This is a genomic window from Bradyrhizobium sp. Arg816 (assembly GCF_029989365.1).
Classification (GTDB): Bacteria; Pseudomonadota; Alphaproteobacteria; order Rhizobiales; family Xanthobacteraceae; genus Bradyrhizobium.
Map to the genome: position 1 here is coordinate 57,450 of NZ_JAPRAQ010000024.1, position 54,844 is coordinate 112,293.

The 54,844-nt window shown below is 64.3% G+C and carries 56 protein-coding genes and 1 pseudogene (2 of these 57 only partly in view); 20 read left to right on the forward strand and 37 right to left on the reverse strand.

All coding sequences use genetic code 11. From position 1 onward, the window contains the following. Positions 1–223 carry the 5' end (the start) of a GNAT family N-acetyltransferase gene (locus OWC48_RS36900; protein WP_282524391.1) on the reverse strand. 296 nt of this gene lie to the left of the window's left edge, so the window shows 223 of its 519 coding nt (coding positions 1–223); the start codon lies at positions 221–223; its stop codon lies beyond the left edge, outside the window. A 53-nt stretch (positions 224–276) separates the two neighbouring features. Continuing rightward, a complete protein-coding gene (locus OWC48_RS36905; RefSeq protein ID WP_306664637.1) occupies positions 277–1,449 on the reverse strand; it encodes a hypothetical protein in 1,173 nt (390 codons plus the stop codon). 125 nt (positions 1,450–1,574) lie between these two features. On the opposite strand from OWC48_RS36905, the gene OWC48_RS36910 reads away from it, so the two are divergent. The 3 genes from OWC48_RS36910 to OWC48_RS36920 all read left to right on the forward strand — a co-directional run bounded on the left by OWC48_RS36910 (position 1,575) and on the right by OWC48_RS36920 (position 3,222). Beyond that, positions 1,575–2,324 (forward strand): glycosyltransferase family 2 protein, encoded by a 750-nt coding sequence (locus OWC48_RS36910; RefSeq protein WP_282524393.1) that lies wholly within the window; start codon positions 1,575–1,577, stop codon positions 2,322–2,324. Between the two features lie 64 nt (positions 2,325–2,388). Beyond that, entirely contained in the window at positions 2,389–2,769 is a 381-nt protein-coding gene (locus OWC48_RS36915; RefSeq protein ID WP_282524394.1) for a DUF2304 domain-containing protein, read from the forward strand. A gap of 48 nt (positions 2,770–2,817) precedes the next feature. Next, positions 2,818–3,222 (forward strand): VOC family protein, encoded by a 405-nt coding sequence (locus OWC48_RS36920; RefSeq protein ID WP_282524395.1) that lies wholly within the window; start codon positions 2,818–2,820, stop codon positions 3,220–3,222. 81 nt (positions 3,223–3,303) lie between these two features. Here OWC48_RS36920 and OWC48_RS36925 read toward each other — a convergent pair whose 3' ends face one another. Further along, positions 3,304–3,795, reverse strand: coding sequence for an NUDIX domain-containing protein (locus OWC48_RS36925; protein ID WP_282524396.1), 492 nt, complete (start codon positions 3,793–3,795; stop codon positions 3,304–3,306). 116 nt (positions 3,796–3,911) lie between these two features. Between OWC48_RS36925 and OWC48_RS36930 the strand changes: the two genes are divergently transcribed. Next, a complete protein-coding gene (locus OWC48_RS36930; protein WP_282524397.1) occupies positions 3,912–4,793 on the forward strand; it encodes a metallophosphoesterase in 882 nt (293 codons plus the stop codon). A gap of 16 nt (positions 4,794–4,809) precedes the next feature. On the opposite strand, the gene OWC48_RS36935 is transcribed toward OWC48_RS36930, so the two are convergent. The 3 genes from OWC48_RS36935 to OWC48_RS36945 form a co-directional block, all read right to left on the reverse strand. Next, complete coding sequence (locus OWC48_RS36935) at positions 4,810–5,364, reverse strand: hypothetical protein (protein WP_282524398.1); 555 nt, start codon at positions 5,362–5,364, stop codon at positions 4,810–4,812. A 275-nt stretch (positions 5,365–5,639) separates the two neighbouring features. Further along, the gene (locus tag OWC48_RS36940) at positions 5,640–5,849 is read right to left on the reverse strand and encodes a hypothetical protein (protein ID WP_282524399.1); all 210 of its coding nucleotides are present in this window, start codon (positions 5,847–5,849) and stop codon (positions 5,640–5,642) included. Between the two features lie 30 nt (positions 5,850–5,879). Further along, positions 5,880–7,514 (reverse strand): isocitrate lyase, encoded by a 1,635-nt coding sequence (locus tag OWC48_RS36945; RefSeq protein ID WP_282524400.1) that lies wholly within the window; start codon positions 7,512–7,514, stop codon positions 5,880–5,882. Positions 7,515–7,754: 240 nt separating this feature from the next. Here OWC48_RS36945 and OWC48_RS36950 point away from each other — a divergent pair, with 240 nt between their 5' ends. Continuing rightward, positions 7,755–9,200 carry a short-chain fatty acyl-CoA regulator family protein gene (locus OWC48_RS36950; RefSeq protein WP_282524401.1) on the forward strand — a complete coding sequence of 482 codons (1,446 nt, stop codon included), beginning with the start codon at positions 7,755–7,757 and terminating at the stop codon, positions 9,198–9,200. A gap of 148 nt (positions 9,201–9,348) precedes the next feature. Here the strand turns inward: OWC48_RS36950 and OWC48_RS36955 are convergent, their stop codons facing one another. Beyond that, positions 9,349–9,642: an antibiotic biosynthesis monooxygenase gene (locus OWC48_RS36955; RefSeq protein WP_014497428.1), complete on the reverse strand. Its 294-nt coding sequence runs from the start codon at positions 9,640–9,642 to the stop codon at positions 9,349–9,351. 225 nt (positions 9,643–9,867) lie between these two features. Between OWC48_RS36955 and OWC48_RS36960 the strand changes: the two genes are divergently transcribed. Together OWC48_RS36960 and OWC48_RS36965 are read left to right on the forward strand one after the other, a co-directional pair. Next, positions 9,868–10,674, forward strand: coding sequence for a hypothetical protein (locus OWC48_RS36960; RefSeq protein ID WP_282524402.1), 807 nt, complete (start codon positions 9,868–9,870; stop codon positions 10,672–10,674). 162 nt (positions 10,675–10,836) lie between these two features. Beyond that, positions 10,837–11,190 carry a hypothetical protein gene (locus tag OWC48_RS36965; RefSeq protein WP_282524403.1) on the forward strand — a complete coding sequence of 118 codons (354 nt, stop codon included), beginning with the start codon at positions 10,837–10,839 and terminating at the stop codon, positions 11,188–11,190. 163 nt (positions 11,191–11,353) lie between these two features. Here OWC48_RS36965 and OWC48_RS36970 read toward each other — a convergent pair whose 3' ends face one another. Then, the gene (locus OWC48_RS36970; RefSeq protein ID WP_282524404.1) at positions 11,354–11,977 is read right to left on the reverse strand and encodes a tetratricopeptide repeat protein; all 624 of its coding nucleotides are present in this window, start codon (positions 11,975–11,977) and stop codon (positions 11,354–11,356) included. A 149-nt stretch (positions 11,978–12,126) separates the two neighbouring features. Then, positions 12,127–13,080, reverse strand: coding sequence for a zinc metalloprotease HtpX (gene htpX / locus OWC48_RS36975; protein WP_282524405.1), 954 nt, complete (start codon positions 13,078–13,080; stop codon positions 12,127–12,129). 333 nt (positions 13,081–13,413) lie between these two features. Between htpX and OWC48_RS36980 the strand changes: the two genes are divergently transcribed. From OWC48_RS36980 to OWC48_RS36990, 3 genes are all read left to right on the forward strand, one after another. Next, positions 13,414–14,715, forward strand: a complete 1,302-nt coding sequence (locus OWC48_RS36980; protein ID WP_282524406.1) for a lytic murein transglycosylase — start codon at positions 13,414–13,416, stop codon at positions 14,713–14,715. A gap of 266 nt (positions 14,716–14,981) precedes the next feature. After that, complete coding sequence (locus OWC48_RS36985) at positions 14,982–15,485, forward strand: DUF1993 family protein (RefSeq protein ID WP_282524407.1); 504 nt, start codon at positions 14,982–14,984, stop codon at positions 15,483–15,485. Between the two features lie 178 nt (positions 15,486–15,663). Then, a complete protein-coding gene (locus tag OWC48_RS36990) occupies positions 15,664–16,764 on the forward strand; it encodes an alkene reductase (RefSeq protein WP_282524408.1) in 1,101 nt (366 codons plus the stop codon). 264 nt (positions 16,765–17,028) lie between these two features. Here OWC48_RS36990 and OWC48_RS36995 read toward each other — a convergent pair whose 3' ends face one another. The 7 genes from OWC48_RS36995 to glpD form a co-directional block, all read right to left on the reverse strand. Then, positions 17,029–18,771 (reverse strand): ABC transporter substrate-binding protein, encoded by a 1,743-nt coding sequence (locus OWC48_RS36995; protein ID WP_282524464.1) that lies wholly within the window; start codon positions 18,769–18,771, stop codon positions 17,029–17,031. 130 nt (positions 18,772–18,901) lie between these two features. Next, positions 18,902–19,231: a DUF2160 domain-containing protein gene (locus OWC48_RS37000; RefSeq protein ID WP_282524409.1), complete on the reverse strand. Its 330-nt coding sequence runs from the start codon at positions 19,229–19,231 to the stop codon at positions 18,902–18,904. Positions 19,232–19,241: 10 nt separating this feature from the next. Further along, the gene (locus OWC48_RS37005) at positions 19,242–20,048 is read right to left on the reverse strand and encodes a carbohydrate ABC transporter permease (protein ID WP_282524410.1); all 807 of its coding nucleotides are present in this window, start codon (positions 20,046–20,048) and stop codon (positions 19,242–19,244) included. Next, positions 20,048–21,022, reverse strand: a complete 975-nt coding sequence (locus OWC48_RS37010; protein WP_282524411.1) for a carbohydrate ABC transporter permease — start codon at positions 21,020–21,022, stop codon at positions 20,048–20,050. The genes OWC48_RS37005 and OWC48_RS37010 overlap by 1 nt, the downstream gene beginning before the upstream one ends. Beyond that, the gene (locus OWC48_RS37015) at positions 21,022–22,107 is read right to left on the reverse strand and encodes an ABC transporter ATP-binding protein (RefSeq protein ID WP_282524412.1); all 1,086 of its coding nucleotides are present in this window, start codon (positions 22,105–22,107) and stop codon (positions 21,022–21,024) included. The genes OWC48_RS37010 and OWC48_RS37015 overlap by 1 nt, the downstream gene beginning before the upstream one ends. Positions 22,108–22,119: 12 nt before the next feature. Next, positions 22,120–23,259 carry an ABC transporter ATP-binding protein gene (locus OWC48_RS37020; RefSeq protein WP_282524413.1) on the reverse strand — a complete coding sequence of 380 codons (1,140 nt, stop codon included), beginning with the start codon at positions 23,257–23,259 and terminating at the stop codon, positions 22,120–22,122. Next, positions 23,256–24,806, reverse strand: a complete 1,551-nt coding sequence (glpD, locus tag OWC48_RS37025; protein WP_282524414.1) for a glycerol-3-phosphate dehydrogenase — start codon at positions 24,804–24,806, stop codon at positions 23,256–23,258. The genes OWC48_RS37020 and glpD overlap by 4 nt, the downstream gene beginning before the upstream one ends. A 263-nt stretch (positions 24,807–25,069) precedes the next feature. Between glpD and OWC48_RS37030 the strand changes: the two genes are divergently transcribed. Both OWC48_RS37030 and OWC48_RS37035 read left to right on the forward strand, forming a co-directional pair. Further along, a complete protein-coding gene (locus OWC48_RS37030; protein ID WP_282524415.1) occupies positions 25,070–25,318 on the forward strand; it encodes a type II toxin-antitoxin system Phd/YefM family antitoxin in 249 nt (82 codons plus the stop codon). After that, the gene (locus OWC48_RS37035; protein WP_282524416.1) at positions 25,318–25,734 is read left to right on the forward strand and encodes a type II toxin-antitoxin system VapC family toxin; all 417 of its coding nucleotides are present in this window, start codon (positions 25,318–25,320) and stop codon (positions 25,732–25,734) included. Before OWC48_RS37030 ends, OWC48_RS37035 begins: the two co-directional genes overlap by 1 nt. A 4-nt stretch (positions 25,735–25,738) precedes the next feature. On the opposite strand, the gene OWC48_RS37040 is transcribed toward OWC48_RS37035, so the two are convergent. Together OWC48_RS37040 and OWC48_RS37045 are read right to left on the reverse strand one after the other, a co-directional pair. Next, the gene (locus OWC48_RS37040) at positions 25,739–26,584 is read right to left on the reverse strand and encodes a DeoR/GlpR family DNA-binding transcription regulator (RefSeq protein WP_014497447.1); all 846 of its coding nucleotides are present in this window, start codon (positions 26,582–26,584) and stop codon (positions 25,739–25,741) included. A gap of 91 nt (positions 26,585–26,675) precedes the next feature. Next, the gene (locus OWC48_RS37045; RefSeq protein ID WP_282524417.1) at positions 26,676–27,374 is read right to left on the reverse strand and encodes an HAD family phosphatase; all 699 of its coding nucleotides are present in this window, start codon (positions 27,372–27,374) and stop codon (positions 26,676–26,678) included. A 154-nt stretch (positions 27,375–27,528) separates the two neighbouring features. On the opposite strand from OWC48_RS37045, the gene OWC48_RS37050 reads away from it, so the two are divergent. After that, on the forward strand, positions 27,529–27,993 hold the full coding sequence (locus OWC48_RS37050) for a nuclear transport factor 2 family protein (RefSeq protein ID WP_282524418.1): 465 nt from the start codon (positions 27,529–27,531) through the stop codon (positions 27,991–27,993). 142 nt (positions 27,994–28,135) lie between these two features. Here OWC48_RS37050 and OWC48_RS37055 read toward each other — a convergent pair whose 3' ends face one another. From OWC48_RS37055 to OWC48_RS37095, 9 genes are all read right to left on the reverse strand, one after another. After that, positions 28,136–28,327, reverse strand: coding sequence for a hypothetical protein (locus OWC48_RS37055; protein WP_282524419.1), 192 nt, complete (start codon positions 28,325–28,327; stop codon positions 28,136–28,138). 216 nt (positions 28,328–28,543) lie between these two features. Next, positions 28,544–28,954, reverse strand: a complete 411-nt coding sequence (locus OWC48_RS37060; RefSeq protein ID WP_085398536.1) for an acyl-CoA thioesterase — start codon at positions 28,952–28,954, stop codon at positions 28,544–28,546. Positions 28,955–28,961: 7 nt separating this feature from the next. Further along, on the reverse strand, positions 28,962–31,058 hold the full coding sequence (locus OWC48_RS37065; protein WP_282524420.1) for a 3-hydroxyacyl-CoA dehydrogenase NAD-binding domain-containing protein: 2,097 nt from the start codon (positions 31,056–31,058) through the stop codon (positions 28,962–28,964). Positions 31,059–31,060: 2 nt separating this feature from the next. After that, complete coding sequence (locus OWC48_RS37070) at positions 31,061–32,344, reverse strand: acetyl-CoA C-acetyltransferase (RefSeq protein ID WP_282524421.1); 1,284 nt, start codon at positions 32,342–32,344, stop codon at positions 31,061–31,063. Beyond that, entirely contained in the window at positions 32,344–34,611 is a 2,268-nt protein-coding gene (locus OWC48_RS37075) for an acyl-CoA dehydrogenase (protein WP_282524422.1), read from the reverse strand. Before OWC48_RS37075 ends, OWC48_RS37070 begins: the two co-directional genes overlap by 1 nt. A gap of 303 nt (positions 34,612–34,914) precedes the next feature. Then, positions 34,915–35,538 carry a flavin reductase family protein gene (locus tag OWC48_RS37080; RefSeq protein WP_282524423.1) on the reverse strand — a complete coding sequence of 208 codons (624 nt, stop codon included), beginning with the start codon at positions 35,536–35,538 and terminating at the stop codon, positions 34,915–34,917. A gap of 144 nt (positions 35,539–35,682) precedes the next feature. Next, complete coding sequence (locus tag OWC48_RS37085; protein WP_282524424.1) at positions 35,683–36,282, reverse strand: TetR/AcrR family transcriptional regulator; 600 nt, start codon at positions 36,280–36,282, stop codon at positions 35,683–35,685. Between the two features lie 33 nt (positions 36,283–36,315). Further along, complete coding sequence (locus OWC48_RS37090; protein WP_282524425.1) at positions 36,316–39,453, reverse strand: efflux RND transporter permease subunit; 3,138 nt, start codon at positions 39,451–39,453, stop codon at positions 36,316–36,318. A gap of 176 nt (positions 39,454–39,629) precedes the next feature. Then, a complete protein-coding gene (locus OWC48_RS37095; protein WP_282524426.1) occupies positions 39,630–40,736 on the reverse strand; it encodes an efflux RND transporter periplasmic adaptor subunit in 1,107 nt (368 codons plus the stop codon). Between the two features lie 209 nt (positions 40,737–40,945). On the opposite strand from OWC48_RS37095, the gene OWC48_RS37100 reads away from it, so the two are divergent. Next, positions 40,946–41,137 carry an antitoxin MazE family protein gene (locus OWC48_RS37100; RefSeq protein WP_282524427.1) on the forward strand — a complete coding sequence of 64 codons (192 nt, stop codon included), beginning with the start codon at positions 40,946–40,948 and terminating at the stop codon, positions 41,135–41,137. Further along, on the forward strand, positions 41,134–41,487 hold the full coding sequence (locus OWC48_RS37105; RefSeq protein WP_282524428.1) for a type II toxin-antitoxin system PemK/MazF family toxin: 354 nt from the start codon (positions 41,134–41,136) through the stop codon (positions 41,485–41,487). Before OWC48_RS37100 ends, OWC48_RS37105 begins: the two co-directional genes overlap by 4 nt. Positions 41,488–41,587: 100 nt before the next feature. On the opposite strand, the gene OWC48_RS37110 is transcribed toward OWC48_RS37105, so the two are convergent. Further along, on the reverse strand, positions 41,588–42,919 hold the full coding sequence (locus OWC48_RS37110; RefSeq protein ID WP_282524429.1) for an MFS transporter: 1,332 nt from the start codon (positions 42,917–42,919) through the stop codon (positions 41,588–41,590). A 77-nt stretch (positions 42,920–42,996) separates the two neighbouring features. Between OWC48_RS37110 and OWC48_RS37115 the strand changes: the two genes are divergently transcribed. Next, positions 42,997–43,425: a DUF2809 domain-containing protein gene (locus OWC48_RS37115; protein WP_282524465.1), complete on the forward strand. Its 429-nt coding sequence runs from the start codon at positions 42,997–42,999 to the stop codon at positions 43,423–43,425. Between the two features lie 127 nt (positions 43,426–43,552). Here the strand turns inward: OWC48_RS37115 and OWC48_RS37120 are convergent, their stop codons facing one another. The 3 genes and pseudogenes from OWC48_RS37120 to OWC48_RS37130 form a co-directional block, all read right to left on the reverse strand. Next, positions 43,553–44,716 (reverse strand): winged helix-turn-helix domain-containing protein, encoded by a 1,164-nt coding sequence (locus OWC48_RS37120; protein ID WP_282524430.1) that lies wholly within the window; start codon positions 44,714–44,716, stop codon positions 43,553–43,555. A gap of 218 nt (positions 44,717–44,934) precedes the next feature. Beyond that, entirely contained in the window at positions 44,935–45,180 is a 246-nt protein-coding gene (locus OWC48_RS37125; RefSeq protein WP_282524431.1) for a hypothetical protein, read from the reverse strand. 251 nt (positions 45,181–45,431) lie between these two features. Continuing rightward, a pseudogene (locus OWC48_RS37130) lies at positions 45,432–46,839 on the reverse strand (caspase family protein). A 467-nt stretch (positions 46,840–47,306) separates the two neighbouring features. On the opposite strand from OWC48_RS37130, the gene OWC48_RS37135 reads away from it, so the two are divergent. After that, complete coding sequence (locus tag OWC48_RS37135) at positions 47,307–47,948, forward strand: OmpA family protein (RefSeq protein WP_282524432.1); 642 nt, start codon at positions 47,307–47,309, stop codon at positions 47,946–47,948. A 57-nt stretch (positions 47,949–48,005) separates the two neighbouring features. Here OWC48_RS37135 and OWC48_RS37140 read toward each other — a convergent pair whose 3' ends face one another. Continuing rightward, on the reverse strand, positions 48,006–49,436 hold the full coding sequence (locus OWC48_RS37140) for a phospholipid carrier-dependent glycosyltransferase (RefSeq protein ID WP_282524433.1): 1,431 nt from the start codon (positions 49,434–49,436) through the stop codon (positions 48,006–48,008). 51 nt (positions 49,437–49,487) lie between these two features. On the opposite strand from OWC48_RS37140, the gene OWC48_RS37145 reads away from it, so the two are divergent. Beyond that, positions 49,488–50,189 carry a FecR domain-containing protein gene (locus tag OWC48_RS37145; RefSeq protein WP_063985207.1) on the forward strand — a complete coding sequence of 234 codons (702 nt, stop codon included), beginning with the start codon at positions 49,488–49,490 and terminating at the stop codon, positions 50,187–50,189. Between the two features lie 2 nt (positions 50,190–50,191). After that, positions 50,192–51,349, forward strand: a complete 1,158-nt coding sequence (locus tag OWC48_RS37150; protein WP_282524434.1) for a hypothetical protein — start codon at positions 50,192–50,194, stop codon at positions 51,347–51,349. A gap of 129 nt (positions 51,350–51,478) precedes the next feature. Here OWC48_RS37150 and OWC48_RS37155 read toward each other — a convergent pair whose 3' ends face one another. The 3 genes from OWC48_RS37155 to OWC48_RS37165 all read right to left on the reverse strand — a co-directional run bounded on the left by OWC48_RS37155 (position 51,479) and on the right by OWC48_RS37165 (position 53,085). Continuing rightward, the gene (locus OWC48_RS37155; protein ID WP_282524435.1) at positions 51,479–51,967 is read right to left on the reverse strand and encodes a VOC family protein; all 489 of its coding nucleotides are present in this window, start codon (positions 51,965–51,967) and stop codon (positions 51,479–51,481) included. Positions 51,968–52,010: 43 nt separating this feature from the next. Next, positions 52,011–52,439, reverse strand: a complete 429-nt coding sequence (locus OWC48_RS37160) for a VOC family protein (RefSeq protein ID WP_282524436.1) — start codon at positions 52,437–52,439, stop codon at positions 52,011–52,013. A gap of 133 nt (positions 52,440–52,572) precedes the next feature. Further along, positions 52,573–53,085 (reverse strand): cupin domain-containing protein, encoded by a 513-nt coding sequence (locus OWC48_RS37165; RefSeq protein ID WP_282524437.1) that lies wholly within the window; start codon positions 53,083–53,085, stop codon positions 52,573–52,575. A gap of 128 nt (positions 53,086–53,213) precedes the next feature. Between OWC48_RS37165 and OWC48_RS37170 the strand changes: the two genes are divergently transcribed. Then, a complete protein-coding gene (locus OWC48_RS37170; protein ID WP_282524438.1) occupies positions 53,214–53,432 on the forward strand; it encodes a CsbD family protein in 219 nt (72 codons plus the stop codon). 114 nt (positions 53,433–53,546) lie between these two features. On the opposite strand, the gene OWC48_RS37175 is transcribed toward OWC48_RS37170, so the two are convergent. Further along, positions 53,547–54,011 carry an FKBP-type peptidyl-prolyl cis-trans isomerase gene (locus OWC48_RS37175; RefSeq protein WP_282524439.1) on the reverse strand — a complete coding sequence of 155 codons (465 nt, stop codon included), beginning with the start codon at positions 54,009–54,011 and terminating at the stop codon, positions 53,547–53,549. Between the two features lie 71 nt (positions 54,012–54,082). Then, positions 54,083–54,844, reverse strand: partial view of a gamma-glutamyltransferase gene (gene ggt, locus OWC48_RS37180; RefSeq protein ID WP_282524440.1) — the end only. It continues 825 nt past the right edge of the window; only the last 762 of its 1,587 coding nucleotides appear in the window; its start codon lies beyond the right edge, outside the window; the stop codon is at positions 54,083–54,085.

A 54,844-nucleotide genomic window follows, 5' to 3' on the forward strand; every position in this document is an offset into this window, starting at 1 on the left:
CCTGCGTCTCGCCGACCAGCACCGGCAATTGCCTGACCGAGCCGACCAGAAGCGTGCCGATGCGGGCCGTGAAGGACAATTCGAGCAGATGGTCGACGTGCTCGCGAATGCGGTAAGCGCTGAGCACGAAACGGCCGGGGCCAAAGGTGCGCTCGTGCAGCCGTTCGATCGCCTGGGCGTCACCGGCGGCTTCCGGAAGGATGGTGAGCGAGAGATCGGTCATGTCGGCATGCGTCTTCGAGCGAAATGGTTTCAGGTTCGCGTCAGGAAAACGCGTCAATGCGAGATGCGGGATAACATCTCAGACGGCCGCGGTCCATCGGCCTCGTGGGCGATAAAGCCCTGTGCCGGACCGCGGCTGAGGACCGTCGCGAACAGCAGCGTCCAGAGCGACAGCATCAGGATCGGGATGACATAGTACTGCGTGAAGACCGGATGCGTGGCAAAGAACGCCAGATTCAGCGCGAGATTGCCCGCCACCAGCAACGCGAGTTTTCTGGCGCCGCCATGGCCGGCGGAGCGCCACAACAGCGCGGTCCCGACGCAGGCGATCACGATCAACGGGAATTGCGTGTCGCGGAGATAGGCCTGCAGCACGGCCGGATCGAGGCTCCGCGGGGCCGTATCCTGGCCGCCATAGGCCGAGACCAGCGGATTGCCTGAGTTGACCAGGTTCGCCGCGAACACCGGCAACAGCCCGACGAGGAACGAAAGGCCGAGCACGAGACCTGAGACGAACGTCTCGCGGGTACGCCAGATCAGGAACGACAATCCGAAGAACAGGAAATAGCCGGCCGACAGAACCACGTTCGCGATCCGAAAGCTCGCGGACAGGCCGAGCAGCAGGCCGACGGCGGCGACCATCAGCAGGCGGCGCCGGCCTCCACCGACGAAAAATCTTGCGGTGAACAGACCCGCCAGCGCGCAGACGACCATGGTCGGCGCCATCGAATAGCTCGCCTTGGTCGGATTGATCATGAAGTAGATCGAGAGCGCGCCGAGCAATGCGGCGAGCGTCAAGGCGGCCTTCTCCTGCGCCCGCCACAACCCGAACAACGCAAGGCCGGCGACGATCGCGTTGGCCAGCATGTAGAGCGGAACGACCTGGAACCCCTCCGGGAACAGCGCCAGCACGAAGCCCGTGCCCGGCGGCGGCGTCATCACCCATTTGCTGCCGTCGGCAGTTTGAGTGTGGCAGGGTGCCCGCGTCGGTTCGTTCCAGTTCGGAAAATCGATACTGCGCAACTTGGCCGCGAGATAGCCGTCGGTTTCACGGGCGAGGCTGGTGTCGAGCCCCTGCCAGCCGAAGCGCTGGAACAGATGCGCCTGCCTGAGATAGCAGATGTCGTCATAGACGCCACGGCTCTCGCTCCAATGCGAGACCAGCCTGATGTTGCTGGCCAGAATTGCCAGAAACACAATTGAAAAAAATACTTTAACAGCTCTCATCGGCATTCGCCGGGCGGCCCCACACAGCTTGAAATGACCCGCCGCCTGTACAGGAAAAGCACCGGCAAGTATAGCAGAGTGGGGATTCTGGAGGTGAGGCAGACGTGGCCGATATGGGACTGCGCTTGGATTCAACTAACACATGCCACAACGGTGCCGCCGCACCGCAGCAGGGCACGTCGCGAGTCCTCATCATCATTCCCTGCTTCAATGAGGAGGCCTCGGTCGGCGGTCTGCTGAGCGAGATCGCAGCAACCGGCCGCGGCTACCACACCCTGGTCGTCGACGACGGCTCGTCGGACGCGACGTCCGCGGTGGCAAGCTGCCGCTCCCTGGTCGCCCGCCTCGCGCAGAATCTCGGCATCGGCGGCGCCGTGCAGACCGGCATCAAATACGCGGCGCGTCAGGATTTCGATTTCTGCATCCAGATCGACGGTGACGGCCAGCATGATCCGCGTGCCATCGAGACGCTTCTGGAGGCCTATCGTAGGGACCCGACCAACATCACGATCGGAAGCCGCTTCATCGACCATGCCGGCTTCTGCTCCACGCGCATGCGGCGCGCCGGCATCAGGCTGATCGTGCTTGCGCTCAACGGCCTCTTCAGCGGCGGCCGCATCACCGATCCGACCAGCGGCATGCGATTGCTCGACCGTTCCGCCATCGCCTTCTTCGCAAAAGCGTATCCGACGGATTTTCCGGAACCGATCTCGCTGGCCTGGGCGATGCGCGCAGGCCTCACGGTCAGCGAAGTACCGGTCGAGATGCGGGCGCGGGAGACCGGCGTCAGCTCGATCGACGGATTCAAATCGGCGAGTTACATGATCCGCGTCCTCGGCTATATCCTGCTCGCGCGCCTCGTGAGGGCGTCATGACGCCGAGCGTCCCCGTTCCGATTTGTGGTCCCATCATCTCGTCGAACATTCTGAGGAGGCAGCCGTGACAGATGCCCTTCCAAGTCCGGAGACGGTCGTCGTCATCTCCGCCTTTGCGCTGATCTACATGCTGATGCTGCTGCGCAAGACGCTGCAAGGCAAGTTCGATCTCTATGACTTCCTGATGCTGTCCATGGTGGCGATCATCCCCGCCGGCTTCACGCTGTTTCCGACACTGGCCTATCTCGTCAGCCATCTGACCGGCGTCGTGTTTCCGTTCGTCGTGATGTTCGGCGCCCTGTTCCTGGTGGTGTTCGCGTTCATGCACAACATGACGGCGCGACTGCACAGGCTGGAGCGGCAGAACTGCGCGCTGATCCAGGAGCAGAGCCTGCTGGTGCTGGAGCTGCAGGCGAAGCAGGGCCGTCAGGGCGTCGAGTCATGAGCGCGTAGCTCTCCAGCGTCGTCTCGAGGCAAGACAAGGAGAACGGGCATGCTGAAGAACGCGAAAGTGGCAACCCGGCTTCCAGCCAAAGACCTCGACCGCGCGCGGGCGTTCTATTCGGAAAAGCTCGGGCTGGAGCCGGTCGAACAGCGCGAGGGTGGGCTCCGCTACGTCTGCGCGGCCGGCGAGTTTGCGATATTCGTCTCGGCCGGGACGCAATCCGGCACGCACACGCAAATGGGGTGGGACGTCGAGGATCTCGAGGCAACCGTGCGCGAACTTCGCGCACGTGGCGTCGCGTTCGAGGACTATGATTTGCCCGGCTTGAAGACCGTTGATGGAATTGCGGAGATCACGGGAAACTATCCGAGCAAGGGTACCGGCGAGCGGGGCGCCTGGTTCCGCGACAGCGAAGGTAATTTATTGGGGATCGGGCAGCCGGTTCGGGCTTGAGGATTCGGCCCGATCGCTTCCAGGTCACGCCGCTTCAACGTCACGCCGCTTCAACATCACATCGCTAAAACGCCAAATCCTTTAACGCCACGTCGCGGTCAGCGGCTTGCCGTCCAGCACTTCCGCGAGCCTTTGCCGCGTGCCGTGCGTGGTGCCTTCGGGCAGCGCCGTGATCGCGAAGAAGCCGCATTCGACGATCTCGTGGTTGGGCTCAGGGACGCGATCCTGCTTGAACTGCCTGACCACGTAGACCGCGACGTGGTCGCGGCGGGAGACGTGGCTGTTGAGGAAGATGCCGTGCAGCACCGCGTCACCGGTGAGGTCGATGTCACCTTCCTCCTTGAGCTCGCGCCGCATCGCCTGCTCCATGGTCTCGCCGAGATCGACACCGCCGCCGGGCAGATACCAGCCGGTGATGTAGCTGTGCCTGACCAGGAACACCCGGTTCTCGGAATCCAGCACCACGGCGCGGACGCCGAGCGTCATGCCGCGGACAAGCAGGAAATAGGCATGGAAGATTCGCCGCAGCAGCGGTTCGAATGTCCGTCGGACGCTGTTCAGACGATCCCCCATCAGGCTCCCAAGAAAACTACCAAGAGAACTTCCATGAGGCCCCTGCCCGGGCCCCGCTTGCACAGTCCTCGCGACCTTGCCATTACAGCGGACGAATAGCGAGGCAATCGCGCGCCATGGCCCCCTTCACGCTCGCCCATCTGTCCGACCCGCACCTGCCGCCGTTGCCGAAGCCACGGCTTATCGAACTCGCGGGCAAGCGCGCGCTCGGCTACGTCAACTGGACGCGCAACCGCCACAAATACCAGCGCCGCGAGGTGCTCGACGCGCTCGTCGCCGACGTCCAGGCGCAGACGCCCGACCACATCGCGGTCACAGGCGATCTCGTCAATCTGGCGCTGGAGGCGGAGTTCGCGCCGGCGCGCGCCTGGCTCGACGGCGTCGGTCCGCCCGACCGCGTCACCACCATTCCCGGCAATCACGATGCCTATGTCCGCGCCACCTCTCACCGCTTCGGCGAGACCTTTGCACCCTACCTTGCGGGCGATGATGGCAGTGTCGGCTTTCCGGGCGTGCGCCGACGCGGGCCGCTCGCGCTGATCAGCCTGTCCACGGCGGTGCCGACGCTGCCGCTGATGGCGACGGGCACGCTCGGCCGCGATCAGCTCGCATCCCTCGAAGCGGTCCTCGATCGCCTCGCCGCCGAGGACGCCTTCCGCGTGCTGCTGGTGCATCATCCCCTGAAGTCAGGCGCGCGCCAGAAACGGATGACCGATGCGGCCGCGCTGCTGGCACTGATCAAGCGTCACGGCGTCGAGCTGATCCTGCACGGGCACGACCACATTCATTCGACGATGTGGTTCGAGGGCCCCAACGGCAACATCCCCGCGGTCGGCGTGCCGTCGGCCTCCGCGCTCGCCCACGGGCGTTACCCGGCGGCAGCGTATAATTTGTTCACGATCGAGAAAGACAATGCCGGCTGGCGCTGCGAGCAGACGGTTCGTGGCCTCGGATCCGGATTTCAGATCCGGCAGATCAAGCAGGCAAGGTTGATCTAGTTCGCCGGAGGGCGTCTCACCAGCTCCGCAGCGCCGCCAGCACAGCGAGGCCGAACAGCGCGGCGGCGCCGAGCACAAACCCGAACACGAACGGCCAGAGGCGCGAGCGGCGCGGCGGCTCGGCGGCCGCGGGCTTCGGCTCCGGCGGGACCACCATGGCGTGCTCGCGTTCGATCATGCGGCGGGCGACGTAGTCGGTCACGGCTTCGACGATCGCCGCGGTGTCGTGCGATTCGGCGAGCACGATGCGGCCGAAGCGGGTGTCCTGGACGAAGCGATACATCCGCTTGTCGCGCCCCATCACGATGTGTGCGACGACGTCGATCCAGAGCCTGGGCGTATCGCCCTGGCTGATTCCGCGATCGAACAGATCGATCTTATCAGGCACCTGCGCGAACAGGGGATCGAGCGCGTCGTTGAGGATTTCCAGCCGCGCCACCTCGGCGTCGCGCAAATCGACGACCACACCGGTGCGGTCGGCGGCCTCGATCCGTGCGCGCAGCAGCGCGTCGCGCAGCCGCACCGGGCGCGGCTGGATGGGATGGGTCCCGCTGGTCTCAGGCTCTGACATTGTCGGCCTCGTCCTCGACTTTCCCCCATTAACCTATCAGCAACCAAACCCTCCGCAAAGGGTCCACAATTCCAGAGACTTACACCGCCCACAGCCGATTGACCTGTGCCAAAAACAGACGATCCCACCCGGCTTGCGCCGGATGAGACCCTCCGTCCTTGGACGTTTCTTGATTCGATCGTGATGCGATCACGCATCACGATCTAATTTTGTTTGAGCATGATCCTCTCGGAAAACCGGTTCCCACTTTTCCGGATCATGCTCCAAGGCAGCCGTCAGGCCGAGACCCGCGACGGCTCTTCCACGATCGAGAAGCGGACGCCGGCCTTGTGGCGGTTTTCTTCCGAGACGGTGCGCCAGGCTTCCTCGGCTTCCGTGCGGGTCTTGAACGGACCCTGCACCTGGGCGGAGCCTTCCACCAGCTTGTGGAAGTTCATCGAACCGAACTCGCCGCCGATCACCCAGAAATTGCTGCCTTTGGTCATTGTCAGTCTCCTCTTGGATAGCGTGGTGCGTTAGCCGAACTGGTTCATCGTGTTGTGGGTGCCGCCCGCCTTCAGGGCAGCCTCGCCGGCGAAGTATTCCTTGTGGTCGTCGCCGATGTCGGAGCCGGCCATGTTCTGATGCTTGGCGCAGGCGATACCCTGGCGGATCTCGGCGCGCTGCACGTTCTTCACGTAGCCGAGCATGCCCTGGTCGCCGAAATATTCCTTCGCCAGATTGTCGGTCGACAGCGCCGCCGTGTGATAGGTCGGCAACGTGATCAGGTGATGGAAGATGCCGGCACGCTTGGCTGAGTCGGCCTGGAAGGTGCGGATGCGCTCGTCGGCTTCCTTCGCCAGCGGCGTATCGTCGTATTCTGGCTTCATCAGCTCGGCGCGGTTGTACTTGCTGACGTCCTGGCCGGCTTCCTTCATCGCGTCGTAGACCTGCCAACGGAAGTTGATGGTCCAGTTGAACGACGGCGAGTTGTTGTAGGCCAGCTTCGCGTTCGGAACCACCTTGCGGATCCGGTCGACCATCTTGGCGATCTGCTCGATATGCGGCTTCTCGGTCTCGATCCAGAGCAGGTCGGCGCCGTTCTGCAGCGAGGTGATGCTGTCGAGCACGCAGCGGTCTTCGCCGGTGCCGGGACGGAACTGGTAGAGATTGGAGGGCAGCCGCTTCGGACGCATCATCTTGCCGTCGCGGTTGATGATGACATCACCGTTGCGGGCGTTCGCGGCCGTGACTTCCTCGCAATCCAGGAAGCTGTTGTACTGGTCGCCGAGATCACCAGGCTTGTGGCTGACGGCGATCTGCTGCGTCAGGCCGGCGCCGAGCGAGTCGGTGCGGGTCACGATGACGCCGTCTTCGACGCCGAGCTCGAGGAAGGCGTGGCGGCAGGCGCGGATCTTCGCGATGAACACCTCGTGCGGCACGGTGACCTTGCCGTCCTGGTGACCGCACTGCTTCTCGTCCGAGACCTGGTTCTCGATCTGGAGCGCGCAGGCGCCCGCTTCGATCATCTTCTTGGCGAGCAGATAGGTCGCCTCCGCGTTGCCGAAGCCGGCGTCGATGTCGGCGATGACGGGCACGACATGGGTCTGGAAGTTGTCGATCTTCTCGATCAGCTCCTTCTCGCGGGTCTTGTCGCCTTCCTTGCGCGCCTTATCGAGGCTGCGGAAGATGTCGTTCATCTCGCGCGAGTCGGCCTGACGCAGGAAGGTGTAGAGCTCCTCGATCAGGGCGGGCACCGAGGTCTTCTCGTGCATCGACTGGTCGGGCAGGGGGCCGAATTCGGAGCGCAGCGCCGCGATCATCCAGCCGGACAGGTACAGATAGGTGCGATCGGTCTTGCCGCCGAAGTGCTTCTTGACCGAGATCAGCTTCTGCTGGGCGATGAAGCCGTGCCAGCAGCCCAGCGACTGGGTGTACTTGGTCGGATCGTTGTCATAGGCCGCCATGTCGGCCCGCATCAGCGCCGCGGTGTAGCGGGCGATGTCCAGACCGGTCTTGAAGCGGTTCTGCAAGCGCATGCGCGCGACGGCCTCGGCGGACACCCCGTTCCAGGTCGGCTGGGTCTTGAGGAGCGCCTGGGCCGCCTTAATCTCGCTCTGATACGAGGCCGGGCTCTGCAGGGCGTTGATGCCACGGGGCTGGTAATTCATCTGACGATCCTTTCGCTGATGACAACTCAACTTGTCATCGACATTTTTGACAGTGCATTGCGAAATGCGTGTCATGAGCTAAACGCTAGAAAGCGAAGTTCGTACAGAGGCCTTGTATTCGAATGGTGATGTCATGTAACATCAGAACATGTAATAGATGTTATTTTGTAAATCTTGTAAATAATATACGTCAGTAAGACTGCCCTTGATGCGTCTGTCATTCCCTTGGGAGATCTGAAAATGCCCGCCGTATCCGGGAAGAAACTGTTCGTCGGCCCGCGTTTCCGGCGGATCCGGCAGCAATTGGGGCTGTCGCAGACCCAGATCGCCGAGGGGCTCGGGATCTCGCCGAGCTACGTCAACCTGATCGAGCGCAACCAGCGCCCGGTGACGGCCCAGATCCTGCTGCGACTGGCCGAGACCTATGACCTCGACCTGCGCGACCTCGCGACCGCCGATGAGGACCGCTTCTTCGCCGAGCTGAACGAGATCTTCTCCGATCCGCTGTTCCGCCAGATCGACGTTCCCAAGCAGGAACTGCGCGACCTCGCCGAGCTCTGTCCCGGCGTCACCCATGCGCTGCAGCGGCTCTATGCCGCCTATGCCGAGGCACGCCAGGGCGAGACCTTGGCCGCGGCGCAGATGGCCGACCGCGACGTCGGCACGCGCTATGAGGCCAATCCCGTTGAGCGCGTGCGCGAGCTGATCGAGGCCAACCGCAACTATTTTCCGGAGCTGGAGCAGGCCGCGGAGACGCTTCGCGACGAACTGAACGTGCCGGCCGAAGGGCTCTATGCCGCGCTCGCCGCACGCCTGCGCGAAAAGCATTCGATCCAGACCCGCATCATGCCGGTCGACGTGATGCGTGAGACGCTCAGGCGTTTCGACCGCCATCGCCGCCAGCTCTTGATCTCCGAGTTGGTCGATCCGCCCGGCCGCGCGTTCCAGCTCGCCTTCCAGCTCGGCCTGGGCGAATGCGCGCAGCATCTGGAGACCATCATCGGCCGTGCCGGCCCGCTCGACGACGCGCCGCGCCGCCTGTTCCGCATCACGCTCGCCAACTATTTTGCGGCGGCCGTGATGATGCCCTACCCGGCATTCCTGGCCGCGGCGGAGGCCTTGAACTACGACATCCACGTGCTGGCGCAGCGCTTCAATTCCGGCTTCGAGCAGGTCTGCCATCGCCTCACCACGCTGCAACGGCCGAACGCGCGCGGCATTCCGTTCTTCCTGCTGCGCGTCGACAATGCCGGCAACGTGTCGAAACGCTTTTCGTCCGGCACGTTCCCGTTCTCGAAATTCGGCGGCACCTGTCCGTTGTGGAACGTGCACTCGACCTTCGACACGCCGGATCGCCTGTTGAAGCAGGTGATCGAGCTGTCCGACGGCACGCGCTATTTCTCGATCGCGCAGATGGTGCGACGCCCCGTCGCGCCGCATCCGCTGCCGCAGCCGCGCTTCGCCATCGGCCTCGGCTGCGAGATCCGTCACGCCGCCCGCCTCGTCTACGCCTCCGGCCTGGATTTGGAGAAAACGGAGGGCACGCCGATCGGCGTCAACTGCCGCCTCTGCGAGCGCGAAAACTGCGCCCAGCGCGCCGAGCCGCCGATCACGCGCACGCTGATTTTGGATGAGACGACAAGGCGGGTGAGCTCGTTTGCATTTTCGAATGCACGGGAGTTGTGAGGGGGGCTCCGCTGTCATGCCCCGCGAAGGCGGGGCATCCAGTACGCCGCGGCCCATCGGCTCCATCACTGCTGTCACGGAGTACTGGATCGCCCGCCTTCGCGGGCGATGACAGCGGAAGATGTGGCCTGACTGACCCGCCTAACACCTACGCCAGCGTATGCACGATCACCGGCCCGGCTGCGGCGCTCGCATGCCCTGCGAGCAGCGGCCCCAGATCCTTCTCGATCCAGGCGATCGCGCGCCGGTTCGCCTCCTCCGCCTGCTCGAACTTGTCGAAGATGGAGATCGCGGTGACCGTGTCGTCGCCGGCATAGACGACGTAATAGGCGCGGAAACCGTCGACGTCGCTGATGATCGGAACGGCGCCGTCCTTGATGCGGCGCGCCAGCTCTTCGGCGCTCCCGCTTTTCGCCTTGGCCTGACGGATGGCGGCATACATGGCATCCTCCTCCGGCTATTGCTGTCGGGCATGGTGCCCGGCTTCGATCCTACGCCGAAGCGCGCGACCAATCCACGCTTGGTTAACCCGGCACTAATCGGTCTCCGCGATCTGCAACCAACGGTTAAGCACGCCTCAACATCGCTGCCCTAGTCTCGCCGCACTCACTTTTCGCAAACGGCGGCGGCCTATCCTGCCGGGTGAAGTGACATCAGGGGGTTCATCATGCGCGTTGCGCTGCTGCTGACCGCGACCGTTGTGGGCGCGCTCTTCGCCAATCCATCCCATGCCGGATCGCTCGACGCGTCGGCCGGGGCAGCGCAGGCGCTGCCGCCGGGCTTCCAGAGCTACCGCGGCTACATGTTCGACCTGACGGAGAATTCCGAGCGCAAGGACGTCGACAAGCTCACCGACAATCTGAAGCAGCAGATCGACGTCGTCGAAGCTTCCGGCCTGTCGCCGCGCGTGCTCCGCTTCTTCCACACCGTTCCGATCGTCGCGAGCGAGCTCGCCTGCCTCGACGAAGGCGCCGCGACCGCGTGCTACGGCCGGGTCACACCGGACATCCAGCGCACCGCACCCCGGACGCTGACGGTCTGGGACCACGACAAGCAGCGCTGGATCAATCCGAATGCCGTCGACCTCGCGGTCGATTCGGGCCTCGGCGTGATCATGCTGCGGCCGGACATGATGCGCTACGAGAAGGAAGCCGTGCTGCTGCACGAGCTGCTGCACGCCTATCACGCGCGGCTGTTGCCGGACGGCTACGCCAACAAGGGCGTGATCGGCTATTTCGCCCTTGCCAAGTCCAAGGACCTGTTGCCCAAGGAATCCTATGCGCTGAAGAATCCCATGGAATTCTTTGCCGTGACCGCCAGCATCTTCCTGGCCGGCAAGAGCGAATTCCACGACCCGAAGTCGCGCGAGGCGCTCAAGGAGAAGATGCCGGACTATTACAAATATCTGGTCGGCGTGTTCGGCTTCGACCCCGATCCGGCACCGGCGAGCGGTCCGGTTGCCTCGCTGAAGTAAGGCGCCTGCGCCAAGCCACCTCAGAAAGCCGCGCAAAAATGCGCGGCTTTTTTGGTTTGGGTACCGGAAGCTGCGGATGACGCACCGCCGGGAATTGCCAAGGCGGGGCCCGATCTGCATAGTCCCGCGCGCATCGATACCGTTTTAAGAGGATAGAACAACATGGCGGACGCCGACCTGGATGTCGTGATCCGGCAACTGGCCAGACAGCTGCATACGGGCCTTTTGACCCGCGCCAAGGAGCGGCGGGATCGCTTCAACGGCCTTGCGGCCAAGGCCAAGGGCAAGGAGACCGGCGACCGCTTCAAGATGATGGCCAAGGCCACGATGGAGCAGGCCACCGCCGCCGCCAAGCGCCTCCAGATGTCCGCCGACAACGTCGCCGACAGCTACGCCCGCTCGATGCGAATCGCGGCCAGCACGCCGATCGCGGCGAAGGTGGAGAAAAAGGCGAAGGAGAAGCCTGAGAAGAAGGCCGCAAAGGCCAAGAAGGCGAAAGCCAAGAAAGCGAAATAAGCGCGGCTCGCGCGCTTCACCTCGCCCCGCTTGCGAGGAGAGGTCGGATCGTTCTTGCGATCCGGGTGAGGGGGTACAGGTACCGCGACGGTCGCGCGTGTGGATAGAGCCCCTCGCCCCAACCCTCTCCCCGTAAGAACGGGGAGAGGGAGAAAAACTCCTCTCACCGCCGCGGCTCGGCGCTCGCGAGCTCGGCGAGCTTGGCGCGCGCTGCGTCGCGGGTGCGGCCGTCCTTGCCGGCCGGCAGCGCGAGCGCGGCTTCGAAATCGGCGCGTGCGTCGTCGGCCTGGCCGCGGGCGAGGAAGGCAACGCCACGGTCGAGGCGGGCCTGCGCATCCGACGGGTCGAGACGGACCGCCGTGTTGTAGCTCAGGATGGCGCGATCGAGATCGCCGGTGGCCGCGAGCGCGAGACCGCGCTGGTGATAGGGCGCGGCGTGCCTGGGATCATGCGCGATCGCCTCGTCGTAATCCTCGATGGCAAGCTCCAGGTCGCCGTTCTGCAGGCGCGCCTGCGCCCGGTCGCGATACAGCGAGGCGCGGTTGGGATTGAGGTGGATGGCCTCGTCGAAATCCGCGATCGCCCGCCGCCAGTCGCCGTGGCGCAACGCGATCCGTCCGCGCCCTTCATAGGCGAAGGCGATCAGCGATCCGCGCAGCGGCGAGAAGCCGATCACGGCCGAGCAGATGTCGGGCTCGTCCTCGTCCCCGCAATTGACGACCGTGTGCGTGGACAGGCCAATGAGCACGCCCAGGACGATCAGCAATGGTACCGCAGCTTTGGTCATCTTCGACCGTGGCAGGCAAAGGGCCGGCCACGCATCCCCTTTCGAAGGAACAGTCTCGCCATGGTGTTAACACCGGCCGGGACCATCCTGTGTGCGCCAGGTCACAAAAGCTGGTCACAAAGCCGGGCGCGATTCCGGCCGGTTCCGCATCAGCCCCAAGGGCCACGGGAAGGACCAGGTGAAGGGCCGCGTGAGGACGACTGCCCCCACGGGCTCCGCGGCGGATAGTTTTCGTTGGCACCGACCGACGGCGCCTGCGCACCGAGCTCGGCCGCGAGCTGCTGGAGCGCCGCGATACGGTTCTGCGTCGAAGGATGGGTGGCGAAGAGATTGTCCACGCCATGGCCCGATAGCGGATTGATGATGAACATGTGCGCGGTCGCGGGATTGCGCTCGGCATCATAGTTCGGGACCTGATGCGCGGCGCCTTCGATCTTCACCAATGCGGACGCCAGCCACATCGGCTGGCCCGCAATGCGCGCGCCGAGATTGTCCGCGGCATATTCGCGGGTGCGGCTGATCGCCATCTGCACCAGCATGGCGCCGATCGGGGCGAGGATCATCATCAGGATCGAGCCGACGACGCCGGGGCCGTTGTTGCCGCGATTGCCGCCGAAGAACATGCCGAACTGCGCCAGCATCGAGATTGCGCCGGCAATGGTCGCGGTAACAGTCATCAGCAGCGTGTCGTGATGCTTGATATGCGCGAGCTCGTGCGCGATCACGCCGGCCAGCTCCTCGCGGCTGAGCTGGTTCATCAGGCCGACGGTGACGGCAACAGCGGCATTCTCGGGATTGCGCCCGGTCGCGAACGCGTTGGGCTGCGCCTCGTCCATCACGAACACGCGCGGCATCGGCAAGCCCGCGCGGCCCGCAAGCTCGGCGACGAGCCCGACCAGTTCCGGCGCGCTGGCGCGGTCGACCTCATGGGCGCCGTACATGCGGAGCACCATGCGATCGGAGTTCCAGTAGGTGAAGAGATTGGTCGCGGCGGCAATGACGAGCGCGATCATGGCGCCGGCGGCGCCGCCAATCAGATAGCCGACGCCCATGAACAGGGCGGTGAGGCCTGCGAGCAGCATTGCGGTCCGAAGATAGTTCATGGCCGTCTCCCGGGGGCGGCCGCGGGCGAGCCATCGGCCGGCGCCCTTCAGGTAGGGATGACCCCGGCCCGGGTGCAAGGTTTCAAGGTGCGTCGCGGAGCCGCGGCTATGCCCAACATTGCATTTCCGTCATGCCGGGCTTGCCCCGCCTGCGCGGCCGAAGCCGCTTCGGCGAGGCGAAGGCCCGGGCATCCACGTTCTTCCTCCACACAGGCCCGAAAGGCGTGGACGGCCGGGACAAGCCCGGCCATGACGAAGGGATGGTTTGAGGCGCTCAATTCACCTAAGCTTCAGCAAGATTCCACACGCGCCCTTCTCCCCGCCGGAAACCTCATGCTCCAAACCCGATTTGCGATCGCGGCCGCCGCTCTGCTCGCCTTCGCCCTCCCCGCCTCCGCCCAGTTCGCGCCACCACCCGCCAAGCCTGCAGCGCCTAGAGCCACAGCGCCGTCGCCGCGCGCAGCGTCGTGCCACAATGGCGCGAGCTTCGATCGCTTTCTGGCTGATGTGAAGCAACAGGCGGGCGCCGCCGGCGTGTCGCAGCGGACGATATCGGAGGCCTCGCCCTACCTCGTCTACGACCAGGGCATCGTCAACCGCGACCGCGGCCAGCGCGTGTTCGGCCAGCTCTTCACCGAATTTGCGGGCCGCATGGCCGCGCCCTATCGCATGCAGAACGGCCAGCAGCACATCAAGAACCACGCGGCTGCGTTCGCGCGCGCCGAAAAGGAGTACGGCGTGCCGCCGGCGGTGATCGCCGCGTTCTGGGGCCTCGAGAGCGATTTCGGCGTCAACATGGGCAATCTGCCGACGCTGAAATCGCTGGTGTCGCTGGCCTATGACTGCCGCCGCTCGGAGATGTTCGTGAACGAGACCATCGCCGCGCTGAAGATCATCGACCGTGGCGATCTCACACCAGACGAGATGGTCGGCTCCTGGGCCGGCGAGCTCGGCCAGACGCAATTCCTGCCCGTGCATTACGTCAACTACGCCGTCGACTATGACGGCGACGGCCGACGCGATCTCTTGCGCAGCGAGGACGACGTGATCGGCTCGACTGCGAACTACATCGCCAACGGATTGAAATGGCGGCGCGGCGAGCCGTGGCTCGAAGAGATCAAGGTGCCGCAAAACCTGCCATGGGATCAGACCGACCTCACGGTGCAGCAGCCGCGCGCGAAATGGGCGCAGCTGGGGGTCACCTATCCCGACGGCCGGCCGCTGCCGAACGACAATCTCGCGGCGTCCGTGCTGCTGCCGATGGGACGCTTTGGGCCTGCCTTCATGGCGTATGCGAATTTCGCGGCCTACACCGAGTGGAATAATTCGCTGATCTATTCGACCACCGCGGGTTATCTCGCCACCCGCATCGCGGGCGCGGCGCCGATGCGCAAGCCGGCGGGGCCGGTCGCGCAACTGCCGTTCAATGAGCTCAAGCAATTGCAGCAGCTCCTGGTCCAGGCCGGCTTCAATGTCGGCAAGGTCGACGGCGTGCTGGGCCAGCAGAGCCGTGCCGCCGTGAAGGCGATGCAGATCAAATACGGCCTGCCCGCCGATTCCTGGCCGACCGCCGAGCTGCTCGCACGGATGCGCGGCGGCACGGCCCAGGCGCAGCCACAGGCGACGATCCGCTAAATAATCTATCCGTCGTCATGCCCCGCGAAGGCGGGGCATCCAGTACTCCGCAGCCCCTCGATTCAATCACAGGCGTCTCGGCGTACTGGATCGCCCGGTCAAGCCGGGCGATGACAGCGAGGGTGTGGTTGCGACGACACTGTGGGTGCGGCTCGCTAGAATTTTCGCACCGCACAAGCCGCTCTCGCGATTGTAATTTTCCATGAGGCTCCCATGTGAGTGGCTCAGGTTTCTCCTGAGTTTTCCCTCATTCGAGCGAGCATCACATGTCCTTCCACGACGCCGTCGTCCCCGCTTATTTGCAAATGCTGAACAGCCTCATTGGCCTGCTCGCCAAGGCCGAGGTGCATTGCGCGGCCAAAAAAATCGATCCGGCCGTCCTGCTCGGCTCTCGCCTGTTTCCGGACATGCTGCCGCTGTCGAAGCAGATCCAGCTCGTCAGCGATTTCGCCTCCAAGGGCTGCGCGCGGCTGACGCATAGCGAAGTGCCCTCGACGCCCGACACGGAAAAGACGTTCGAGGAGCTGAAGCAGCGGCTCGCCAAGACGATCGACTACGTCAAATCGTTCAAGCCGGAGCAGTTCGAAGGCGCCGACACCAGGGACGTGACCTTCCCGGCCGGCCCGGACCGGTCCATGACGTTCAAGGGCCAGCAATTCTTCAGTGCGGTGTCGCTGCCGAACTTCTATTTCCACGCCGCGACCGCCCACGGCATCATGCGTCACAACGGCGTCGAGATCGGCAAGCGCGATTTCCTCGGCGCGAACTGATTTGCCAAATCGCACGACGCCGTAGCAGAATTCTGCTGCCGCGGCCGAAATTGCACATCAATTATGCTGCGCGGGCCTTGCCGCGCAGCTCGCCTGCACTTTCCGTATGGCTCATCACTTGCGCTGATTGCCGCAATGCACAAGTGTTCCGGATCTCTCACCGCCTGGAAGCATTCCCATGAGCCGTCCGACCAAATTGCTAGAGACCTACAAGCTCGGCCCGATCACGCTGGCGAACCGCCTCGTGATGGCGCCGCTGACGCGCAACCGCGCCGCGCCCGGCACATTCGTGCCGAGCCCGCTCGCCGCCGATTATTACGGCCAGCGCGCCTCCGCAGGTCTCCTGGTCACCGAAGCAAGCCAGATCTCGCAGCAGGGCCAAGGCTACCAGGACACGCCCGGCATCTACAGCAAGGACCAGGTCGCCGGCTGGCGCAAGGTCACCGAGCGCGTGCACGAGCGCGGCGGCAAGATCTTCATCCAGCTCTGGCATGTCGGCCGTATCTCGCATGTCGATCTCCAGGCCAATGGCGCAGCCCCGGTGGCGCCGAGCGCGATCCGCGCCAAGGGCAAGACCTTCGTGAACGGCACCTTCGCCGACGTCTCCGAGCCCCGTGCGCTCGAGCTCTCCGAACTTCCCGGCATCATCGACGACTTCAAGCGCGCCACCAAGAATGCGCTCGAAGCCGGTTTCGACGGCGTCGAGATCCACGGCGCCAACGGCTATCTGCTCGACCAGTTCGCGAGGGACGGCGCCAACAAGCGCACCGATGCTTACGGCGGCTCCATCGAAAACCGCGCGCGGCTGATGCTGGAGGTCTCCAGGGCTGTTGCCGCCGAGGCCGGCGCCGACCGCACCGGCATCCGCATCTCGCCGGTGACGCCGGCCAACGACCTCTCCGATTCCAATCCGCAGGCCTTGTTCGATCACATCGTCGACGGCCTCAGCGCGCTCAAGCTGGTCTATCTGCACGTGGTCGAAGGCGCCACCGGCGGTCCGCGCGACATCGCCCCGTTCGACTATGCGGACCTGCGCAAGCGCTTCTCCGGAGCCTACATCGCCAACAACGGCTACGACTTCGATCTCGCGACCAAGGTGCTGGACGCGAACGCGGCCGATCTCATCGCCTTCGGCAAGCCGTTCATCTCCAACCCCGACCTCGTCGAACGGCTGAAGACGGGCGCGGCGCTGAACGATTGGGACAAGAACACGTTCTATGGCGGCGGCGCGAAGGGGTATACGGATTATCCGACGCTGGCGGCCGAGCCGGCGGAGTAGTCTCCACCCATGACGGTGTCATGCCCCGCGACCCGGCTACGCCAAGGCTTCGCCGGGGCTGCGGTCCAGGGCGCCGAAGCTTTAGCGTAGGCGGCAGGCGGGGCATCCAGTAACCACCGGCAGCGAGATCTAATCGCGGGGCCGCGGCGTACTGGATCGTCCGCCTTCGCGGACGATGACACCGAGAATGTGGAACGTATGTGCCACAAAGAAAAAGGCCGGGATCGCTCCCGGCCTTTCGTGTTTGATGACGCTACGCGCCGCTTACTTCGCTTCCGCGCGCTTGGGCGGGGACGCCGGCCACGACTTGATCAGCGTGTCGTAGTCAACCGTCTCGCCCTTCGGCTTCTCGTTGGCGAGCTTGCGCTGCGGCGCGATGGTGCCGTCCTTCTGGGCCTTGGCGTACCAGTATTCGGCGGTCTCCTTCTTGTGCAGCTTCGGACCGCAGGCGCCCTGCACGCCGGACTTCTCGAGGCGCTCCATGACGGAGTCCTGAGCGGCTGCGAGTGCATCCATCGCGGCTTGCGGCGTCTTCGCACCGGACGACGCATCGCCGATGTTCTGCCACCAGAGCTGCGCGAGCTTCGGATAGTCGGGCACGTTGTTGCCGGTCGGGGTCCACTGCACGCGCGCGGGCGAGCGGTAGAACTCGATCAGGCCGCCGAGCTTCGGCGCACGCTCGGTGAACGACTTGTCCCAGATGTCGGATTCACGAATGAAGGTGAGACCGACATGGCTCTTCTTCAGCGACACCGTCTTGGAAACGATGAACTGGAGATAGAGCCAGGCCGCCTTGCGGCGGTCAGCCGGGGTCGACTTCAACAGCGTGAGCGAGCCGGCGTCCTGGTAGCCGAGCTTCATGCCTTCCTTCCAGTACGAGCCGTGCGGCGACGGAGCCATACGCCATTTCGGCGTACCGTCCGCGTTCATCACGGCGATGCCGGGCTTCACCATGTCGGCGGTGAAGGCGGTGTACCAGAACATCTGCTGGGCGATGTTGCCCTGAGCCGGCACGGGACCGGACTCGGAGAAGGTCATGCCCTGGGCCTGTGGCGGAGCATACTTCTTCATCCACTCGAGGTACTTGGTGATCGAGTAGACCGCAGCCGGGCCGTTGGTGTCGCCACCACGCTCGACCGAGGAGCCGACCGGACGGCAGCCTTCCATGCGGATGCCCCATTCGTCGACCGGCAGACCGTTCGGAATGCCCTTGTCGCCGTTGCCGGCCATCGACAGCCAGGCGTCGGTGAAACGCCATCCGAGCGACGGGTCCTTCTTGCCATAGTCCATATGGCCGTAGACCTTGACGCCGTTGATCTCCTTGATGTCGTTGGTGAAGAACTCGGCGATGTCCTCGTAGGCCGACCAGTTCACGGGCACGCCGAGCTCGTAGCCATACTTGGCCTTGAACTTGGTCTTGTAGTCCGGGTTGGTGAACCAGTCGTAGCGGAACCAATAGAGGTTCGCGAACTGCTGGTCGGGCAGCTGATAGAGCTTGCCGTCCGGCGCCGTGCCGAACGACTTGCCGATGAAGTCGTTGACGTCGAGCTGGGGATCGGTGACGTCCTTGCCCTCGCCGGTCATATAATCCGACAGTGCGATGGTCTGGCCGTAGCGGAAGTGCGTGCCGATCAGATCGGAGTCATTGATCCAGCCGTCATAGACGTTCTTGCCGGACTGCATCTGGGTCTGCAGCTTCTCGACGACGTCACCTTCCTGGATGATGTCGTGCTTGAGCTTGATGCCGGTGAGCTCGGAGAACGCCTTTGCCAGCGTCTGCGACTCGTATTCGTGGGTCGCGATGGTCTCGGAGACGACGTTGATCTCCATGCCCTTGAAGGGCTCGGCGGCCTTGGCGAACCACTCCAGCTCCTTCTTCTGCTCGTCCTTCGACAGCGTCGAGGGCTGGAATTCCGCAATCCACTTCTGGATCGCGGCGTCGTCGGCGGCGCGGACCGGCGCCGAGACGGCGAACGACACCGCAACGATGGCGGCGGCGCTGGACATGGTCAGAAAACTATTCTTGGTCAATGGACCTTTCCTTCTCCTAAACTGTCGCATGTTGTTCCTCCGTTGCAGCGACAAAATTTTATACAGGCCCGGGTTGCCCCCGGACCTGGCCGTCCCTTCGCGAGCTTCAGACCGTGCGAAAAATGAGCACGGCCGTGGCCAGCGAAATCCCACTTGCGAGCCACAGGCTCGAAATCTCAAAACCTTCCTCGCCGATCGGCAGGGTGGCGAGTATATCGGTGCCGGCGAAGGCGATCCACAGAAGGTGGATGACGGCCGCCGTGATCAGCGAGATGAACAGGCGGTCGCCCCGCGTCGTCGGAATGCTGAGCACGCCGACGCGCTCGGCTTCGGGATAGACCGCGGCAAGATACGTCATGACCGCGAGGGTGCAGGCGAGCGCCACGAAAAAGATCGCGGTCGGCAGCGTCCAGGCCATCCATGCAATAGATTCCATCGATGCCTCCCTAGACCCGACCGAGCGCGAAACCGCTCGCGATGTAATTGCGGACGAACCAGATCACGAGGGCGCCCGGGATGATGGTCAGCACGCCGGCCGCGGCCAACAGCCCCCAGTCCATGCCCGCGGCCGACACCGTACGCGTCATGATCGCCGCGATCGGTTTTGCCTGCACCGAGGTCAGCGTTCGCGCGAGCAGGAGCTCGACCCAGGAGAACATGAAGCAGAAGAAGGCGGCGACGCCGATGCCGCTCGCGATCAGCGGCACCAGGATCCTGATGAAGAAGCGCGGGAACGAATAGCCGTCGAGGAAGGCGGTCTCGTCGATCTCGCGCGGCACGCCGGAGACGAAGCCTTCGAGGATCCACACCGCCAGCGGAACGTTGAAGATGCAATGCGCGAGCGCAACGGCCCAGGGAGTATCAAAGAGCCCGATCGCCGAATAGAGGTTGAAGAACGGCAGCGCATAGACCGCGGCCGGGGCCATGCGGTTCGACAGCAGCCAGAAGAACAGATGCTTGTCGCCGAGGAAGCGGTAGCGCGAGAACGCATAGGCCGCGGGCAGCGCCACCGAGATCGAAATGATGGTGTTGATGACGACGTACTCGAGCGAGTTGATGTAGCCGGAATACCAGCTCTCGTCGGTGAAGATACGCCTGTAGTGCTGCAGCGTCGGGGTATGCGGCCACAGCGTCATCGTCGAGACGATTTCCGCGTTGGTCTTGAAGCTCATGTTGACGAGCCAGTAGATCGGCAACAGCAGGAAGATCAGGAACAGCGCCATGATGACGCGACGGCCGGGAATTGAGTGCATCAGGCCACTCCTTCCTTTGGCTTGAGTGCAGTCACGGGCTTGAGCGCGGCCAACGGCTTGGGCTCAGTCGCCGGCTCGCTCTCGGCCTGGACTTTGCGTTCGGCGCCGGCATTGGTCATGACGGTGTAGAAGATCCAGCAGACGATCAGGATGATCAGATTGTAGACCAGCGAGAGCGCCGCGGCCTTGCCGAGGTCGAACTGGCCGAGCGCGATCTTGACGAGCTCGATCGAGACGAAGGTGGTCGAGTTACCCGGCCCGCCGCCGGTGACGACGAACGGCTCGGTGTAGATCATGAAGCTGTCCATGAAGCGCAGCAGCACCGCGATCAAGAGCACGCGGTTCATCTTCGGCAGCTGGATCGCCTTGAATACTGCCCAGCGCGAGGCGCCGTCGATCTGCGCAGCCTGGTAATAGGCCTCGGGGATCGACTTCAGGCCGGCATAGCAGAGTAGCGCAACGAGGCTGGTCCAGTGCCAGACGTCCATCACGATGACAGTGATCCAGGCGTCGACTGCGTTGGACACGTAGTTGTAGTCGAGGCCCATCGCATTGAGCGTATAGCCCATCAGACCGATGTCGGGCCGGCCAAAAATCTGCCAGATCGTGCCGACCACGTTCCACGGAATCAGCAGCGGCAGCGCGAGGATGACGAGGCAGGCCGCGACCGTCCAGCCCTGGCGCGGCATCGACAGTGCGACGACGATGCCGAGCGGCACCTCGATCGCGAGGATCACCATGGAGAAGAACAGATTGCGGCCGAGCGAGGCGAGGAAGCGGCCGCCGAGATCGGTCGAGGGATCGAGCAGCTCCTTGAACCAGCCGACGCCGTTCCAGAAGAACTGGTTGTTGCCGAAGGTGTCCTGCATCGAATAGTTCACGACCGTCATCAGCGGCAGCACCGCCGAGAAGGCCACGACCAGGAACACTGGCAGCACCAGGAACCAGGCTTTTTGGTTGACGGTCTTGTCCATCAGGCGGCTCCCTCCACCAGAAGGCTGTCGGCATAGACGTGGACATGCGCCGGATCGAATCTCAGCCCGGCGGTGCCGTCCGCGCTAGTGAAGCCCGCCGGCGCGCGTGCCGCGATCTTGGCCTCGCCGATGCGGACGCGCGCGAAGCGGATGCGGCCGAGGTCGTCGATGCGGTCGATCTTCGCACTGAGCAATCCGGGTGCGGGCGCGACGGCGTCGACGAACTCCGGACGCACGCCGATCTCGATCTTGGCGCCGGCAGGCAGGTTGTCATAACTGCGGTTGAGCGCGATGACATTCCCGCCGATGCGCGCCTCGCGACCCCTAACCTCGGCCGGCAGGATGTTCATGCCGGGCGAGCCGATGAAATAGCCCACGAAGGTGTGCGCCGGCTTGTCGAACAGCTCGGCGGGCGTCCCGCTCTGCACCACGCGGCCGTCATGCATGACGACAACGGTGTCGGCGAAGGTCAGCGCCTCGGTCTGGTCGTGGGTGACGTAGATCATCGTCAGGTCGAGCTCGCGATGCAGCGCCTTCAGCTTGGAGCGGAGCTGCCATTTCAGCTCGGGATCGATCACGGTCAGCGGCTCGTCGAACAGCACTGCGGCGACGTCGGAGCGGACCAGGCCGCGGCCGAGCGAGATTTTTTGCTTGGCATCCGCCGTGAGGCGCGTCGCCTTGCGGTTGAGATAGGGCTCAAGGTCGAGCAGGCGGCCGATCTCGGCGACACGCTTGTCGATCTCGGCCTTCGGTACGCCGCGGTTCTTCAGCGGAAACGCCAGGTTCTGCCCCACCGTCATGGTGTCGTAGATCACCGGAAACTGGAACACCTGGGCGATGTTGCGCTTCTGGGTTGACAGCGGTGTGATGTCCTGGCCGTCGAACAGGATTTTCCCCCGCGACGGCGTGATGATGCCGGAGATGACGTTGAGCAGCGTGGTCTTGCCGCAGCCGGACGGCCCGAGCAGCGCGTAAGCGCCGCCCTGCCGCCAAGTCATGGTTACCGGCTTCAGCGCAAAGCTTTCCTGCGGCGCATCATTGCCGCCGTAGGAATGGGCGAGATCGACGAGGTCAATGCGGGCCATGTCGCATCTCCCTCAAGAGCTTTTCGTTGTTGACGCGTTTTCTTCACGCGAACCGCTACGCACTTCGCTTGAAAACGCTATGCCCGGCGCAGCGACCAGTCGGTCGGCCGCGTCGAAGACGAAGACATCATTGGGATCGAGCACGGCATCGATGGTCTGGCCGGGCTCGAACTCGTGCACGCCGTGTAGCACCGCCACCCAGTTCGATCCGTCGCGGGTCAGATGCACGAAACTCTCCGAACCGGTGATCTCGGTCACCGTCACCGTGGCGTGGAAGGCATGGCGGTCGGCCTCGCCATTGGCAAGCGCGAGCTGATGGGCGCGGAAGCCGACGCGATAGGCGCCGTCGGCGAGCGATGAATAGAGACCGGAGGCCGGCGCGGCGATGCCGCCCGCATATTGCACAGAGCCGTTCTTCTTTTCGATGCCGACGAGGTTGAGCGGCGGATCGGAGAACACCTGGGCGACACGCAGCGTCTGCGGACGGCGGTAGACGTTCGGCGTCTCGCCGATCTGGAGCGCCTGCCCCTGCCACATGCAGACCGTGTTGCCGCCAAGCAGCAGCGCTTCGGTCGGCTCGGTCGTGGCATAGACGAAGATCGCGCCGGACGCCTCGAAGATGCGCGGCAGCTCGGTACGCAGCTCCTCGCGCAGCTTGTAGTCGAGATTGGCGAGCGGTTCGTCGAGCAGCACGAGATCGGCGCCCTTCACCAGCGCGCGCGCCATCGCGGTGCGCTGCTGCTGGCCGCCGGAGAGCTGGAGCGGCGTGCGTTTCAGGAACGGCTCGAGCCGGAGCAGCCGCGCGGCTTCCGCCACGCGCTTCTCGATCTCCTCACGCGGCTTGCCCTGCACGCGCAAGGGCGAAGCGATGTTCTCGTAGACCGTGAGCGAGGGGTAGTTGATGAACTGCTGATAGACCATCGCGACCGAACGCTGGCGCACGTCGACACCGGTGACGTCCTTGCCGTTGACCAGCACCTTGCCCGAGGTCGGCTTGTCGAGGCCGGCGAGCAGCCGCATGATCGAGGTCTTGCCCGACAGCGTCGGCCCGAGCAGCACGTTGAGCGTGCCGCTCTCGAGCATCAGCGAGACGTCGCGGATGTGTGGTATCCCCTCGACGGTCCGGGTCACATGATCGAGCGTCACGGTCATGGGCGTCCTCCCGCTTCCAGCAGGGGACTTTGCGGCACAGTATGGGTTGTAATCCAGTCGTTCAATGCAGCGATCTCGTCGGCAGATAGTCGCAGGCCAAGCTTGGAGCGGCGCCAGACGATGTCTTCCGCCGTGACCGCCCATTCATTGGCCATGAGGTAGCGGACCTCGCGCTCGGTCAGCGTCGCGCCGAAGGCCTGGCCGAGATCGGCCGCCGATTTGGCATCGCCGAGCAGCTTGATGGCACGGGTGCCGTAAGCGCGGGCGAGACGCCGGGCGTGCTCGAGACTGAGGAAGGGATAGCCGCGCTGGAGCTCGGCGATCAGGCCGTCGACGTCGGACACGCCCATGTCGCCGCCGGGCAGCGGCCATTTGCCGGTCCAGCCTTCGCGCGCTTTCGCACTGCGAAGATAGGGCGCGAGCCGTTCCAGCGCCTCTTCGGCGAGCCGGCGGTAGGTCGTGATCTTGCCGCCATAGATCGAGAGCAGCGGCACGCCGCCGGGTGTGTCGAGCTCGAAAACGTAGTCGCGCGTCGCGGCCTTGGCTTCGCTGGCGCCGTCGTCATAAAGCGGTCGCACGCCGGAATAGGTCCAGACCACGTCCGCTGAAGTCACCGGCTTGGCCAGATATTCGCTCGCGGCGGCGCAGAGGTACTCGATCTCTTCGGGCGTCGCCTTCACCTTGGCGGGATCGCCGTCATAATCGCGATCGGTGGTGCCGATCAGCGTGAAGTCGTCCTGGTACGGGATCACGAAGATGATGCGGCCGTCCGCGTTCTGGAACATGTAGGCGCGGTCGTGGTCGTAGAGTTTCTTGACCACGATGTGCGAGCCCTGCACCAGGCGCACCTTGGCTTTCGCGTTGACGCCGGCGCCGCGGCCGAGCACATCCTCGACCCAGGGGCCGCCGGCATTGACCAGCGCGCGGGCCTGGATCGACGAACGCGCGCCGGTCAGCGTGTCGACCATGCCCACGGTCCAGATGCCCCCGGACTGCTTGATATCCGTCGCGCGGGTGCGGGTGCGGATCTCGGCGCCCTTGTCGGCGGCATCGCGCGCGTTGAGCACGACGAGACGGGCGTCGTCGACGAAACAGTCGGAATATTCGAACGCGCGGCTGTAGCGGTTCGGGATCAGCGGACGGCCAACCTCGTCACGCCTGAGATCAACCGAACGCGTCGCCGGCAACAGGTGCCGGCCGCCGATATGGTCATAGAGGAAGAGGCCGAGACGCAGCAGCCAGGCCGGACGCAGGCCGGCGTGATGCGGCAAAACGAAACGCAGGGGACGGATGATATGGGGCGCGATGCCCCAGAGGATCTCGCGCTCGATCAGCGCCTCGCGGACCAGGCGAAACTCGTAATATTCGAGATAGCGCAGGCCGCCATGCACCAGCTTGGTCGACCAGGACGAGGTCCCGCTCGCCAAATCGTTCATTTCGCACAGGAAAACCGTGTTGCCACGGCCCACCGCGTCGCGCGCGATGCCGCAGCCGTTAACACCGCCTCCGATAATGGCGAGGTCGAAAATACGCTCCAACAGACGCATCCCCCGGGACCGCTCGTTCCTTCGAGCGACTACTTTCGTTTTTGATTAGATCATACCGAAAAACGAAAGCAAGATGAAAGAGAGGCGAAAGGAAGTGAAAGAGGAACTTTTTTAACGCCAATGCGGCGGAGAAATCGGCAGGAGAACGGCCAAGTTTGGAGGCAAAAGGCTTGATCGAACAGCACCGCAGGACTTGAATGTAGCAACATGCCTACATATAATTCTGGTTAGCAAGGCATTGCCACGGCGAGAAGGCTCTTACGATGGTGACCACCCTGACCAGCCGGGAATTCAACCAGGATACAAGCGGCGCCAAGAAAGCAGCCTCGCAGGGGCCCGTCTTCATTACGGATCGCGGCCGCCCTGCCCACGTCCTGCTGACCATCGAGGATTATTTGCGCCTGAGCGGCGGGCACATGAGCCTTGCCGAAGCTCTGGCGCAGGCGAACGCGGACTTCGATTTCGATCCGCCTCGCATGACAGGCGGGATCAAGACTGCCGATCTCGACTGATGTTTCTGCTGGACACCAATGTCATTTCCGAACTGAGGCGACCGAACAAAGCTGATCGCAATGTCGTCGCCTGGGCCAATGCAATTCCCGCGGCGAATTTTTTCATATCCGTGATCTCGATTCTCGAAATCGAACTGGGCGCGCGCCTGATCGAGCGCAAAGACGCGGTCCAAAGTACAGTCTTGCGCACGTGGATCGACGATCACATTCTTGCCCGCTTCGAGGGGCGGATCCTGGCTATCGATACGGTCGTGGCACAGCGCCGTGCCCAACTTCACGTTCCCAACCCGCGGGCCGAACGCGATGCCCTCATCGCAGCGACCGCGCTTGTTCACGCCTTGACCGTTGTTACGCGCAACGTGGGGGATTTCGAACCAACAGGCGTTCCGCTGCTCAACCCATGGAGCGGCGCCTAGGCCGCTATCTCAGCCGCACCACCGGCGCGGCTTCCGGTGCCGCATCCTGAGCATCGGCCGTCGCATCATCGATATCCGCCCCCTTCGGCATCGCCGCCATCACCTCGATGCCCTTGCTGTGGCAGATGGTGGCGAGACGCTCGGGCAGCTCCTGGTCGGTCACGAAGGTCTGGATCTGGGTGATATGGGCGATGCGCACCGGCGCGCTGCGGCGCAGCTTGGTGGAGTCGGCAACCAGCATGACGCTGCGGGCATTGGCGATGATGGCCTGCGCCACCTGCACCTCGCGATAGTCGAAGTCGAGCAGCGCGCCCTCCTCGTCGATCGCGGACGCCCCGATGATGGCGTAGTCGACCTTGAACTGGCCGATGAGCTGAGTCGCGGTCGAGCCGACCACGGCGCCGTCGGCACGCCGCACCGTGCCGCCGGCGACCACCACCTCGATGCGGGGATGGCGGTAGAGCAGCATCGCGACGTTGAGATTGTTGGTGATGACGAGGAGGTCCTCGTGCGAGGTCAGCGCGCTCGCCACCTCCTCGGTCGTGGTGCCGATATTGATGAAGAGCGAGCAGCCGTTCGGGATCAACGAGGCGGCCGCAGCCCCGATCGCCTTCTTTTCGTCGGCGGCGACGAACCGCCTCGCCTCGTAGGCGAGGTTTTCGACGCCGGAGGCGATGATGGCGCCGCCGTGGATACGGGTCAGCGAGCGGCGCTCGCAGAGATCGTTGAGATCCTTGCGGATCGTCTGCGCCGAGACCTCGAACCGCCGCGCGAGCTCCTCGACCATGACGCGCCCCGAGGCGCGCGCGATGTTGAGGATTTCGGCTTGGCGATGGGTCAATCCGGTCACGGCGATGGCCTCAAATCAGGAAGGCGCATGGTGCGGCGGTTCGCACGTTCGGTCAATGCGCTCAGCGATCACGGTTAACGGACGAAGCCTCTCACCATGCCATCGCGGCGGCGAGACGCGCGAGCAGTTCCGGATCGTCGAACGCGCCGGCGGAGGCGACCGCGCCGGCGCCAACAAGGTCGGCATGGCTGAGGCTCGTCCGGATGCCGATGGTCGGAATGCCGGCGGCCGTCGCCGACTGCACGCCGGAGCGGGAATCCTCGAACGCGATCGAAGCCGTCGCGCTGCCGCCGACGAAACGCAGCCCCTCCTGATAGGGCAGCGGGTGCGGCTTGCCGTGAGGCAGCTCGTCGCCGATCACAAGCGCCCTGAAGCGGTGCGTGATGCCGAGACCGGAGAGCAACAGCTCGGCATTCAGACGCGGCGCGTTGGTTACGGCGACCATGGGAATGCCGGCGGCATCCGCGCGGTCGAGCAGCGCCATCAGCCCCGGAAGCGGCTCGATCTGTCCGGCGACGAGTGTGCGGAAGACGATCTCCTTCTCTCCGAGGATCGCGACACGCTGTTCCACGGTTTCGTCGGGCAGAAAGCGCTCGCCGATCGACGCATTGGCGAAGCCTTGCAGCTCCCTTGAGAAGCGCGCGTGATCGAACAGATGGCCGCGCGGCCCAAGCACCTGGTTGAACGCCTTGAGGTGCAGCGGGTCGGTGTTGGCCAGTGTGCCGTCGATGTCGAACAGCAGCGCCCTGCCCGTCACTTGCCCCTGCGCCTGCCCTTTGGCCTCGATCATTTCCGTACTTTCCCGAATGCACGATGCATCAATACGAAACACGTATCAATGCAGCCCCGATCACGCAATGACGCATCGACATGCTCGCCACGCGACACTCGACAAAGTCGCGCGCGGCTGCAACACTCCGCGCAAGATCAAAAAGGAGGAAACGATGACGATCAACCGACGCGATCTGGCTCTCTCGACTCTTGCCGTCTCAACCCTTGCGGCCTCTGCGCTTGCTCTCACACCGGCGCTGGCCGCTTCGGCGGACGAGGAAGCCGTGGCCAAAAAGGTCGAGGCCTTCCGCCTTGCCCAGATCGCGGCCGATCCCAAGGCGCTCGGCGCGCTCTGCGCCGACGATGTGAGCTACAGCCATTCCAACGGCAAGGTCGAGGACAAGGCGACCTTCGTCGCCAACGCTACCGACGGCAAATCAAAATTCCTGTCGATCGAGTACAAGGACCCGACCATCAAGGTCGTCGGCCCCGCCGCGATCGTGCGCTTCCACTGGATGGGCGAACAGGAAATGGCAGCCGATGGGAAAAAAGTATCGACCAATCTTCACATCCTGATGAACTGGCAGAAGCAGGGCGACGATTGGAAGCTGCTGTCGCGGGCTGCGACGAAGTTGTGATGAGTTCTTGCCCTCTCCCCTTGCGGGAGAGGGCGGCATAGGGCGGCCTCCTCCCCGCAAGAAGAGAAGGCAGAGCAGCGATGTGCTAGGCAAAAAATTCCGACCACGCGCTATGCGTGCCCCGGAATGATCAGAGGGACTATTACGCCGCTTCCTTCACATCGCCGTTAACCAGCTTGCGCGCGGCACGCTCGGCTTCGCGGGCGTTGCGGAAAAGCTGGCCTTCAAGGCGATTGAAGCGATGGGACGAGGCGAAGAAACAATAGCCTCCCTGAGAACGAACGACGATACCTGCGGTTTGCGAGTCGACTTCGATAATGTAGCTGTCCGACATGGTCCGTGGATTCCCTCAGTGCGGGCAAATAACGGCAGTCCTGCCCAAAGGTTCCTGAGCATTTTGTGGCCGTTTCCACCCCGAATCGACACGCAATTGAGTACGCCGGGACCTCATCCGTTTTATGACTTGTTCTTGGCGAAGCCGCGACGCGGTGACTCAGTCGCGCCGCGTTTGCCGCAAGTTCTCGTGAGATGGGCAGAGCGTCGCGCGCGATTACGTCGCGATCGGCGGATCGTTGCGCTGGATCGCTTGCGGACGGCCGTCATCATCGATCGAGACGTAGGTGAAATGACCGTCGGTGACGAGGATCGGCTGGAGCTCCCTGCGCCGCAGCGCCCAGGCCTCGAGATGCACGGTCATCGAGGTGCGGCCCACGCGGACGAGATTGGCGTAAACTGAAACGAGATCGCCGACATAGACCGCCTTGCGAAAATTCATCGCCTCGATCGCCACGGTGACCGTACGCGACCTCGCGAGCTTCGATGCGAACACGCCGCCGCCGACATCCATCTGGCTGAGCAACCAACCGCCGAAGATGTCGCCGTTGGCATTGGTGTCGGCGGGCATTGCCAGCGTGCGGATGCAGAGATCGCCGCGCGGCTCGGTGTCGGACGTTTCGGTCATGTCGGTCTCACTTGAAATTGTCCCAGCCCGGATCGGGCGCAAAGCGCCCGCCGAATCGCTCGGCCAGCGCGCGCAAGGTGGATACGACATTTTCCACGCCGCGCGTGCGCGCGTAGTTCAGCGGACCGCCGCGGAACGGTGCATATCCAGTGCCGAAGATCATGGCGCCGTCGACCGCATCGGCATCGTCGACGATGCCTTCGCGGAGTGCCGCGACGCAGACGTTTGACATCGGCAGCACCAGGCGGTCGATCATCTGGTCGGTGACCCGCGGGCCGGTCTCGGGCAGCGGCGCCTTCTCCGCCTTGCCGTCCTTCCAGGTGTAAAAACCCTTGCCCGTCTTGCGGCCGAGTTCGCCCTTGGCGACCTTCTCGCGCAACCAGGCCGGCGTCGGCGGGAGCAGATCGCCGAACTTGGTACGCAGCATGTCGCCGACGTCGAGGCAGATGTCGAGCCCGACCTGGTCGGCGAGCTCGATCGGCCCCATCGGCATGCCGAACTGCTCGGCCGCCGCGTCGATCAGGCGCTGGTCGATCTTCTCGTCCAGCATCACCATCGCCTCCAGCATGTAGGGCGTCAGCGCACGGTTGACGAGGAAGCCGGGCGAGCTCTTCACGGAGAGCGGCAGACGGTCGATCGCGCCGACGAAGGCGAGCGCCTCCTTCAGCACCTGCGCATCGTTGCCGTCATGGCTGACGACTTCGACCAGCTGCAGCCGCGACACCGGGTTGAAGAAATGCAGGCCGACGAGGCGCTCGGGCCGCGCCAGCGTGGTGCGCAGATCCTGGAGCGGAATGCTCGACGTGTTGGTCGCGAGGATCGCGTCCGGCTTCAGCTTCGGCTCGAGGCCCGCATAGACCTTCTGCTTCAGCTCGAGCTTTTCCGGCACCGCCTCGATGATGAGGTCGGCGTTGCGGACGCCCTCGCCGTCCATGTCGGGGATCAGACGATCCAGCGCATCGCGCACTTCGGTCGGCTTGCGGATGATCTTGCCGTAAAGCTCGGCCGCGCGCTTCACCGCGCCGGCGACCGGCTCCGCCTTCATGTCCGCGAGCGAGACGCGCAGCCCCTGCCCCGCACACCAGGCCGCGATATCACCACCCATGGCGCCGGCGCCGATGACATGGACGTGCTTGATCGTGTTGCCGCCACCGGCCGTCTTCTTCATCTGCTCGCGCAGGAAGAACACGCGGATCAAATTCTGCGCGGTCGGCGTCACCATCAGCCTGGCGAACGAGGCCTGCTCGGCCTTCAGCATCGCGGCCTTGCTGCCGCCATGGGTCTCCCAGAGATCGATCAGCGCGTAGGGCGCCGGATAATGCTCGCGTGGCGCGGCCTTCGCCGCCTCCGAGCGCATGCGCCTGGCCAGCAGCCCGCGCACGGGACCGAAATTCGCCGCGTGCGTCAGAACGCCCGGACGCGCCCGCTTCAGACGGCCGAACAGCGCATCCTTCACCGCGTTACGGACGTGCCGCTCCTGCGTCACGGTATCGACAAGGCCGAGCGATCTGGCGCGGCGCGCATCGATGGTGCGGCCGGTCAGCATCAGCGCCATCGACTGGGTCGGATTCACCAGCGCGGTGAAGCGCGCGGTGCCGCCGAGGCCGGGATGCAGGCCGAGCATCACCTCCGGGAAGCCGAAGCGCGCGCCATCGATCGCAATGCGCGACTGGCAGGCCAGCGCGACCTCCAGCCCGCCGCCGAGGCAGAAGCCGTGGATGACCGCGACTGTGGGCAGCTTCAGCGCTTCCAGGTGATCGACCACGGCATGCGCCGCACGGATGCGTGTCTCGACCATCTCGGGATCGCGGGCGCCGCGGAATTCGTTGACGTCGGCGCCGGCAATGAAGCCGGACGGCTTTGCCGAGCGGATCACGAGGCCCGCGGGACGTTCGGTCTCGATCGCCGCGAGCACGGCATCGAACTCCTCCATCACGTCCGAGGACAGCGTGTTGGCGCTGCCATCTGCGCGGTCGAACAGCAGCCAGGCGACGCCGTCGGCATCGCGCGTCAGCTTGAAGTGCTTGTAGGGGCTGTCGGTCGCGGGCTTCGGCCCAAGCTCCAGCACGCGGTCGCCAAGCGCGGTCATGATCCTGGAATCCATGGTCACACCGCCTCGATCAGCATGGCGCCGCCGAGCCCGCCGCCGATGCATTCGGTCGCAACGCCGCGGCGCGTGCCGAGCCGCTTCATCGCGTTGACGAGATGCAGCACGATGCGGTTGCCGGACGTGCCGACGGGATGGCCGAGCGAGATGGCGCCGCCATCGACGTTGAGCTTGTCACGGTCGATCTCTCCGGCCGCGCCATCGAGGCCCAAGATCTCGCGACAGAATTTGTCGTCGTTCCAGGCGGCGAGACAGCCAAGCACCTGCGTCGCGAAGGCCTCGTTCAGCTCCCAGGTCTCGACGTCCTTGACGGTGAGGTCGTTGCGCTGGAGCAGCGGCGTCGCGGACATCACGGGTCCAAGCCCCATAATGCTGGGATCAAGCGCAGCCCAGTGGCTGTCGACGATGACGGCCTTCGGCGTCAGTCTGTGCTTGGCCACCGCCGCGTCGGAGGCGAGGATCACCCAGGAGGCGCCGTCGGTGATCTGCGACGAATTGCCGGCGGTGACCTGGCCCCAGGGGCGTTCGAACACCGGCCGGAGCTTTGCCAGCGTCTCGGCCGTCGAGTCAGGCCGCACACCGTCGTCATGGTCGAAGAATTTTCCGTCGCGGGAGAACGCGGTCTCGACCTCGCCCTTGAGGAAACCTTCGGCCTGCGCCTGCGCGAGCCGGCGATGACTCTCGGCGGCATAGGCGTCGGACTGTGCCCGCGTGATGCCGAAGAGATGGCCGACGACCTCGGCGGTCTGGCCCATGTTCAAGTCGGTGATGGGATCGGTGAGGCCACGCTCGAGGCCGATGATCGGCTTGAGATAGCGCGGCCGCAGCCTGAAGGCGGCAGCGAGCTTCGCGGCCACGCCCTTGGCGGTGGCAAGGCCGGCGAACCAGCGCACGCCGGAGTTTGGCCAGACCAGCGGCGCGTGGCTCAGCGCCTCGGTGCCGCCGGCGAGGATCATGTCGGCATGGCCCTCGCGAATGTAGCGGTAGGCCGTGTCGATCGACTGCATGCCGGAGCCGCAATTGATCTGCACGGTGAAGGCGACCATGTCCTCGCCCATGCCGAGCCGGAGCGCGGCGACGCGGGCCGGGTTCATCTCGTCCGCGATCACGTTGACGCAGCCGAGGATGACCCGGTCGAAATCCGTTGGCGAAAACGGCTGGCGCGCCAGCAGCGGCCGGCCGCATTGCACAGCGAGATCGACCGGCGTGAACGGTCCCGGCCCCGAACGCGCTTTGAGAAACGGCGTCCGGCTGCCGTCGACGATGAAAACCGGTCGTGCCATCAGCTCGCCGCCCTCTGTTCACCGAGTTCCTGGAAGAACTGATGCACATCTCCGGTTTTCTTGTAAATCGGCGACAGCGCTTCCGGCGCAAAATCATCGACCTCGATCACTTTTGTGACGGCTTCGTGAGCGGCGGCAAGCTGCTCACCCTCGGCCTGCGTGATCACGCCCTTGGTGACGGCGTCCTTCCAGTCGCGCATGTGCGCCGCGCGCATGCGCTTGGCGATGGCATCGGTGCCCGCAACCAGCTTGAATGCGCGCTCCAGCCGGGCAAAGCCGCCGTCGTCGTCGACATAAGCGAGATCCGGCGTGAGACGCTCGCGCGCGGCCGACGGCTCCAGCACGAGGCTGGCGCATTGGTGCACGACCCGGTCGGACGGGCCGAGCACCCGCGCGCCGAAGGGTTGGACGATGAGCTTGAGGATGACAGCGACAAAACGATTGGGCAGATTGGCGAGGATCTCGGCGAGCCGGTTCTCGATGGTCTTGAAGCCGGTCGCCATGCACCATTCGAGCGCAGCAAAATCCTCCTTCTGCCGGCCTTCGTCCTGCCAGCGCTTCAGCGCCGCCGAAAGCAGGTAGAGCTCGGAGAGGATGTCGCCGAAGCGCGCCGACAGCATCTCCTTGCGCTTGAGCGCGCCGCCAAGCGTGAGCAGCGCCATGTCGGCGCAGAGCGCAAAGGCCGCGGAGTAGCGCGCGAGCTGGCGATAGAATGGCGTGGCATCGCCCGCATCCGGCGCAAGCGCGAAGGCGCCGAAGCTCCAGCTCCGGCCGAATGCACGCAACAGCGTCTGGGAGCTATGGCTGACATGTTTCCAGAACGCCTTGTCGAACGCGGCGAGCCCGCGCTCGCGATCGGTGTCGGCCAACGCGTTCATCTCGTCGAGCAGATAGGGATGCGCGCGGATGGCGCCCTGCCCGAACACGATGAGGTTGCGCGTCAGGATGTTGGCACCCTCGACCGTGATACCGACAGGCACGGCGCGGTGCAGATTGCCGAGATAGTTTTGCGGACCGTCGATCACGGCCTTGCCGCCATGGATGTCCATGGCGTCGTCGACTGCGGTGCGCATCCGCTCGGTCGCGTGCAACTTCATGATCCCGGAGATGACGGCGGGATGGATGCCGGCATTCAGCGCCGCGCAGGTCAGCCGGCGCGCCGCGTCGAGCTGGTAGGCGGTCGCGACGATGCGCGCGAGCGGCTCCTCGACGCCCTCGAATTTGGAAATGGAGATGCCGAACTGCTCGCGGATGCGGGCATAGGCGCCGGTGGTGCGGGCGGCATAGGCGGCGCCGGCCGCCGACAACGACGGCAGCGAGATGCCGCGGCCGGCGGCAAGCGCCGTCATCAGCATCTTCCAGCCCTGCCCGAGTTTCTCCTTGCCGCCGATGACATAGTCGAGCGGGATGAAGACGTCGCGGCCCCAATTCGGGCCATTCTGGAACACCTGCATCGACGGCAGATGACGATGGCCGATCTTGACGCCGGGCAGATTGGTCGGGATCAGCGCGACGGTGATGCCGAGCTCGTCCTGGCTGCCCACGAGGTGGTCGGGGTCATAGGCCTTGAAGGCGAGACCGAGCAGCGTCGCCACCGGGCCGAGCGTGATGTAGCGCTTGTGCCAGTTGAGCCTGAGGCCAATGACCTCGCGGCCCTCGAAATCGCCCTTGCAGATGATGCCGGTGTCGATCATCGAGGCGGCGTCGGAGCCGGCTTCGGGGCTGGTCAGGCCGAAGCAGGGAATGTCGCGGCCGTCGGCGAGGCGCGGCAGCCAGCGCTCCTGCTGCTCTTTCGTGCCGAAGCGCATCAACAGCTCGCCGGGCCCGAGCGAGTTCGGCACCATCACGGTGACGGCCGCCGCAATCGACCGGGTCGAGATCTTGCGCACCACTTCCGAATGAGCATAGGGCGAAAAGCCGAGACCGCCAAACTCCTTCGGAATGATCATGCCGAAGAATTTTTCGCGCTTGACGAAATGCCAGACCTCCGGCGGCAGGTCGCGCCATTCCCAGAAGATCTTCCACTCGTCGAGCATGGCGCAGAGCGCCTCGACCGGGCCGTTGAGGAAGGCCTGCTCCTCGGGGGTCAGCGTCGCCTGAGGCACCTTCAGCAATTTTGTCCAGTCGGGGTTGCCGGTGAAGAGGTCGGCATCCCACCAGACGTCACCGGCCTCCAGCGCCTCGCGCTCGGTGTCGGACATCGCCGGCAGCACGCCGCGCGCCCAGGAGAAGATCGGCTTTGTGATTTTGTCGCGGCGGAAGCTCATGGCTGACCTCATGCATCGGCGCGGTTATCGGCATTTTAGCGGAAAGTGGCCGGGGTAAGTGAACACTTCGCGAGCAAAAAGAAGCGAATTGACGCGGCCGGGCGGCCGCCCCGGGGGCCATAACGGCCGGGGCGTGGGGCAGTTCCGGGGAGGGAAAATAGGGAGGGACGTCGCCACATCGTCATTCCGGGGCGCGCCTCTTGGCGCGAGCCCGGAATCCATACTCCCGATGGTGGTTATGGATTCCGGGCTCGACGCCACGCGTCGCCCCGGAATGACGTGTGGAGAGAACGGCGGCTTGGCCTAATCCGGCCGCACCATCTCGAACATGTTCTCCGGCTTGATCTCGAAATAGTCGCCGCGACGGCCGGCGCGGACGATGGGGCGGGCGGCGGCGGTCTGGTAGACGCCGTCCTTGATCATGGCCTTGTCGATATGGACGGCGACGACCTCGCCCAGCGTCAGCCAGGCGTCGGCCTCCTTGCCGTCGGCGCCCTTGAGGCGGACGATGTCGGAGACCTTGCACTCGAAGGCGACGGGGCTCTCAGCCACCCGCGGCACGTTGACGAGCTTGCCGGGCACGGCGGTGAGGCCGGCGATCTCGAACTCGTCGACCTCGGGGGCCACATGCGCGGCAGTCGCGTTCATGTGCCTGGCGAGGTCCATGGTGGCGAGATTCCAGACGAACTCGCCGGTCTGCTCCATGTTCGAGACCGTGTCCTTCCAGTTGGTGGAGGAGAAGCCGATGATCGGCGGCACGTAGCAGAACGCGTTGAAGAAGCTGTAGGGCGCGAGGTTGACGTGGCCCTTGGTGTCGCGGGAGGAGATCCAGCCGATCGGCCGCGGCGCGATGATGGCGTTGAAGGGATCGTGCTTGAGGCCGTGGCCCTTGGAGGGCTCGTAGAAATAGAGGTCTTTGTCGGTCACGGCGAGGTCTTCCCCTGATCCTGGTAGCCCGGATGGAGCGAAGCGTAATCCGGGTCCGCCAGCGCGACGCTGAACCATCCCGGATTGCGCTTCGCTCCATCCGGGCTACGTCGGCCAGCTTATAGGGGGAAATTCCAGCGCCCGTCAGTGGCGCGGGGACAGACCCGCGATGACGAAATCGATCATCTGGTCGATGGTTGGGCCCGGCTTGGTGGCGCACTGGGCGATCATCTGGGGGTGGAAAAAGCGCATCATCGCGGTGCAGGCGCACAGCGACGCCAGTTGCAGGTCCGGCGCCTCGAACTCGCCGGACGCGGCTCCCTGCGCGATCACCTGGCCGATGACGCCGGCAATGCACTCCATATGGGCGACGCAGACGTCCCAGTCCTCCTGCATCGCGATCTCGACCATCTCATGCAGCTTGTTATCGCCGACATAGCGCTCGGTGTTCATGCGATGGATGGTGGTCAGCAGTTCGCGGAAGCGCGGGAGCACCGGACCGGGCCGCGCCACGATCCGCTGCGCTTCGATCTCGACCTCGCCCATCAAGGCCCGCGCCACCGACTGGTGAATCGCCTTCTTCGATTCGAAGAAGCGATAGACGTTGGCGGGGCTCATCCTGAGCTCCTTGGCGATGTCCCCGACCGTGGTCTTCTGGTAGCCGATCTGGCGGAACAGCCGCTCGGCCACCTCGAGGATACGATCCCGGGTGTCGCCTTCGATATGTTCCGCAACCAGTGTCATGTGTCAGGACTCGTCCGTCAGCAGTCTTCTCATTTATTCAGCCGCTTCAGCAAGCGGAATTGCGTGCTGGTCATCGCTCCCATGCTGCGGCGCGGCAGGTTGCTCGGGGGTGCCCGCCTCGTCCAGGCTCTTCCTGAACCACAGGGCGTAGAGGCCCGGAAGGTAGAGCAGCGTCAGGAAGGTCGCGACGAACAGGCCTCCCATGATCGTGATCGCCATCGGGCCCCAGAACGCCGAGCGCGACAACGGGATCATGGCCAGGATCGCGGCGAGCGCCGTCAGCACCACCGGCCGGGCGCGGCGGACGGTTGCCTCCACGATCGCCTCACGGCGGGTCAGGCCGTGGGAAACGTCGGTCTCGATCTGGTCGACCAGGATGACGGCGTTGCGCATGATCATGCCGGCGAGCGCGATCAGGCCGAGCAGCGCCACGAAGCCGAACGGGGCATTGGCGACGTTGAGGCCGAACGAGGCACCGACGATGCCGAGCGGCGCGGTGAGGAACACCAGGATCAGGCGCGAGAAGCTCTGCAGCTGGAACATCAGCAGCGTCAGCATCACCATCACCATCAGCGGGAAGAGGATGAAGATCGAGGCGTTGCCCTTGGCGGATTCCTCGAACGCCCCGCCCGGCTCGATGCGGTAGGCCGGCTCGAGATTGTCCTTGATCGCCTTCAGCTTCGGCGTGATCTGGCTGGTGACGTCGGGCGCCTGCACGCCGTCGACGACGTCGGAGCGCACGGTGATCGCCATGTCGCGGTTACGCCGCCACATGATCGGCTCCTCATGGGCATACTCGATCTTGGCGATCTGCTGGAGCGGCACGGCGACGCCGTTCTTCGAGGTGATGGTCAGATCGCCGACGCCGCCGAGATCAAGGCGTTCGGACGGGACCGCACGAGCGACCACGCCCACCTTCTCGATGCCGTCGCGAATAGTCGTGACCGGCGCACCCGAGATCAGCATCGACAACGCCTGCGAGACGTCCTGCGGCGTCAGGCCCATGGCGCGGGCACGATCCTGGTCGACGACGAGCTTGAGGTAGGGCGACTGCTCGTTCCAGTCGAGCTGGACGTCCTTGACGCTCTTGTTCTGCCGCATGACGTCGCGGACCTGGTAGGCGATCTCGCGCACCTTGTTGGCGTCGGGGCCGATCACGCGGAACTGGACGGGGAAGCCGACCGGCGGACCGAAGTTGAAGCGGTCGACGCGCACACGCGCCTCGGTCAGCATGCCCTCCGCAGCCGCGTTCTCGATCTTGGCCTTGATGCGCTCGCGCGCCTCGACGCCCTTGGCGACGATGACGATCTCGGCAAAGGCCTCGTTCGGAAGCTGCGGATTGAGGCCGAGCCAGAAGCGCGGCGAGCCCTGGCCGATATAGGACGTATAGGTCTCGATGTCCTTGTCGTCCTTGAGCAGCGTCTCGGCCTTCTTCACCGCCTTCTCGGTAACGTTGAAGGCCGTGCCCTCGGGCAGGCGGAGCTGGAGGAACAGCTCGGGCCGCTCCGACAGCGGGAAGAACTGCTGCTGGACATGGCCGAAGCCGACGATCGAGGCGATGAAGACGCCGACGGTCGCGGCCACCACGGTGATGCGGTGGTTGACGCACCATTGCACGATGGCGCGCAGGCCGCGGTACATGCGGGTTTCGTAGACCGCGTGCGGATCGTGATTGTGGTGCACCTTGATGTTGGGCAGCAGCATGACGCCGATATAGGGCGTGAAGATCACCGCCACGAACCAGGAGGCGACCAGCGCGATCGCCACGATCCAGAAGATGCTGCCGGCATATTCGCCGACCGCGGAATTGGCAAAGCCGATGGGGAGGAAGCCAGCGGCCGTGACCAGCGTTCCCGTGAGCATCGGAAACGCAGTGGATTCCCAGGCAAAGGAGGCCGCGCGAAAACGGTCCCAGCCCTGCTCCATCTTCACCACCATCATCTCGACCGCGATGATGGCGTCATCCACCAGCAGGCCGAGCGCGATGATCAGCGCGCCGAGCGTGATGCGGTGCAGATCGAGCGACATCGTGTTCATGACGACGAAGACGATGCCGAGCACCAGCGGCACCGACAGCGCGACCACGATGCCGGTGCGCCAGCCGAGCGCCAGGAACGACACGAACAGCACGATGACGAGCGCTTCCATGAAGGAGTGCACGAACTCGCCGACGGCGTGCTCGACCACCTTGGGCTGGTCGGCGATGAGCTTGACGTCGATGCCCTGCGGCACCGCCTTCATGAACTCGGCGGTGGCCTTCTCGACCTCCTTGCCGAGATCGAGGATGTTGGCGCCCTTGGCGGTGACGACACCGATGCCGATCGCGGCCTTGCCTTCCTGGCGCACGATGAAGCTCGGCGGGTCGACATAGCCGTGGGTGACGGTGGCGATATCACCCAAACGGAACACGCGGCCGTTGCTCTCGACCGGCGTTTCGGCGACGGCCTTGGCGCCATCGAGCGCGCCGGTGACGCGCAGCGGCACGCGCTGCGACGAGGTCTCGACCGTGCCGGCCGGAGTCACGTTGTTCTGCTTGGCGAGCGAATCGAACAGCGCCTGCGGCGTGATACCGAGAGTGGCGAGCTTGGCGTGCGAGAATTCGACGAAGATGCGCTCGTCCTGGTTGCCGTAGACGTCGACCTTGGTCACACCAGGCACCTTCAGCAGGCGCTGGCGGAAGCCTTCCGAGACCTTCTTGAGCTGGGCATAGTCGGCGCCGTCGCCGGTCATCATGTAGAGGATGGAATCGACGTCGGAGAACTCGTCGTTGACGACGGGTCCAAGAATGCCCGAAGGCAACTGGCCCTGCACGTCGGCGAGCTTCTTGCGCAGCAGATAAAACAGATACGGCACGTCCTTCGGCGGCGTGGAATCGCGGAAGGTCACCTGGAGCGCGGTGAAGGCCGGCTTGGAATAGGTCTGCACCTTCTCGAAATAGGGCAGCTCCTGGATCTTCTTCTCGATGGGATCGGCGACCTGCGTCTGCATCTCCTGCGCGGTCGCGCCCGGCCAGATCACGGAGACGTTGACCACCTTCACCGTGAAGAACGGATCCTCGGCTCGCCCGAGCTTCTGGTAGGAGAAGAAGCCGGCGACGCCGAGTATGATCATCAGGAACAGGACCAGCGTCGGATGGCTGACGGCCCAGGCCGAAAGATTGAAGCGCTTCATCGCACTCTCCAAAGATGGTCCGATTGCAAAAAAACCACAGCCACTCTGTTCAAACCGTCGTCGCGAGGCAGCGAAGCAATCCAGGGGGCTGGGCAGATTCTGGATCGCTTCGCCGCTTCAGCCCCAGCATTTGCGCTTGGGCCGAAACTCACCTCACACGACGTAACTCGTAAGCTCTAGAAGGACAGCGACGAGACGATCCGCACCCGCTGGCTCGGATCGAGCTTCTGCACGCCGAGCGCCACGATCTTGGCGCCCTCGTCGACACCGCTGGTGATGATGACGTCGTTGCTCTCGTAGGACTTCACCACGACCGGCTTGAGCGTGACGCTGCCATTGTCGTCGACGACGTAGAAGGAGGGCTTGCCGCCTTCGTTGAACAGCGCCGACAGCGGCAGCCGTGCGACCCGCTCGGTCGCGGCATCCGACAGTGTCAACGTCGCGGTCATGCCGAGCGAAACCTTGTCGCCGGCCTCGGGCAGCGAGAACTTTGCAAGATAGGTGCGCGTCGACGGATCGGCCGTCGGCGCGATCTCGCGCAGCTTGGCCGCATATTTCTTGTCCGGCTCCGACCAAAGAGTGACGCTGGCGGCGCCCGACTTGGCACGCCCAACCAGCGTCTCAGGGATCGCGACAACCGCTTCCTTCTCGGCAAAGCGGGCGACACGGATCGAAGTCTGGCCTGCGGCAACCACCTGGCCGGGCTCGATCAGCGTTGCGGTGACGACGCCACGGGCGTCGGCGTTGAGCGTCGCGTAGGAAAGAGAATTCTTGGTCAGCTCGACCGAGCGCACGGCCCGGTCAAGACGCGCGCGGGCCTCATCGGCGGCGGCGCGGCTCGAATCCATCGCCGCATCCGTAGTCCAGCCCTTGGCCTTCAAATCCTTGGCGCGCTGCTCGGCCGCGGCGGCCTGGGCCAGAACGCCGGTCGCGGCAGTCTGCTCGGCGACGGACTGCTCGGCCTGGAGTTTTAGATCGACCTCGTCGAGGGTCGCGAGCGGCTGGCCGATTTCGACGGTCTGGCCGACCTCGACCAGACGCTTGGCAACCTTGCCGGCCACGCGGAAACCGAGATCGCTCTCGATCCGGGGCCTGACAGTGCCGACGAAGCTGCGCTCCGGCGTCTCGGCATCATAATGGGCGGTCGCGACCAGAACCGGCCGCGGCGGCTCGGCCTTTTCAGCGACGGTGTCATTGCACCCGGCCAGCGCCGCGGCCATCAGGGCCAGCGACACACCCGCCAAGAGCTTGGAATAGCTGGACAAAACTGACCGGACGAACATCGGAGGACACTCCCGCGACTGCGATAAGAGGAATGTCGACTAATCACTGATAAAAGTCAATAATCGTCAGTCATCAGGAAAGCGTGATCGTTAAGGGGTGGTAAGGATTGGGTGAGCCTTGTGCGCTGGTAATGCGCACCATCTCTTGATAGGGTTACATGTAACCAGCGGAAATACGTATGAGCCCTTCAAAGCCCAAGCCGTCTCGTATGAAGGTGCAGGCCCACCGCGATCGATTGCGTGCACAAGGCCTGCGGCCGATCCAGATCTGGGTGCCGGATATCCGCTCGCCCTCCTTCCGATCAGAAGCCCATCGCCAATCACTTGCGGTCGCAACGAGCTCACATGAAGCCGAAGACCAAGGCTTCATCGATGCCGTATCCGATTGGACCGATGAATGAAGCGAGGTGAGGTCTGGACGGTGGCAGGCGGCAAGGACTATGCGGGCAAGCCGCGCCCCGTCGTCATCGTGCAGGACGACAGCTTTGACGCCACGAACTCCATCACTGTCTGCGCCTTCACGACCGGCGAAACCGAGGCGCCACTTTTCCGGCTCAAGGTCGAGCCAAACGACGGCAACGGCCTTCGAACTCCGTCTCGACTTATGGTCGACAAGATTACTACAGTGCCGAAAGCCAAGATAGGAACGTTGGTGGGACGCCTAGACGATGACGACCTCTTGCGTCTCAACCGCGCTGTGCTGGTGTTCCTTGGACTGGCTGGTTCGCAGAGAAGCGCCAGCGCAGATTAGCCCGGATGGAGCGCAGCTCAATCCGGGGCCTGCAGGCTGTAGCTCGAGCGCTCCCGGATTTCGCTTCGCTCCATCCGGGCTACGCAGCGGTGCGGGCGGCCTATCGCCCCTGCCCGGCGAACTCGTGCTTGCTCTCATGGCCGCCGACAAACACTAGGATGCCGGCGATCAGGGGCAGGACGGCCAGCACCAGCAAGCCGGTCGAGGTCTGGCCGGTGGCTTCCTTGACCCAGCCGATCAGGTAGGGCCCACCGAAGCCGGCGAGATTGCCGATCGAGTTGATCAGCGCGATGGCGCCGGCCGCGGCCGTGCCCGAGAGCCAGGCGGTCGGCAGGGTCCAGAACACGCCGAAGCAGCAGAACACGCCGATCGCCGCGACGGTGAGCACCACCATCGTCATGGTGGGATCGGTGAGATAGGAGGAGGCGGCAAGCGCGACGGCGGTGAGCAGCAGCGGCGCGCCGACATGCATCACGCGCTCGCGCGTCGCATCCGAATGCCGCGCCCACAGGATCATCGCGATGGTGCCGAACAGGTACGGGATCGCGGTGACGAAGCCGGTCTGGGCGTTGGTGAGGCCGAACGCCTTGACGATCTGCGGCAGCCAGAACTGCATGCCATAGAGCGCGCCGACGAAGCCGAAATAGACCAGGCTCAGCATGATCACCTTCGGCGACGACAGCGCCTCGCCGAGCGACAGATGCTTCACCGCCTGCTTGGCCGCGATTTCCGAATCGAGCCTGGACTTGAGCCAGGCCTTCTGATCGGCCGAGAGCCAGTCCGCCTTCTCCGGCTTGTCGGTGAGATAGAACCAGGTGACGATGCCCAGCAGCACCGAGGGGATGCCCTCGATGATGAACAGCCACTGCCAGCCCTTCAGCCCCATCGCGCCGTCGAGCCCGAGCAGCAGGCCCGAGACCGGCGCGCCGATCACGGTGGAGACCGGGACGGCGATGGCGAAGGCGGCGAGGAAGCGGGCGCGATACTCGGCCGGGTACCAATAGGTGAGATAGAGGATGATGCCGGGGAAGAAGCCGGCTTCGGCGACGCCGAGCAGGAAGCGCAGCACGTAGAAGCTCGTCACGCCGCTGACCAGCGCCATCAGCGCCGAGATGATGCCCCAGGTCACCATGATGCGAGCGATCCAGCGGCTCGCGCCGAACTTTTCCAGCGCCAGATTGCTCGGCACCTCGAAAATGAAATAGCCGATGAAGAAGATGCCGGCGCCCCAGGAGAAGATCAGCGGCGTGAACTTCAGCTCGGCGTTCATGGTCAGCGCGGCGAAGCCGAGATTGACGCGGTCGAGATAGGAGAAGAAGTAGGCCAGCACCAGGAACGGAATCAGGCGCCAGGAGATGGCGCGGATCGTCGAGGTCTCGATTTCCGACTTGGCTGAGCCGGTGGAACCGGCATAGGTCGTGGTCTGGCTCATGGCTTCCCCCCGGGGTTGTTGCTTTTATGGGCTAATGAGCGGTTTTCAGCATCGTGGGCAAAGAGTCAATGGAAGCAATGCAGGTGTCGCAGCCGGTCAACACCATTGCGCTGCGGCAGCGATCGCTGATCCGCGCCGCCCTTGCGCTGGTCGTGATCGCCTGCGGGCTGTCGTTGCGCTGGTACGGCTTTCCACTCGGGCTTCCCGCCTTCGTCGTGAAGTATGGCGGCTCGCTGCTGTGGGCGACGATGGTGTTTCTGCTGGTTGGGGTGTTGCTGCCGGGGATGTCACGGAGCCGACTTGCAGCCATCGCCGTGGCGATCGCGATCGCCGTCGAGTTCTCCCGGCTGGTGCATGTGCCCTGGCTCGACGCGTTTCGCCTCACCACCGCGGGCGCGCTGCTGTTAGGACGGATATTCTCGCTGTGGAATCTGGTGGCGTATGGGGTGGGGATTGCGTTCGGCGTTTGGGTCGATGGTCTTGTAGGGTGGGCAAAGGCGCGCTAGCGCCGTGCCCACCATCTTGCCGTTTTGCAAACGAGAGCGGTGGGCACACTTCCGCCTTCGCTCTTCGAGCTACGGCGGACAAGTCGCTTTGCCCATCCTGCGAGACCGGCGCCACGGCGAGCGCCCCTCACTCCGCCAATTGAAACCGCTCGAAACGGTCGAGCTCCTCCTCGATCACGCGCTTCAGCTCCTTGCGCCCCGCCGTCTTCTTCCCCTGCCCGACCCAGGTCCATTTCTGCATCAACAGCTTTTTCGCCTGCCTATCGGTCTTGAGATCAAGCGCCGCGACGATCTCGTCGCCCACCAGCACGGGCAACGCGAAATAGCCGAGCTTGCGCTTGGCCTTCGGCACATAGGCTTCGAACAGATGGTTGTAGCCGAAGAACAGATTGGTGCGCTTGCGCTGGATGATCAGGGGATCGAACGGCGAGAGGATGTGAACGAGATCGGGCGAGGCGTCCTCACCCGGCTCCAGCGCCGCAGGCGCGGCCCAATGCTCCTGCTTGCCGGCGCCCTCGATCGCAACGGGCACGAGCTCACCGCGGCGGACGCGTGAGGCGACCAGCTGAGCGATTGCCTTCTTGCTCGGCGCATCGAGGTGGCAGATCGAATCCAGACTGACCACGCCCTGCGACCGCAGCGCGCGGTCGAGCAGATGGGCCGTGATGTCCCTTGCCGACGCCGGCTTCGGCAGCTTGTCCCAGCCGAAGTGCCGCGTCATCAGCTCATAGGTCTTGAGCATGCCCTGGCGCGCGCTGACGGTCGCGACGCCGGTGTAGAAGGCGAGTTGCAAAGCCCGCTTCGAGGGCTTTCGGCTCTGCCAGAGATGCTCCTTCTCGGTGAGCACGTCGTCCTCGATGTCGCGGATCGTCAGCGGACCGGCGCGCAGCAGCCGCATCACCTTGCCCGTATCGGCCGGCGTGACCGAGGCGTACCATTTGTGCCCCTCGCGCCGGTGCTCGCGCATCGCCGGCAGGAAGAAGCGAAAATCGTTCGCCGGCACGTAGGACAGCGCATGGGTCCAGTATTCGAACACGCTCCTGTCGACGCTCTGGGCCTGGCGCAGATCGGCACGCCGGTAGGACGGGATGCGGCTGAACAGGATGTGGTGGTGGCTGCGCTCGATGACGTTGATGGTGTCGATCTGCACATAACCGAGATGGGCGATCGCATCCGCCACCGCGCGCGCCCCCTCCCCGAACGGCGCACGCTCGTCCAGCCGCTGGGCATGCAGCCAGATCTGCCGGGCCTGTGTCGTTGGGATCGGAAAGGGTTTGGGCGCGCGTGACATTGCAGAAGGCAATGTAGCCGGATTCGCGCCAGGAAAAAGAGAGACGCCAAAGAAGCTTTCGCAAGAAAAAGCCGCACTGCCAACTGCTGACAGCGCGGCCGAACCGTGCGCGCCGCGCGCCTTACTTCATCGACATGGCCTTCTGCGACTTCATGTAGTGCATGCAGGCACACTTCATCTTGCCATTGCTCATGTTGGTGTTGGCCATGGCCATTTCCTCACGGGCCAGTCTTTTGCGGCTTGGGCCGGTCACCGAGGCTGCCGGTGGCAACGTCAGGCTCGCAGGTTGCCCTTCCACGCCCCTCCGCCTGGCAGCGATAGACGCTGCCGGTGAGGCGGTCGACCAGCCACATGTTCTCGTCGTTCGGACCGTCGAGGCCGACGTAACGGCTGGTCAGCCCGGTGATCAGCGTCGACAGCAGGATCGCCACCGCGATCATCGCCGCACCGACATAGATGGGCATTGAGCTCAGAAAGACTGTTCGATCCGGCGGGCCGCCACGATAGAACTGGTAATCACTCGGCCTGGGCACTGGACTGAACTCGGCTCCCTTCCTCGGCGGTTATTGGACGCGGAGTCCTGCTAGGCGCGCAACTGGCCGAATTCTTGTTCGCACGCAGGCCATCGCGCGACGGCATTGCGACGATCGGTGAGCAAGGGCTTCCGGAACAAATTGGCGGCCCGGATCGGGCCGCCTGTTGCTTGCCTGCCGGCTCAGCGGCGGCCGAACAACCCGCCCATCATACCGCCGAACAGACCGCCGGGGCCGCCCGGCGGACCGGCACCGCCACCGCCGTAATGGCGCCGGCCGCCACCGCCGGAGGACCGGCGACGCGCCGGCTCGTCGTCTGCCTGTTCGGAGGAGGCCGCGCGGGTCGAGACAATCTCCGACAGCAGGGCCTTGTGCTGGAGCTTGTTGAGATAACCGGTCGAGGGATAGCCACGGGCAGCCTGCCACCGCCTCATCACGGAACGGGTCTCATCGTCGAACTTGCCCGTCGCCTTGACGTCGAAGCCGAGCCCGGTGAGGCGGCGCTGCACGTCGCGGCGCTGGTTCTTGTCCAGACCGATCTGGTCTTCAGACACCTGGTTGGCTTCTTCGGTAAAGGTCGCGGGATCGATCCCGGCCGAGAGGTTGCGGGTGGTGATGGATGGACCATCCTGCAACGCCGCGATGCGGGCGAGTGCGATCGATTTGAACGTGCCGTTGGGATAGCTGGTGAGATAGGCGTTGAGCTCCTCGACCTTGTTGGAGTCCCTGATCGAGCGCCAGAACTCGAGCTCGACGTCGGAGCCTTGCTTGCCCGCCGCCAACGCCGGCGCGTTCGACGGATCGGTCGTGGCCGCGGCCGGCACGCCAACCGGATTGAGATAGACGTTTCCGGTCAGGTTGGTGTGCCCCAGGGCAATTGCCCCTTGCTGGTCTCGTCACTGACCTGGGCACGGACCTTGGTCATCGCCTGCTGGATCTCGATCCCGGGCTGGGCAATGTTGGCGACGAGGGCGCGGGTGAAGGGGCTGTTGGTGCCGGCCTCGCCGTCGAGCGCGGTCTGGCCGGGGCCGGTGGCAAAGGCAATCAGCGTGCCCTCGCCCGACTTCATCTCGGCAAGACCGGTCTGGACGTTGACGGAGCAGGTGGCCTTGGCCGAGCGGATCTTTGCCGCGAACGGATTGTCGCGGCAGGCGTCCAGGAACACGAGCTTCACCTGTCCGACATGGTCTGATCGAGCGTGAGGTCGACATTGATCGCCGCACCGAGCTTGACGTCCATCTCGGATTTCAGGTCGGCGTCGACCGGCAACAGGTAGTTGACGCCGTTCACGGCGATGCCGTGGCCGGCATAGAAGAACACAGCGACGTCGGCGCCTTCGCTCTTCTTGCCGAACTCCAGAAGCTTCGCCGTCATGGCATCGCGGGTGAGGTTGGCGCCCTCGACGACGTCGAAGCCGACATTGCGCAGCACCCTGGCCATCGCCTTGGAATCGATCGCGGGGTTGGGAAGCTGCGGGACATTCTTGTAGGCGGCGTTGCCGACCACGAAGGCGACGCGCTTGTCCGCGAACGCCGCGTTGCCGCTGACGAGAAATACTGCGATTGAAACTGCTGCGATCAAGAAGCGCATGATCATTCTCCCCTGATCCAAACTTCCTCGCTGCTCTCGGTTCGGCCTGAGCCGATCCGATGAGAGCAATCTGATCCAGTTCACAACGACGCACTGTGATCTGGATCACTCGGGGATTTCTGCTGCTCGAACCGAGCTGAGAGTCGCTGCGAAGGTCGCTTTTCGGACTGCTGACGCAGCGGGCAATACGGCTGGTCACGAACAATGGCCGAAAGATTGTACCTGCTCAGGCGGCGAGTCCAGCCGGTTCAGCATTCCGCTGTCGATGCTGAATGAGACGGCGGTTCTTCCCGGTGGCAGGGCACCGCCCTGGCGCGACAGGCCATGGATGCCGATCGGCGCCGACGCTAGGATGCACGGGCAATTTCGGCCATCTGGAATGTGACCCGCATCACATCGAGGCCTTTGAACCTTCCCTACCCTCGCAACATCAAATCGCCATCAGGCGTAACAGCGAGGATACGACAATGACCCGTTTTGATAAATTTTTTGGACTGAAGGCGATTACCCTCACGGCCGCGCTGTCGATGACCGCGGGCCTGGCTTTCGCCGGCGATAACGTCTCCGCCAACCAGATCCTGGATGCGCTGAAGCCGAAGCCGGCGACCCGCGGCCTGTCCGTCGGTCCGCAGGCCGATCCGACCGCGCAGGCCAAGGAAGCGACGTTCCTGAACACCGTGCGCAACCGCTCGACCCGGTCGCTCTCGACGGGCGAGCGCGAGCAGATCGCCGAGCTCGCCGCGACCAAGCCGAAGATCGATCTGGAGATCCAGTTCGACTACAACTCGGCCGACATCGCCAAGACGTCGGTGCCGTCGGTGCAGGCGCTCGGCAAGGCGCTGTCCGATCCGTCGCTGAAGGGCTCGACCTTCGTGGTTGCCGGCCACACCGATGCGATCGGCGGCGAGGAGTACAATCAAGGCCTCTCCGAACGGCGCGCCGACACCATCAAGAAGTACCTGGTGCAGAACTATGGTCTCAACGGCACTGATCTCGTCACCGTCGGCTACGGCAAGTCCAAGCTGAAGGACACCGCCAACGGCGCCGACCCGATCAACCGCCGCGTCCAGGTTGTCAACATGGAAGCCAAGACGACGGCATCCAAGTAATACTGCTTCATCGTCGCGCGACATTCGCCGCCTGCCGTACCCCGGCAGGCGGCGATGTCATATCCAGCTCTGGAACAGCATCAACCGGTTGAACGTCTGCATGGACGTGCCGATGAAGGCCGCCGAGATCGGCAGCATCACCGCAAAGCCGATCGCCGCGACCCCGACATAGGCCCACAGCAGCCAACGCGGCAGTCCCTCTCGTCGCAGCACATAGACCAGCGCAAGCGACGCCACGGTTGCGGCCGGCAGATAATAGTAGAGGAAGCCGAGCGTGCGCGGCAGCAAAGCCCAGGCGAGCCAGGAGCCGAAATAGAACGCCGCGATCAGGAACGCATCCCAGCGGCGCGCGACGATGAAGTCGCGCAGCACGATGGCGAGCGCGAGCAGCGCCGGCCACGCGACCAGCGGATTGCCAAGGAAGACGATTGCCGAGACATTGTTCTCCGAGGTCTTGTCGAACAGGAACCACACCGGGCGCGCGAGCAGCGGCCAGGATGGCCACGCGCTCATATAGGTATGGCCGGCGATCGCGGTCGTGGTGTTGTCGGCGAATATCCGGCGCTGCGCCTCGATCAGATCCGGCAGCGACGCTCCGTAAAGCGGCACGAAAGCGGCAAGATATGCCATCGCCGGAAGCACGGCGAAGCAGAGCGCGACATGCTGCACGCGAAGATCGGGCCAGAGATCGGGCCGATACCAGTCGGTCGGCTTCGCGTCGGCGAACAGCGTGCGCCAGCCCTGCATCAGCCGGACCACCGCAACCACAACGATGCAGATGCCGAGCGGAAACAGGCCGCTCCATTTGCAAGCCGCGGCGAAGCCAAACAAAGCGCCCGCGAGCGCGAACAACGCATGCGGGCGCTCTCTTCGAAAGCCGTGCATGAAGGCGGCAATCGCGAGCAGGCCGAACCCGAGCGCGTAAATGTCGAGCATGGCAATGCGCGCCTGCACGTAAAGCATCTGGTTGAAGCCGGCGATCGCCGCAGCGGCGATCGCGGGCGCTTGCGCGGAGAACAGCGCGAGCCCGCACAGATAGATCGCAACGATCGCGAGCGCGCCGAACAAGGTCGACGGATAGCGCCAGCCCAGCGCATTGTCGCCGAAGGCTGCGATCGATGCCGCGATCAGCTCCTTGGCCAGCGGCGGATGCATCGGGTTGAGCATCGGTTGCGACAGCGAGGGTGCCAGCATCTGCCGTGCAGCGGGCACGTAATGCACCTCGTCGAAGACGAACTTCTCCGGCGCCGTCAGGCCGATCAGCAGCGCGAGATGCGCGACCAGGAAAATCGCGACAGCGATCACTGCGCTCTGCGACACCTTCGGAACCGCGGGCAATTCGAACGGCTGCTGTGGGGCTATTTTGCGTGGCAAATCTGCTTCACCGCGGAGAAAAACAAAGACGGCACTTTTCATTGAACGCATTCTGCCGCAACTGTCACTAAGCATAACGCACGTCCAGCGCCGCTTGTGATAATTTCGCCACAACAGAAGCGCGCGCGATCCGGTACGATCAGGGACATATCGATCGGTTGCGAAATGAATTTGCGTTTCTGGCTTTTCCCAACTCTGTTGTCGGCACTCGTCTGCGCGGCGCCTTGCGCGCAGGCGCAGACGCGCGTCGGCGAAGCCGTCGTGATCCAGAACGACGTGGTGCGCGTGGCCACGACCACGACGCCGATCAGTGTCGGCGACAGCATGCTGCGCGACGAGACCGTACGCACCGGCGCCGACAGCGCCGCGCGCTTCGTCATGGCCGACAGCACCAACCTCTCGCTCGGTCCCAGCGCGACGCTGAAGCTCGACCGCACCGTCTTCAACGACGAGCACAGCTATCGCGACGTCGCGATCCGCATGACCACAGGCGCATTCCGTTTCGTCACCGGACATTCGGAAAAGACCGCCTACAAGATCACGACACCGCTCGCGACCATCGGCGTGCGCGGCACCACGCTCGACATTCTCTCCCAGCGCGGCCGCTCCGTCGTCGTGCTCCAGGACGGCGCCGCCAGCGTCTGCACGACGAGCTCCCAGTGCGTGCAGCTCACCCAGCCCGGCGACACCGCAATCATCACCTCGGCCGGCGGCAAGGTCAGCATCACCAAGACCAACACGCCGCCCTGGACCTTTGCCGCCAACTGCGCCGCAAGCGCCGGGCTGTGCTCGGTCAACCAGTACGCGGACGCCTCGCCGACCATCACGCCTGCCGTCCACGACGACGGCATGCTGTGCGGGCGGTGATGATGGCGAAACTAAACGTCAGACGTCTCGTCCTCGCCGCCGCGCTGACCGCAACCGCTGCGTTTGCGTTCTTCGCGTTCAATGCGCGAGCGGCGGCAGCGCAGGCGACTTGCGAGTCCGCGTGCGGTGAGCCGACGCCCTCTCCGTCCCCGACCTATTCACCGTCGCCGTCGCCGACACCCACACCGACCCCCTCGCCTTCGCCAAGCCCCTATCCGTCGTCCTCGCCGAGCCCCTATCCACCGCCTCCACCGTCGGGCCCGACCGGCGCGGACTCCAGCGGCAATTCGATCGGCGGCCTCGCCAACCAGCGCTTCAACCAGATGATCACCAACCGGGTGCTCGGCACGGTGCTGCTCGGCGTCAACGAGCAGGTCAATTGCAGCGACTGCATCAGCGCATTCGGCTCGGCCGGCTCGTTCTCGGCCGGCATTCACGGCCGCAAGGAGCTGACCAACAACCTGTCGCTGCTCGCCGGCATCGCCTACACGCAATACAGCGAGGGCGGCTACAACATCACCAGCGCGCCGATCGGCGCCTTCGCTCTGCGTTATGACTTCACCGACTGGGGCTCGTCGCGTCCGTTCTTCGACGTCGGCACCATCCTGACGCCGTGGGAGAAGGCGCGCTACACCCGCAGCTACAACACCAGCCTCGGGCCGGTGAGCGTCACGGGCTCGACCAACGCGTCGAACTACGCCGTCTTTGGCCGTGCCGGCTGGATGAGCCGCGTGTCCCCGCGCGACGAATTCGCGGCCTCGATCGAAGTCTGGCAGCTCTGGCAGCGCGTCTCCGGCTATTCGGACAGCGCCGTGGCGTTCAATCCGTTCGACGCCACCATTGCGACCGGCACCGACCGTACCAGCCTGGTCAAGATCGGCGGCCAGTGGACGCACCTCTTCGGCAGCAACATCGAGACCAACATCAATGGCGGCTGGGTGCAGTCCTTCGCCAGCCATAGCGGCATCGTCGCCACCGTGACCGGCGACGGCGTGGTGGTGCCGACCATGGGCGACCAGGGCTGGTTCGAATATGGCGGCCGCCTCGGCTTCCGCGTGCAGAAGGGCTGGATCGTCGACCTGTTCGCCAACGGCACGCTGGGCCCGCAGCCGGTGGGGAACACCATCCATGGCGGCGTGGGGCTAAGGATTAATTACTAAGACGCCTCGACGAGACACAGTCTCGTAGGGTGGGCAAAGCGACAGCGTGCCCACCTATTCTCTCGGTATCGCAAGATGGTGGGCACGGCGCTACGCGCCTTTGCCCACCCTACGGCACCTGTGTTGACGTCACGCCGCCGACTTGCCCTCGAACGCGCGACGCAAGACATCCACATCGAGCTTGACCATCTTCATCATGGCCTGCATCGCGCGCGCAGCCGCAGCCTTGTCTGGGCTCGACAGGAATTCGAACATCACCTTCGGCACCACCTGCCAGGATACGCCCCAGCGATCACTGATCCAGCCGCACTGCTGCTCCTTGCCGCCATGAGCAAGGAACGCGCTCCAGACGCTGTCGACCTGGGCCTGATCGTCGCAATGGATCATCAGCGAGAGCGCGTGGGTGTACTCCATCTTCATGCCGCCGTTGAGCGCGACCAGCGGCTGCCCGGCCACCGTGAACTCGACGACGAGCACGGAGCCCTCCTTGCCGGACGGGCCGTCCGAAACGTTGCGCTGGACGTGGGAGATCTCCGAGTTCGGAACGAGCGAGACGTAGAACTTCGCGGCTTCCTCGGCATCGCCGTTGAACCACATGCAGGGCACGAGCTTGGACATCGTGAATGCTCCTCTTCAGATTGTCGATGTTCGGGGGCTTCGATCAGGCGTTCGCCATGTCGGACTGCGCGGCAAAGGCTGCCATGTCCATCCAGTTCACACCCCACATGTGACCATCCGGATCCTCGAAGCTGCGGCCGTACATGAAGCTGTACTCATCCTTCGGGCTGGGATCGGCCACCCCGCCCGCCATTTCGGCCTTGCCGACGATATCGTCGACCTCGTCGCGGCTGTCCGCGGACAGGCAGAACAGCGCCTGGTTCGAGATCTTTGCATCCGCGATCGGCTTCGGCGTGAACTGCCGGAACTTGTCGTGGGTCGTCAGCATGGCGAAGATGGTCTCGGAGAAGACCATGCAGCTCGCCGTGTCGTCGCTGAATTGCGGGTTCCTGACGGCACCGATCGCCTCGTAGAAGGCAGTCGCGCGCTTGAGGTCGGTCACCGGCAGATTGAGGAAGATCATCCTGGGCATCGAAAGCTCCTTGGGGCGGGTTCTGCCCAAGGACGGATGGCCCGGCGGCCATCCGACACGGCTTCCGGATATTTTTCAGACCCTGATCTGCGAGGTTCTGTCGCACCGAACCCCGTGGTGGCCCCGGGCAGCTTTACTTCTTCTCGTTGGGATCCCGGTGCACGGGGTCGATCCACAGCACGGTCTCGGGCTTCTCGACCGGCTCGATGTCGAGATTGATCGCGACCGCCTCGCCGTCGCTGCGCACCAGCACGCATTCCAGCACCTCGTCCGGGCTGGCATTGATCTCCTGATGCGGCACGTAGGGCGGGACGAAAATGAAATCGCCGGGGCCGGCCTCCGCGGTGAATTGCAGGCTCTCGCCCCAGCGCATTCGCGCCTTGCCCTTCACCACGTAGATGATGCTTTCGAGATGGCCGTGGTGATGCGCACCGGTCTTGGCGTCCGGCTTGATGCTGACCGTGCCCGCCCACAATTTCTGCGCGCCGACGCGCGCGAAATTGATCGCGGCCGCGCGGTCCATGCCAGCCGTCGACGGCACGTTGGTATCGAGCTGATTGCCGGGAATGACGCGCACGCCGTCATGTTTCCAGCGATCCTCATGATCGTGGTCATGGTGGGAATGCGTGTGGTCATGGCCGGTCATGGGACTTGCTTTCTGTTGGTTCCGTGCGCGGCAAGCTAACCAAAGCGGGCCAATCAAGCCATACCCAAAATCGGAACTCTCGTAGTCGGCAGGCGTTGTTTTCGCGAGCCAACTGGAAGGAGAGTTTCATGGGAAGCACGAGCGACAAGATCAAGGGCAACGCCAACGAGGCCATCGGCAAGGCCAAGCAGGGCATCGGTGAAGCCACCGGTTCCGATCGCCTGAAGGGCGAAGGTGCGGTCCAGGAAGTGAAGGGCAAGGGCCAGCAGGCCATGGGCGACGCCAAGGACGCTGCGAAGGAAGCAGTCGATCGCGCCGCCGCTGCGGCAAAGCGCGCGGCGGAGTGACGCACGTCAATCTGAAAGCGAAAAGACCGGCCGCAAGGCCGGTCTTTTTGTTTTGTCCATTCGCACCGTCATTCCGGGATGGTGCGTAAGCACCAGACCCGGAATCACCTTCGCTCACTTCACCGCGAGCAATTCCACGTCGAACATCAAAGTCGCGTTCGGCGGGATCACGCCACCGGCGCCGCGGGCGCCGTAGCCCAGCTGCGGCGGGATGATCAGCGTGCGCTTGCCGCCGACCTTCATCGTGCCAACGCCCTCGTCCCAGCCGGCGATGACGCGGCCCTTGCCGATCGGAAACTCGAACGGCTCGTTACGGTCGACCGACGAGTCGAATTTCTTGCCCTTCTGGCCGTTCTCGTAGAGCCAGCCGGTGTAGTGCATCACGCAGATCTGGCCGGGTTTCGGCGAGGCGCCGGTGCCGACAACGCTATCAATGGTCTGCAAGCCTGAAGCTGTGGTCATGGTCTTTCCTGCGGTCTGGGCCGAGGCCGTGGTGGAAACGAATGTCGACACGCTGCCGATCACGGTGATCGCAAGTGCCGACATGATGGCGAGGAGTGCGCGCTGGAAACGCTGCATAAGAGACCTTCCGTTTGAGGCGGAAGGTGTCTAGCGCAACGAAGCAATCGTTTCCAGCCCTCAGACCCCGCTCAATAGCCCAGCGCGCAGCCGTCCTTGCGCGGATCGGAACCGCCGGTGAGCGTGCCCTTGTCCCAGTCGATCCAGATCGCCTGCGCGCCGCCGAGCGGGCCGACCACGCTGGTGGTCTTGTGGCCGAGCTTCTTCAGGCCTTCGACGATATCGGCAGGCACGCTGTCCTCGAGCTGGTACTGGCCCTCGTAGTGCAGACCGCGCGGCATGTCGATCGCCTCCTGCACGTCGCAGCCATAGTCGAGGATGTTGGTCACGACGTGGGTCTGGCCGACTGGCTGATATTGTCCGCCCATCACCGCGAACGGCATCACGGAGCGGCCGCCCTTGCTGAGGAGGCTCGGCATGATCGTGTGCAGCGGACGCTTGCCGCCGGCGATGCAATTGGGATGGCCGGGCTGGATGCGGAAGCCGCCGGCGCGGTTCTGCAACAGCACGCCGGTCTTGTTCGAGACGATCGCCGAGCCGAAGGAATGCGCGATCGAATTGATGAACGAGCAGACGTTGCGGTCCTTGTCCACGACCGTGATGTAGATGGTCGAGGGATTCATCGGCGGCGCGACGTTCGGCAGGTCGAGCATGCCGTCCATGCGGATCTTGCTGATGTATTCGTCGGCAAAGCCCTTCGCGAGCATTTCGGCGATGTCGATCTTCATATGCTCGGGATCGGCGACATGCATCTCGCGATTCATGTAGGCGATGCGCGCGGCCTCGGCTTCGAGATGGAAGCGCTCGATGCTGAGCGGCGCGTACTTGGTCAG

What these genes read in the sequence shown, in the direction of transcription:
- OWC48_RS36905 (WP_306664637.1), bottom strand. Translation starts at nt 1,449, where the DNA reads ATGAGAGCTGTTAAAGTATTTTTTTCAATTGTGTTTCTGGCAATTCTG.
- OWC48_RS36920 (WP_282524395.1), top strand. Translation starts at nt 2,818, where the DNA reads ATGCTGAAGAACGCGAAAGTGGCAACCCGGCTTCCAGCCAAAGACCTC.
- OWC48_RS36925 (WP_282524396.1), bottom strand. Translation starts at nt 3,795, where the DNA reads ATGGGGGATCGTCTGAACAGCGTCCGACGGACATTCGAACCGCTGCTG.
- OWC48_RS36930 (WP_282524397.1), top strand. Translation starts at nt 3,912, where the DNA reads ATGGCCCCCTTCACGCTCGCCCATCTGTCCGACCCGCACCTGCCGCCG.
- OWC48_RS36935 (WP_282524398.1), bottom strand. Translation starts at nt 5,364, where the DNA reads ATGTCAGAGCCTGAGACCAGCGGGACCCATCCCATCCAGCCGCGCCCG.
- OWC48_RS36940 (WP_282524399.1), bottom strand. Translation starts at nt 5,849, where the DNA reads ATGACCAAAGGCAGCAATTTCTGGGTGATCGGCGGCGAGTTCGGTTCG.
- OWC48_RS36945 (WP_282524400.1), bottom strand. Translation starts at nt 7,514, where the DNA reads ATGAATTACCAGCCCCGTGGCATCAACGCCCTGCAGAGCCCGGCCTCG.
- OWC48_RS36950 (WP_282524401.1), top strand. Translation starts at nt 7,755, where the DNA reads ATGCCCGCCGTATCCGGGAAGAAACTGTTCGTCGGCCCGCGTTTCCGG.
- OWC48_RS36955 (WP_014497428.1), bottom strand. Translation starts at nt 9,642, where the DNA reads ATGTATGCCGCCATCCGTCAGGCCAAGGCGAAAAGCGGGAGCGCCGAA.
- OWC48_RS36960 (WP_282524402.1), top strand. Translation starts at nt 9,868, where the DNA reads ATGCGCGTTGCGCTGCTGCTGACCGCGACCGTTGTGGGCGCGCTCTTC.
- OWC48_RS36965 (WP_282524403.1), top strand. Translation starts at nt 10,837, where the DNA reads ATGGCGGACGCCGACCTGGATGTCGTGATCCGGCAACTGGCCAGACAG.
- OWC48_RS36970 (WP_282524404.1), bottom strand. Translation starts at nt 11,977, where the DNA reads ATGACCAAAGCTGCGGTACCATTGCTGATCGTCCTGGGCGTGCTCATT.
- htpX (WP_282524405.1), bottom strand. Translation starts at nt 13,080, where the DNA reads ATGAACTATCTTCGGACCGCAATGCTGCTCGCAGGCCTCACCGCCCTG.
- OWC48_RS36980 (WP_282524406.1), top strand. Translation starts at nt 13,414, where the DNA reads ATGCTCCAAACCCGATTTGCGATCGCGGCCGCCGCTCTGCTCGCCTTC.
- OWC48_RS36985 (WP_282524407.1), top strand. Translation starts at nt 14,982, where the DNA reads ATGTCCTTCCACGACGCCGTCGTCCCCGCTTATTTGCAAATGCTGAAC.
- OWC48_RS36990 (WP_282524408.1), top strand. Translation starts at nt 15,664, where the DNA reads ATGAGCCGTCCGACCAAATTGCTAGAGACCTACAAGCTCGGCCCGATC.
- OWC48_RS36995 (WP_282524464.1), bottom strand. Translation starts at nt 18,771, where the DNA reads ATGTCCAGCGCCGCCGCCATCGTTGCGGTGTCGTTCGCCGTCTCGGCG.
- OWC48_RS37000 (WP_282524409.1), bottom strand. Translation starts at nt 19,231, where the DNA reads ATGGAATCTATTGCATGGATGGCCTGGACGCTGCCGACCGCGATCTTT.
- OWC48_RS37005 (WP_282524410.1), bottom strand. Translation starts at nt 20,048, where the DNA reads ATGCACTCAATTCCCGGCCGTCGCGTCATCATGGCGCTGTTCCTGATC.
- OWC48_RS37010 (WP_282524411.1), bottom strand. Translation starts at nt 21,022, where the DNA reads ATGGACAAGACCGTCAACCAAAAAGCCTGGTTCCTGGTGCTGCCAGTG.
- OWC48_RS37015 (WP_282524412.1), bottom strand. Translation starts at nt 22,107, where the DNA reads ATGGCCCGCATTGACCTCGTCGATCTCGCCCATTCCTACGGCGGCAAT.
- OWC48_RS37020 (WP_282524413.1), bottom strand. Translation starts at nt 23,259, where the DNA reads ATGACCGTGACGCTCGATCATGTGACCCGGACCGTCGAGGGGATACCA.
- glpD (WP_282524414.1), bottom strand. Translation starts at nt 24,806, where the DNA reads ATGCGTCTGTTGGAGCGTATTTTCGACCTCGCCATTATCGGAGGCGGT.
- OWC48_RS37030 (WP_282524415.1), top strand. Translation starts at nt 25,070, where the DNA reads ATGGTGACCACCCTGACCAGCCGGGAATTCAACCAGGATACAAGCGGC.
- OWC48_RS37035 (WP_282524416.1), top strand. Translation starts at nt 25,318, where the DNA reads ATGTTTCTGCTGGACACCAATGTCATTTCCGAACTGAGGCGACCGAAC.
- OWC48_RS37045 (WP_282524417.1), bottom strand. Translation starts at nt 27,374, where the DNA reads ATGATCGAGGCCAAAGGGCAGGCGCAGGGGCAAGTGACGGGCAGGGCG.
- OWC48_RS37050 (WP_282524418.1), top strand. Translation starts at nt 27,529, where the DNA reads ATGACGATCAACCGACGCGATCTGGCTCTCTCGACTCTTGCCGTCTCA.
- OWC48_RS37055 (WP_282524419.1), bottom strand. Translation starts at nt 28,327, where the DNA reads ATGTCGGACAGCTACATTATCGAAGTCGACTCGCAAACCGCAGGTATC.
- OWC48_RS37060 (WP_085398536.1), bottom strand. Translation starts at nt 28,954, where the DNA reads ATGACCGAAACGTCCGACACCGAGCCGCGCGGCGATCTCTGCATCCGC.
- OWC48_RS37065 (WP_282524420.1), bottom strand. Translation starts at nt 31,058, where the DNA reads ATGGATTCCAGGATCATGACCGCGCTTGGCGACCGCGTGCTGGAGCTT.
- OWC48_RS37070 (WP_282524421.1), bottom strand. Translation starts at nt 32,344, where the DNA reads ATGGCACGACCGGTTTTCATCGTCGACGGCAGCCGGACGCCGTTTCTC.
- OWC48_RS37075 (WP_282524422.1), bottom strand. Translation starts at nt 34,611, where the DNA reads ATGAGCTTCCGCCGCGACAAAATCACAAAGCCGATCTTCTCCTGGGCG.
- OWC48_RS37085 (WP_282524424.1), bottom strand. Translation starts at nt 36,282, where the DNA reads ATGACACTGGTTGCGGAACATATCGAAGGCGACACCCGGGATCGTATC.
- OWC48_RS37090 (WP_282524425.1), bottom strand. Translation starts at nt 39,453, where the DNA reads ATGAAGCGCTTCAATCTTTCGGCCTGGGCCGTCAGCCATCCGACGCTG.
- OWC48_RS37095 (WP_282524426.1), bottom strand. Translation starts at nt 40,736, where the DNA reads ATGTTCGTCCGGTCAGTTTTGTCCAGCTATTCCAAGCTCTTGGCGGGT.
- OWC48_RS37100 (WP_282524427.1), top strand. Translation starts at nt 40,946, where the DNA reads ATGAAGGTGCAGGCCCACCGCGATCGATTGCGTGCACAAGGCCTGCGG.
- OWC48_RS37105 (WP_282524428.1), top strand. Translation starts at nt 41,134, where the DNA reads ATGAAGCGAGGTGAGGTCTGGACGGTGGCAGGCGGCAAGGACTATGCG.
- OWC48_RS37110 (WP_282524429.1), bottom strand. Translation starts at nt 42,919, where the DNA reads ATGAGCCAGACCACGACCTATGCCGGTTCCACCGGCTCAGCCAAGTCG.
- OWC48_RS37115 (WP_282524465.1), top strand. Translation starts at nt 42,997, where the DNA reads ATGCAGGTGTCGCAGCCGGTCAACACCATTGCGCTGCGGCAGCGATCG.
- OWC48_RS37120 (WP_282524430.1), bottom strand. Translation starts at nt 44,716, where the DNA reads ATGTCACGCGCGCCCAAACCCTTTCCGATCCCAACGACACAGGCCCGG.
- OWC48_RS37125 (WP_282524431.1), bottom strand. Translation starts at nt 45,180, where the DNA reads ATGCCCATCTATGTCGGTGCGGCGATGATCGCGGTGGCGATCCTGCTG.
- OWC48_RS37135 (WP_282524432.1), top strand. Translation starts at nt 47,307, where the DNA reads ATGACCCGTTTTGATAAATTTTTTGGACTGAAGGCGATTACCCTCACG.
- OWC48_RS37145 (WP_063985207.1), top strand. Translation starts at nt 49,488, where the DNA reads ATGAATTTGCGTTTCTGGCTTTTCCCAACTCTGTTGTCGGCACTCGTC.
- OWC48_RS37150 (WP_282524434.1), top strand. Translation starts at nt 50,192, where the DNA reads ATGGCGAAACTAAACGTCAGACGTCTCGTCCTCGCCGCCGCGCTGACC.
- OWC48_RS37155 (WP_282524435.1), bottom strand. Translation starts at nt 51,967, where the DNA reads ATGTCCAAGCTCGTGCCCTGCATGTGGTTCAACGGCGATGCCGAGGAA.
- OWC48_RS37160 (WP_282524436.1), bottom strand. Translation starts at nt 52,439, where the DNA reads ATGCCCAGGATGATCTTCCTCAATCTGCCGGTGACCGACCTCAAGCGC.
- OWC48_RS37165 (WP_282524437.1), bottom strand. Translation starts at nt 53,085, where the DNA reads ATGACCGGCCATGACCACACGCATTCCCACCATGACCACGATCATGAG.
- OWC48_RS37170 (WP_282524438.1), top strand. Translation starts at nt 53,214, where the DNA reads ATGGGAAGCACGAGCGACAAGATCAAGGGCAACGCCAACGAGGCCATC.
- OWC48_RS37175 (WP_282524439.1), bottom strand. Translation starts at nt 54,011, where the DNA reads ATGCAGCGTTTCCAGCGCGCACTCCTCGCCATCATGTCGGCACTTGCG.